The sequence below is a fragment of the Olsenella uli genome, from assembly GCF_901212655.1.
Taxonomy (GTDB): domain Bacteria; phylum Actinomycetota; class Coriobacteriia; order Coriobacteriales; family Atopobiaceae; genus Parolsenella; species Parolsenella uli_A.
In genome coordinates this window covers 41,963-97,450 of sequence record NZ_CAAKON010000020.1, presented here as the reverse complement: position 1 = coordinate 97,450, position 55,488 = coordinate 41,963, and the positions used below count along the sequence as shown (strand labels likewise).

Annotated in this window: 57 protein-coding genes and 3 tRNA genes (1 of these 60 running past the window's edge); 52 read left to right on the top strand and 8 right to left on the bottom strand. The window is 67.0% G+C overall.

Annotated features, from left to right (window positions below):
* Both aroF and EFAMC2_RS03050 read right to left on the bottom strand, forming a co-directional pair.
* On the bottom strand, window positions 1-13 hold the start of the coding sequence (gene aroF, locus EFAMC2_RS03055; RefSeq protein ID WP_154026861.1) for a 3-deoxy-7-phosphoheptulonate synthase. 1,007 nt of this gene lie to the left of the window's left edge; only the first 13 of its 1,020 coding nucleotides appear in the window; its start codon is at window positions 11-13; the stop codon falls past the left edge of the window.
* A gap of 153 nt (window positions 14-166) precedes the next feature.
* Window positions 167-243 (bottom strand) — tRNA-Arg (locus EFAMC2_RS03050).
* Between the two features lie 108 nt (window positions 244-351).
* Here EFAMC2_RS03050 and EFAMC2_RS03045 point away from each other — a divergent pair.
* The 18 genes from EFAMC2_RS03045 to rsfS all read left to right on the top strand — a co-directional run bounded on the left by EFAMC2_RS03045 (window position 352) and on the right by rsfS (window position 19,400).
* Entirely contained in the window at window positions 352-2,751 is a 2,400-nt protein-coding gene (locus EFAMC2_RS03045) for an HAD-IC family P-type ATPase (protein ID WP_154026859.1), read from the top strand.
* A 28-nt stretch (window positions 2,752-2,779) separates the two neighbouring features.
* Entirely contained in the window at window positions 2,780-3,772 is a 993-nt protein-coding gene (locus EFAMC2_RS03040; protein ID WP_187325112.1) for a zinc ribbon domain-containing protein, read from the top strand.
* Between the two features lie 127 nt (window positions 3,773-3,899).
* Complete coding sequence (locus EFAMC2_RS03035) at window positions 3,900-4,448, top strand: peptidylprolyl isomerase (protein ID WP_154026855.1); 549 nt, start codon at window positions 3,900-3,902, stop codon at window positions 4,446-4,448.
* Window positions 4,449-4,474: 26 nt separating this feature from the next.
* Window positions 4,475-5,887 (top strand): tetratricopeptide repeat protein, encoded by a 1,413-nt coding sequence (locus EFAMC2_RS03030; protein WP_154026853.1) that lies wholly within the window; start codon window positions 4,475-4,477, stop codon window positions 5,885-5,887.
* Between the two features lie 80 nt (window positions 5,888-5,967).
* Window positions 5,968-7,011 (top strand): rod shape-determining protein, encoded by a 1,044-nt coding sequence (locus EFAMC2_RS03025; RefSeq protein WP_154026851.1) that lies wholly within the window; start codon window positions 5,968-5,970, stop codon window positions 7,009-7,011.
* Window positions 7,012-7,020: 9 nt separating this feature from the next.
* Complete coding sequence (mreC, locus tag EFAMC2_RS03020) at window positions 7,021-8,040, top strand: rod shape-determining protein MreC (RefSeq protein WP_261980019.1); 1,020 nt, start codon at window positions 7,021-7,023, stop codon at window positions 8,038-8,040.
* Window positions 8,041-8,604 carry a rod shape-determining protein MreD gene (gene mreD, locus EFAMC2_RS03015; RefSeq protein WP_154026849.1) on the top strand — a complete coding sequence of 188 codons (564 nt, stop codon included), beginning with the start codon at window positions 8,041-8,043 and terminating at the stop codon, window positions 8,602-8,604.
* Window positions 8,605-8,608: 4 nt separating this feature from the next.
* Window positions 8,609-10,639: a penicillin-binding protein 2 gene (mrdA, locus tag EFAMC2_RS03010; RefSeq protein WP_154026847.1), complete on the top strand. Its 2,031-nt coding sequence runs from the start codon at window positions 8,609-8,611 to the stop codon at window positions 10,637-10,639.
* Between the two features lie 10 nt (window positions 10,640-10,649).
* Window positions 10,650-11,864, top strand: a complete 1,215-nt coding sequence (locus EFAMC2_RS03005) for an FtsW/RodA/SpoVE family cell cycle protein (protein WP_154026845.1) — start codon at window positions 10,650-10,652, stop codon at window positions 11,862-11,864.
* Between the two features lie 11 nt (window positions 11,865-11,875).
* Window positions 11,876-12,772 (top strand): hypothetical protein, encoded by an 897-nt coding sequence (locus EFAMC2_RS03000; protein WP_154026843.1) that lies wholly within the window; start codon window positions 11,876-11,878, stop codon window positions 12,770-12,772.
* A 49-nt stretch (window positions 12,773-12,821) separates the two neighbouring features.
* Entirely contained in the window at window positions 12,822-13,166 is a 345-nt protein-coding gene (rplU, locus tag EFAMC2_RS02995) for a 50S ribosomal protein L21 (protein WP_154026841.1), read from the top strand.
* A gap of 41 nt (window positions 13,167-13,207) precedes the next feature.
* Window positions 13,208-13,465, top strand: a complete 258-nt coding sequence (gene rpmA, locus EFAMC2_RS02990) for a 50S ribosomal protein L27 (RefSeq protein ID WP_154026839.1) — start codon at window positions 13,208-13,210, stop codon at window positions 13,463-13,465.
* 123 nt (window positions 13,466-13,588) lie between these two features.
* Complete coding sequence (obgE, locus tag EFAMC2_RS02985; RefSeq protein WP_154026837.1) at window positions 13,589-15,109, top strand: GTPase ObgE; 1,521 nt, start codon at window positions 13,589-13,591, stop codon at window positions 15,107-15,109.
* A 1-nt stretch (window position 15,110) separates the two neighbouring features.
* Window positions 15,111-16,217, top strand: coding sequence for a glutamate 5-kinase (gene proB, locus EFAMC2_RS02980; RefSeq protein WP_154026835.1), 1,107 nt, complete (start codon window positions 15,111-15,113; stop codon window positions 16,215-16,217).
* A 39-nt stretch (window positions 16,218-16,256) separates the two neighbouring features.
* On the top strand, window positions 16,257-17,528 hold the full coding sequence (locus EFAMC2_RS02975; protein WP_154026833.1) for a glutamate-5-semialdehyde dehydrogenase: 1,272 nt from the start codon (window positions 16,257-16,259) through the stop codon (window positions 17,526-17,528).
* Window positions 17,525-18,289 (top strand): nicotinate-nucleotide adenylyltransferase, encoded by a 765-nt coding sequence (nadD, locus tag EFAMC2_RS02970; RefSeq protein ID WP_154026831.1) that lies wholly within the window; start codon window positions 17,525-17,527, stop codon window positions 18,287-18,289. The genes EFAMC2_RS02975 and nadD overlap by 4 nt, the downstream gene beginning before the upstream one ends.
* Window positions 18,286-18,981 (top strand): bis(5'-nucleosyl)-tetraphosphatase (symmetrical) YqeK, encoded by a 696-nt coding sequence (gene yqeK / locus EFAMC2_RS02965; protein WP_261980014.1) that lies wholly within the window; start codon window positions 18,286-18,288, stop codon window positions 18,979-18,981. Before nadD ends, yqeK begins: the two co-directional genes overlap by 4 nt.
* Window positions 18,981-19,400 (top strand): ribosome silencing factor, encoded by a 420-nt coding sequence (gene rsfS, locus EFAMC2_RS02960; RefSeq protein ID WP_261980013.1) that lies wholly within the window; start codon window positions 18,981-18,983, stop codon window positions 19,398-19,400. Before yqeK ends, rsfS begins: the two co-directional genes overlap by 1 nt.
* Window positions 19,401-19,473: 73 nt before the next feature.
* Here the strand turns inward: rsfS and dinB are convergent, their stop codons facing one another.
* The 3 genes from dinB to EFAMC2_RS02945 are packed head-to-tail and all read right to left on the bottom strand — an operon-like array spanning window position 19,474 to window position 22,717.
* Entirely contained in the window at window positions 19,474-20,751 is a 1,278-nt protein-coding gene (dinB, locus tag EFAMC2_RS02955) for a DNA polymerase IV (RefSeq protein ID WP_154026830.1), read from the bottom strand.
* 1 nt (window position 20,752) lies between these two features.
* Window positions 20,753-22,039 carry a sensor histidine kinase gene (locus tag EFAMC2_RS02950; RefSeq protein ID WP_154026829.1) on the bottom strand — a complete coding sequence of 429 codons (1,287 nt, stop codon included), beginning with the start codon at window positions 22,037-22,039 and terminating at the stop codon, window positions 20,753-20,755.
* 3 nt (window positions 22,040-22,042) lie between these two features.
* Window positions 22,043-22,717, bottom strand: coding sequence for a response regulator transcription factor (locus EFAMC2_RS02945; protein ID WP_154026828.1), 675 nt, complete (start codon window positions 22,715-22,717; stop codon window positions 22,043-22,045).
* Window positions 22,718-22,952: 235 nt separating this feature from the next.
* Here EFAMC2_RS02945 and rpsP point away from each other — a divergent pair, with 235 nt between their 5' ends.
* The 8 genes from rpsP to EFAMC2_RS02905 all read left to right on the top strand — a co-directional run bounded on the left by rpsP (window position 22,953) and on the right by EFAMC2_RS02905 (window position 29,632).
* On the top strand, window positions 22,953-23,297 hold the full coding sequence (rpsP, locus tag EFAMC2_RS02940; protein WP_154026827.1) for a 30S ribosomal protein S16: 345 nt from the start codon (window positions 22,953-22,955) through the stop codon (window positions 23,295-23,297).
* Window positions 23,298-23,300: 3 nt separating this feature from the next.
* Window positions 23,301-23,597, top strand: a complete 297-nt coding sequence (locus tag EFAMC2_RS02935) for a KH domain-containing protein (protein WP_154026825.1) — start codon at window positions 23,301-23,303, stop codon at window positions 23,595-23,597.
* A 3-nt stretch (window positions 23,598-23,600) separates the two neighbouring features.
* Window positions 23,601-24,137, top strand: a complete 537-nt coding sequence (locus tag EFAMC2_RS02930; RefSeq protein ID WP_154026823.1) for a ribosome maturation factor RimM — start codon at window positions 23,601-23,603, stop codon at window positions 24,135-24,137.
* Window positions 24,138-24,144: 7 nt separating this feature from the next.
* Window positions 24,145-24,891 carry a tRNA (guanosine(37)-N1)-methyltransferase TrmD gene (trmD, locus tag EFAMC2_RS02925; RefSeq protein ID WP_154027185.1) on the top strand — a complete coding sequence of 249 codons (747 nt, stop codon included), beginning with the start codon at window positions 24,145-24,147 and terminating at the stop codon, window positions 24,889-24,891.
* Window positions 24,892-25,452: a signal peptidase I gene (gene lepB / locus EFAMC2_RS02920; RefSeq protein WP_154026821.1), complete on the top strand. Its 561-nt coding sequence runs from the start codon at window positions 24,892-24,894 to the stop codon at window positions 25,450-25,452.
* A 100-nt stretch (window positions 25,453-25,552) separates the two neighbouring features.
* The gene (locus EFAMC2_RS02915) at window positions 25,553-26,479 is read left to right on the top strand and encodes a glycine--tRNA ligase subunit alpha (RefSeq protein WP_154026819.1); all 927 of its coding nucleotides are present in this window, start codon (window positions 25,553-25,555) and stop codon (window positions 26,477-26,479) included.
* Window positions 26,480-28,573, top strand: a complete 2,094-nt coding sequence (gene glyS, locus EFAMC2_RS02910) for a glycine--tRNA ligase subunit beta (protein ID WP_154026817.1) — start codon at window positions 26,480-26,482, stop codon at window positions 28,571-28,573. It abuts the gene before it with no gap.
* A gap of 210 nt (window positions 28,574-28,783) precedes the next feature.
* Window positions 28,784-29,632 carry a kinase/pyrophosphorylase gene (locus tag EFAMC2_RS02905; RefSeq protein WP_187325111.1) on the top strand — a complete coding sequence of 283 codons (849 nt, stop codon included), beginning with the start codon at window positions 28,784-28,786 and terminating at the stop codon, window positions 29,630-29,632.
* Window positions 29,633-29,786: 154 nt separating this feature from the next.
* On the opposite strand, the gene yhbY is transcribed toward EFAMC2_RS02905, so the two are convergent.
* Window positions 29,787-30,086, bottom strand: coding sequence for a ribosome assembly RNA-binding protein YhbY (yhbY, locus tag EFAMC2_RS02900; RefSeq protein WP_154026813.1), 300 nt, complete (start codon window positions 30,084-30,086; stop codon window positions 29,787-29,789).
* Window positions 30,087-30,350: 264 nt separating this feature from the next.
* On the opposite strand from yhbY, the gene rplS reads away from it, so the two are divergent.
* From rplS to EFAMC2_RS02810, 18 genes are all read left to right on the top strand, one after another.
* On the top strand, window positions 30,351-30,695 hold the full coding sequence (gene rplS, locus EFAMC2_RS02895) for a 50S ribosomal protein L19 (protein WP_073294688.1): 345 nt from the start codon (window positions 30,351-30,353) through the stop codon (window positions 30,693-30,695).
* 64 nt (window positions 30,696-30,759) lie between these two features.
* The gene (locus tag EFAMC2_RS02890; RefSeq protein ID WP_154026811.1) at window positions 30,760-31,551 is read left to right on the top strand and encodes a ribonuclease HII; all 792 of its coding nucleotides are present in this window, start codon (window positions 30,760-30,762) and stop codon (window positions 31,549-31,551) included.
* A 93-nt stretch (window positions 31,552-31,644) separates the two neighbouring features.
* Window positions 31,645-32,055 (top strand): YraN family protein, encoded by a 411-nt coding sequence (locus EFAMC2_RS02885; protein ID WP_154026809.1) that lies wholly within the window; start codon window positions 31,645-31,647, stop codon window positions 32,053-32,055.
* On the top strand, window positions 32,055-33,578 hold the full coding sequence (locus EFAMC2_RS02880; RefSeq protein WP_154026807.1) for a YifB family Mg chelatase-like AAA ATPase: 1,524 nt from the start codon (window positions 32,055-32,057) through the stop codon (window positions 33,576-33,578). Before EFAMC2_RS02885 ends, EFAMC2_RS02880 begins: the two co-directional genes overlap by 1 nt.
* On the top strand, window positions 33,568-34,494 hold the full coding sequence (locus tag EFAMC2_RS02875; RefSeq protein WP_154026805.1) for a DNA-processing protein DprA: 927 nt from the start codon (window positions 33,568-33,570) through the stop codon (window positions 34,492-34,494). The genes EFAMC2_RS02880 and EFAMC2_RS02875 overlap by 11 nt, the downstream gene beginning before the upstream one ends.
* A gap of 31 nt (window positions 34,495-34,525) precedes the next feature.
* The gene (gene trmFO, locus EFAMC2_RS02870; RefSeq protein ID WP_154026803.1) at window positions 34,526-35,854 is read left to right on the top strand and encodes a methylenetetrahydrofolate--tRNA-(uracil(54)-C(5))-methyltransferase (FADH(2)-oxidizing) TrmFO; all 1,329 of its coding nucleotides are present in this window, start codon (window positions 34,526-34,528) and stop codon (window positions 35,852-35,854) included.
* The gene (locus tag EFAMC2_RS02865) at window positions 35,835-36,911 is read left to right on the top strand and encodes a tyrosine recombinase XerC (protein WP_261980009.1); all 1,077 of its coding nucleotides are present in this window, start codon (window positions 35,835-35,837) and stop codon (window positions 36,909-36,911) included. Before trmFO ends, EFAMC2_RS02865 begins: the two co-directional genes overlap by 20 nt.
* Before the next feature lie 171 nt (window positions 36,912-37,082).
* A complete protein-coding gene (rpsB, locus tag EFAMC2_RS02860) occupies window positions 37,083-37,838 on the top strand; it encodes a 30S ribosomal protein S2 (protein WP_154026801.1) in 756 nt (251 codons plus the stop codon).
* 115 nt (window positions 37,839-37,953) lie between these two features.
* Window positions 37,954-38,829 carry a translation elongation factor Ts gene (gene tsf / locus EFAMC2_RS02855; RefSeq protein ID WP_154026799.1) on the top strand — a complete coding sequence of 292 codons (876 nt, stop codon included), beginning with the start codon at window positions 37,954-37,956 and terminating at the stop codon, window positions 38,827-38,829.
* Window positions 38,830-38,946: 117 nt separating this feature from the next.
* Window positions 38,947-39,675 carry a UMP kinase gene (gene pyrH / locus EFAMC2_RS02850; protein ID WP_154026797.1) on the top strand — a complete coding sequence of 243 codons (729 nt, stop codon included), beginning with the start codon at window positions 38,947-38,949 and terminating at the stop codon, window positions 39,673-39,675.
* Window positions 39,675-40,220: a ribosome recycling factor gene (frr, locus tag EFAMC2_RS02845; protein WP_154026795.1), complete on the top strand. Its 546-nt coding sequence runs from the start codon at window positions 39,675-39,677 to the stop codon at window positions 40,218-40,220. Before pyrH ends, frr begins: the two co-directional genes overlap by 1 nt.
* Window positions 40,221-40,482: 262 nt before the next feature.
* Window positions 40,483-41,268 (top strand): isoprenyl transferase, encoded by a 786-nt coding sequence (locus EFAMC2_RS02840; RefSeq protein WP_187325110.1) that lies wholly within the window; start codon window positions 40,483-40,485, stop codon window positions 41,266-41,268.
* The gene (locus EFAMC2_RS02835; RefSeq protein WP_154026791.1) at window positions 41,268-42,224 is read left to right on the top strand and encodes a phosphatidate cytidylyltransferase; all 957 of its coding nucleotides are present in this window, start codon (window positions 41,268-41,270) and stop codon (window positions 42,222-42,224) included. Before EFAMC2_RS02840 ends, EFAMC2_RS02835 begins: the two co-directional genes overlap by 1 nt.
* Window positions 42,221-43,420, top strand: coding sequence for a 1-deoxy-D-xylulose-5-phosphate reductoisomerase (gene dxr / locus EFAMC2_RS02830; protein ID WP_154026789.1), 1,200 nt, complete (start codon window positions 42,221-42,223; stop codon window positions 43,418-43,420). The genes EFAMC2_RS02835 and dxr overlap by 4 nt, the downstream gene beginning before the upstream one ends.
* Window positions 43,417-44,808 carry a M50 family metallopeptidase gene (locus EFAMC2_RS02825; RefSeq protein ID WP_154026787.1) on the top strand — a complete coding sequence of 464 codons (1,392 nt, stop codon included), beginning with the start codon at window positions 43,417-43,419 and terminating at the stop codon, window positions 44,806-44,808. The genes dxr and EFAMC2_RS02825 overlap by 4 nt, the downstream gene beginning before the upstream one ends.
* A 6-nt stretch (window positions 44,809-44,814) precedes the next feature.
* Window positions 44,815-45,915: a flavodoxin-dependent (E)-4-hydroxy-3-methylbut-2-enyl-diphosphate synthase gene (gene ispG / locus EFAMC2_RS02820; RefSeq protein WP_154026785.1), complete on the top strand. Its 1,101-nt coding sequence runs from the start codon at window positions 44,815-44,817 to the stop codon at window positions 45,913-45,915.
* Window positions 45,916-45,961: 46 nt separating this feature from the next.
* A complete protein-coding gene (locus EFAMC2_RS02815; protein WP_154027180.1) occupies window positions 45,962-47,668 on the top strand; it encodes a proline--tRNA ligase in 1,707 nt (568 codons plus the stop codon).
* Window positions 47,669-47,773: 105 nt separating this feature from the next.
* Window positions 47,774-48,904: a pyridoxal phosphate-dependent aminotransferase gene (locus EFAMC2_RS02810; RefSeq protein ID WP_154026783.1), complete on the top strand. Its 1,131-nt coding sequence runs from the start codon at window positions 47,774-47,776 to the stop codon at window positions 48,902-48,904.
* A gap of 133 nt (window positions 48,905-49,037) precedes the next feature.
* Here EFAMC2_RS02810 and EFAMC2_RS02805 read toward each other — a convergent pair whose 3' ends face one another.
* Window positions 49,038-50,852 (bottom strand): ABC transporter ATP-binding protein, encoded by a 1,815-nt coding sequence (locus tag EFAMC2_RS02805; protein ID WP_154026781.1) that lies wholly within the window; start codon window positions 50,850-50,852, stop codon window positions 49,038-49,040.
* Between the two features lie 157 nt (window positions 50,853-51,009).
* Here EFAMC2_RS02805 and EFAMC2_RS02800 point away from each other — a divergent pair, with 157 nt between their 5' ends.
* The 8 genes from EFAMC2_RS02800 (at window position 51,010) to EFAMC2_RS02770 (ending at window position 54,814) form a co-directional block, all read left to right on the top strand.
* Window positions 51,010-51,792 (top strand): 2,3-bisphosphoglycerate-dependent phosphoglycerate mutase, encoded by a 783-nt coding sequence (locus tag EFAMC2_RS02800; protein ID WP_154026779.1) that lies wholly within the window; start codon window positions 51,010-51,012, stop codon window positions 51,790-51,792.
* Between the two features lie 142 nt (window positions 51,793-51,934).
* Window positions 51,935-52,010: transfer RNA gene (locus EFAMC2_RS02795), tRNA-Ala, on the top strand.
* Between the two features lie 41 nt (window positions 52,011-52,051).
* A tRNA-Ile gene (locus EFAMC2_RS02790) sits at window positions 52,052-52,127 on the top strand.
* A 142-nt stretch (window positions 52,128-52,269) separates the two neighbouring features.
* Window positions 52,270-52,605: a hypothetical protein gene (locus EFAMC2_RS02785; protein WP_154026777.1), complete on the top strand. Its 336-nt coding sequence runs from the start codon at window positions 52,270-52,272 to the stop codon at window positions 52,603-52,605.
* Window positions 52,606-52,631: 26 nt separating this feature from the next.
* A complete protein-coding gene (locus EFAMC2_RS02780) occupies window positions 52,632-53,357 on the top strand; it encodes a hypothetical protein (RefSeq protein WP_154026775.1) in 726 nt (241 codons plus the stop codon).
* A 631-nt stretch (window positions 53,358-53,988) separates the two neighbouring features.
* Complete coding sequence (locus EFAMC2_RS10250; protein WP_261980006.1) at window positions 53,989-54,117, top strand: hypothetical protein; 129 nt, start codon at window positions 53,989-53,991, stop codon at window positions 54,115-54,117.
* A gap of 68 nt (window positions 54,118-54,185) precedes the next feature.
* Complete coding sequence (locus EFAMC2_RS02775) at window positions 54,186-54,500, top strand: type II toxin-antitoxin system RelB/DinJ family antitoxin (RefSeq protein ID WP_154026773.1); 315 nt, start codon at window positions 54,186-54,188, stop codon at window positions 54,498-54,500.
* Window positions 54,501-54,577: 77 nt separating this feature from the next.
* Window positions 54,578-54,814, top strand: coding sequence for a hypothetical protein (locus tag EFAMC2_RS02770; protein WP_261980005.1), 237 nt, complete (start codon window positions 54,578-54,580; stop codon window positions 54,812-54,814).
* Between the two features lie 131 nt (window positions 54,815-54,945).
* Here the strand turns inward: EFAMC2_RS02770 and EFAMC2_RS02765 are convergent, their stop codons facing one another.
* Entirely contained in the window at window positions 54,946-55,449 is a 504-nt protein-coding gene (locus tag EFAMC2_RS02765; protein WP_154026770.1) for an IS30 family transposase, read from the bottom strand.
* Window positions 55,450-55,488: the final 39 nt, after the last annotated feature.

The following is a 55,488-nucleotide window of genomic DNA, read 5'->3' as shown; positions in this document are numbered from 1 at the left end:
CGACTGCGATCATGCGCTTCCCCCTTACGCCCCGGGCGCCTTAGTGTTGGTCATGCGATGGTACTACACGAGCCGAAAGCGCCTCGGCTCCCCGAGCGTATGAAAAAGGGTCCCTCGCGGGACCCCCATACGAAAACGGCCCCATATTCGGGGCCGGCTCAGGCGTTGGTGCTCTCTGTGGGATTCGAACCCGCGACCTTTCGCTCCGGAGGCGAACGCTCTATCCAGCTGAGCTAAGAGAGCAGCAAAATGAGAGTATAGGGCATGCGGGTAGCCTGCAGGCCGAGAATCTGGGTCACCCGTTGCGTACAATGGCGCGAGCACAGGCACGCTGGAGGGAAGGAAGGCCACATGGACACGGACCAGGTCGTTGCGCCCGAGGTAGTTGGGCTCTCCGCCGACGAGGTGGGCTCGCGTCTGGCGGACGGGCGCGCCAACACCCAGGCGGGACCCAAGACGAAGCCCGTGGGCCGGATCGTCGCCGAGCACACGCTCACGCTGTTCAACGGTGTGAACCTCGTGCTTGCCGGCCTCGTCGCGCTTACGGGCTCGTGGCGAAACCTCGCCTTCATCTGCGTGGTGCTGCTGAACCTTGGCATCGGTATCGTCCAGGAGGTGCGCGCCAAGCGAACGATCGACCGGCTCACGATCCTGGCCGAGCGCCCCGTCACCGTCAGGCGTGGCGGCACCGACATCGAGATTGCGCACGAGGGCGTTGTCGCCGACGACATCCTCGTACTCAGGCGCGGCGACCAGGTGCCGGCCGACGCCCGCGTGGTGTGGGGTGTGGCGGGCGTCAACGAGAGCCTGCTCACGGGGGAGAGCGAGCCCATAACCAAGTCGAAGGGCTCCGAGCTCATGAGCGGGAGCTTCCTCGACTCCGGCTGCGTGCTCGCCCGGGTGACGCGCGTGGGCGCGGACTCCTACGCCGCCCGCATCAACGCCGAGGCGAGGCACGCCAAGCGTGCGGTCTCCGAGATTATGCTCACGCTCTCCATGATCATCCGCTGGGCGACGTGGCTGCTCGCCCCCGTGGGAATCCTGCTATTCCTGAGGACTTTGGGAGACGGCCAGGGCAGCGCCCAGGCCATCCTCACCACGGTGGCGGCCCTCGTGGGCATGATTCCCCAGGGACTCGTGCTGCTCACCTCCACCGTGCTCGTCATATCCACCGCAAGGCTTGCGCGGCACCAGGTTTTGGTCCAGCAGTTCTACTGCATAGAGATGCTGGCCCGCGTGGACGTGCTGTGCCTGGACAAGACGGGCACCATCACCTCGGGCGCCATGGACTTCTCCGGTGCCCGCGCCCTCGCCGGCCATACCGAGGACGAGGTCGCGCTCGCCGCCGTGTCCGTCGCGGCGGCGAGCTCGGAGGACGCCAACGAGACCGCCTCTGCCATCCTCTCGTATGCGAGGGCGCGAGCAATCGTGCCGGCGCCGAGCGCGCGGGCCGTGCCGTTCTCGTCTGCGCGCAAGTATTCCGGATGCGTCACGCGTGACGGTCGCTCGCTCGTGCTGGGTGCCTCGCAGTTCGTACTGGGCGAGGGCGCGGCGGGCCTCGAGGGGATGCGTGCGGGCTTTGGGCCCCGTGCTCGCGTCCTCGTGGTTGCCGAGGCCGACGGCTTCGACGAGCAGGGGGCGATCGTGGGCGGCGTGCGGCCGCTCGGGCTGGTGTCGCTCTCGGACCATATCCGCTCCACGGCGCCGGAGACGATCGGCTTCTTCTGCGAGCAGGGAGTCACGGTCAACGTCATCTCCGGAGACGACGCGCGCACGGTCTCTGCCATAGCGAGGGAGGCGGGGGTGCCCGGGGCCGAGCGCTACGTAGACGCCACGACGCTCACGACGCCCGAGGCGCTGGAGCGCGCCGCGGGGGAGTATCACGTGTTCGGCCGCGTGACGCCCCAGCAGAAGCGCGAGCTCGTGCGCGCGCTCAAGGGCCGCGGCCACACCGTGGCCATGACGGGCGACGGCGTCAATGACGTCCTCGCCCTGCGCGAGGCGGACTGCTCGGTGGCCATGGCCTCTGGGTCGGACGCCGCGCGCAACGTCTCCGAGGTCGTGCTCGTGGACAACGACTTTTCGCGCATGCCCGAGGTGGTGGCCGAGGGCAGGCGCTCGATCAACAACCTGCAGCGCTCCGCCTCGCTCTTCCTCGTGAAGACGGTCTTCTCCGTCGTCCTCGCCATCCTGTGCGCCCTCGTGCCGCCCTATCCCTTCCAGCCCGTCCAGATGTCGCTCGTCTCCACGGCCATCATCGGGGTCCCCTCGTTCGTGCTGGCGCTCGAGCCCAACCGCGAGCGAGTCTCGGGGAGCTTCCTTGCCAACGTGCTCGCGCGCTCCCTGCCGGCCTCCGCCTCCATCGTGGTTGCGGTGGGGCTCGCGAGCCTTCTTCTCGAGCGTGCCGGCCTCGCGCGCATGGAGATATCCACCCTGTGCGTGCTGCTCACGAGTCTCGTGGGCTTCAACCTCATTCTGAGGATATCCACGCCCCTGACGCCGCTCAGGGCCGCCCTTGCCCTCGTGGTACTTGGCATCGTGGCATTTGGGTGCACGATTGCGGGGCCCTTCTTCGAGATCGCGCCCATGACGGGCCCCATGTGGGCATTCCTCGCGCTTTTTGGCGCGGGCGCGCTGCTGGTGTTTAATCTTCTCTACGACAGATTCGTGGGCGCCGCTCAGCACGACGGCCCCTTCCTCCGCCTGCTCGAGCGCGCGGAGGAGCATAACGGGAGGCGATCGGAAGTATGACGACGTTTGCGGGCGATTGGGGCCGGCTGTGAGGTGCCCCGTCTGCGGCACGCTCGTGGCAGACGGCCTCACGGTGTGCCCCGCGTGTCACGCCGACCTTTCGGCCACGCGCGTGATGCCCAGGCTCAAGGGCACGTGGTGCCCCTCGTGCGGAGCGCTCTGCCCGCCGGGCTCCGCGAGCTGCCCCAAATGCGGCATGCCCCTTGCCGCCGAGGCTGCCGAGCCCGAGGAGCGCAAGGCGCCGCTCCATGAGGACGCCGAGGAGCTGAGGCTCGAGCGCGAGCGCACCACGACGCTGCCGCGCATCGAGAGCGCCATTCCGTCCGAGCCGGACCCCTCGGTCGAGGGGCCCTACGGGCGCGAGCGGCTGCCCCATACGCGCGTGTTCGTCGTGGCTGCCGTGGCGTCGCTGCTCATCGTGGGTGGCGCCACCCTCGCCATCACCCACCCGTGGGACCCCTCGCTGCTGGACCCGCGGGCAACCACGCCGGCGGACACCTCGCAGGCGGGTTTTCCCGGCACGGTGTCGAGGCTCCAGGGCCAGGACTCCGGCGACGTGGACGCGAGCTCGGTGGCCTCGGCCGACGAGCTGACCTTCAACGCGATGACGGACGCCTATGACCAGCTCGCCAAGATCTCCGAGCACGCAGATTCCAGCGCCGAGAAGCTCTCGGACGTGGGCACCTCCGGCACGGCCGATGAGCGCAAGAGCGGCTACGAGGACGCCAAGCAGCTCGCGCTCGACGCCAGCAACCTCGTGAGGGCGATCGACGCCATCGACGTCTCGACCACCGGAACCTATACGGACCAGCGAGACCACCTGAACGTTCTGGCGAACTGGCTCAGGAATCGCAGCGACGCCATCAGCAAGGCCTGGAGCCTGTCTGCCGGCAGCTCCGACCCCGAGCGCGACGCGAGCAAGATCGTGGCGCCCCTCAAGGGCCAGAGCGTCAATGACACCGAGTCCTACGCGGCCCTTTTCGCCAAGAACTACGACGCGTGGAGGCCCCAGCAGCGTTGATGGGGCCTCCACGGCGGCCCATACGAATGCCGAATGTGTGAAAGGTTGCCTGTGCTGCTAGAATTGCACGGATAGATTGATTAAGCCCTGCGGCCGCGTGCGGCCCGGGACAGCCGATGGAGGTTACATGCCTGGATTCCTCGATCCCCTCTACACGCCCGAGTACACCCCCGCCGGTGACGAGGTTGCCGTCATCGAGACGCCCAAGGGCGTCATTCGCGTGCGCCTCGACGCCGAGGGCGCTCCCATCCACGTTGCCAACTTCTGCGAGCTGGCTGGCTCGGGCTTCTACGACGGCCTGAAGTTTCATCGCTTCGTCCCCGGCTTCGTGATCCAGGGCGGGTGCCCCAACACGCGCGACATGACGTCTGACGAGGTGGCCGCCGGCCGCCCCGGGCCCGACGGCATGCCTGGTACTGGCGGCCCCGGCTACCGCATCAAGCACGAGTACGACGTGAACCCCAACAACAGCCACGAGGACGGCGCCCTCGCCATGGCGCGCTCGCAGCACCCGGATTCTGCCGGCTCGCAGTTCTACCTCTGCCTTGGATCGCAGCACGGCCTCGACCGCGACTACACGGTCTTCGGGCAGACCATCGAGGGCAAAGACGTCATCGGCAAGCTCCGCGCCGGCGACGAGATCGTCTCCATCCGCATCGAGCACGAGGCCCGCTAGGCACCTCGCGGCAGGGAGGAATCATCGTGAACACTCAAGCGTTCTCCACCGCGCGTGCCGCTTACCAGCGCGGCGACTGGGCTGGTGCCGTCTCGGCCCTCAACCAGGCCAAGGCCCCTGGCGAGCTGTGGGGCGAGGTTGACCACCTGCGCGGCAACGCGCTCATGAAGCTCGGCCTGTATGCCGATGCCGCCGAGGCCTATGGGCTGGCGCTCTCCGACGCCGGCTACGCCCAGACCCACCTGGGCGCACTCAACTGCAACCGCGGCCGCGCCCTCGTGGCGGCCGGCAGCCTCGACGCGGCCGTGGGCTGCTTCGAGGCTGCGGTGGCAGACGCCACCTACCCCACGCCCTACAAGGCCTACCTCGCGCTCGGCAACCTCTACTCCCGCCGCGGCATGGCACGCGAGGCCGGCGTCGCCTGGCGCAACGCCGCGATCGACGAGGCAAACCCGGACCCGTCCTCGGCCCTCGTTAAGTTGGGCGGCTGCTTCATGCAGCTCGGTCGTCCCGTCGACGCCGTAGAGGCCTACCGCACCGCGCTCGACTTCTCGACCGATGGCTCCCAGGACCCTATCTACGGCGAGCTCGGTCAGGCCTACATGGCGTCCAACCGCGTCTCCGAGGCCGTCGACGCCTTCACGAAGGCCACTGCCGATGGCACGTATACGCTGACGCCCGAGCAGTCGGCCTCCCTCGTCGCGGCCCAGAAGGCCATGGCGGCCCTCTCCGCGGGTGGACCCTCCGAGACTGACCAGCTCCTTGCGGGCGCCGGCTACGGCGACGGCGCCGCCCAGCAGCCTCAGGCTCCGGCGGCTCCCGAGTCGTCCTCGGCCCTGGACCCGCTCGACCCGATGGGCAAGACGGGCGACTTCATGCCCTCCCCGGAGGACACGGGCTTCTTCTCCGTCACGGAGGAGGACCTCATGAAGGCCGACAAGCACGACCGCAAGATGCGTCGCAAGCACTCGGGCAAGGGCAAGAAGTTCCTGGTCTTCATTCTCCTCCTGCTCGTGATCGTCGCCGGTGTGGGCGGCTTCGCCTACTACAAGGGGTATGGCTGGCCCACCCAGGAGGCTGTCGTGAGCGACATGTTCTCTGCTGGCGCCGCTGGCAACGACGTGTCCTCGTTCCTTGCGGGCGGTGTGGATGACGACACGAAGTCCCAGATCCAGGCAATCATGCCGAAGGGTGCCTCCGTCACCGTCTCTGGCGTGGACCGCACCACCGCGTCCTCCGAGGCCCTCGTCTCCGCGAGGCTTGCCTCCGGCGGCACGCAGGACTACAAGGTCGCCCTCGTGCGCGACGGTGTGGGCTGGAAGGTCACGAGCGTGGAGCTGAGCTTCGCTTCCCAGGGCGGCTCGGGCTCCAGCACCACGACGACCACCGGCACCGCCTTCACGGGCTCCGCCGCCACCACCGCGGCCGCAACCAAGTAGCCTCGCGGTCTGCACTATCTGATTTAGGTTTGAGCTATCGAGGCGCGGGGTACGATCCCGTGCCATGAGGAACGGATGCCATGTCGATTTTCGACTCCATATTCGGTGAGTACGGCGGCGACCTTGCCATCGACCTCGGCACGGCCAACACGCTCGTGTCCGTGCGCGGCGAGGGCATCGTCATCAACGAGCCCTCCGTCGTCGCCATCGACAAGAACGAGGAGCGCGTGCTGGCCGTTGGCGCCGACGCCAAGCGCATGGTGGGCCGCACTCCCGGCTCCATCACGGCAATTCGCCCTCTGAAGGACGGCGTCATCTCCGACTTCGACGTGACCGAGGTCATGCTTCGCTACTTCATCGAGAAGGCGTCGAAGCGCCGCTATCCCTGGAGCCCACGCCCGCGCGTCGTCGTGTGCGTGCCCTCCGGCGTTACCTCGGTCGAGAAGCGAGCGGTCTTCGAGGCCACGATCTCCGCCGGCGCCCGACAGGCATTCCTCATCGAGGAGCCCATGGCAGCCGCCATCGGCGCCAACCTGCCGATTGAGGACCCTACGGGCTCGATGGTCGTCGACATCGGCGGCGGCACCACCGAGGTGGCCGTCATCGCCATGGGCGGCATCGTCGTGTCGCAGTCCATCCGCACCGCTGGAGACGAGTTCGACCAGGTCATCCTCGAGCACGTCCGCGATGCCTACAACCTGTCCATCGGCGAGCGCACGGCCGAGGACATCAAGATCAAGGTTGGCTCCGCCGCCCCGCTCAAGGAGGAGCTTGACGTCGAGGTCAACGGCCGCGACGTCATCAACGGTCTCCCCAAGACCGTTCGCATCGAGAGCGAGGAGATCAGGCGCGCCCTGAACTCGCCGCTTGACCAGGTTACCAAGGCCGTGAAGGATGCCCTGGACGTCACCCCGCCCGACCTCGCGAGCGACCTCATGTACTACGGCATCATGCTGACGGGAGGCGGCGGCCTGCTTCGCGGCCTCGACCAGCGTCTGCGCGAGGAGACGGGCGTGCCGGTGAACGTGAGCCCGAGCGCCCTCGAGAACGTCGTGTACGGTTGCGCGAAGGTCCTCGAGGCCAACGCCCTTTCCGGCGGCTTCGTCCAGAGCTCTGGCAAGTAGGGGAGCCCGATGGCGAAGCGCTTCGCAACCCCCAAACAATCCATGGGGCGCGGGTCTGCTGCGGCAGTCCCGCGCTCGCTCGTTGTGCTGTGCGTCCTTTCGCTCGTCCTCGTTGTCGTCGGTTATCGCGAGGGCGACTCGGGCGTGCTGCATGGGGCGCGTGGCGTGGTGCAGACGCTGACCTCGCCCGTGCGTGCGGTCGGGTCCTTCGTGTCCGCTCCCGTTCAGGGCCTTGGCAACATATTCGGCAACCTCACGGCCGACTCCGAGACCCTGTCAGACCTCAAGGCGGAGAACGAGAGCCTCAAGGCCCAGGTGGCACAGCTCTCCGAGTCCCAGCACGACCTGGACACGCTCTCGAGCCTGCTCGAGGTGCGCAATCGCTACAGCCTCACGTCCACCGGGGCCACCGTCATCGGCCAGTCGACGACCTCCTGGAGCTCCACCATCACCATCGACAAGGGCGAGGGCTCGGGGCTTGCCATCGGCATGCCGGTCATGACGTCCACGGGTGTCATCGGGCAGATCAGCGATACCTCCGCCGCGCAGTCCACGGTGCGCCTCATCTCGGACGAGAGCTCGGGCGTCTCGGCCATGGTGCAGTCCAGCCGCGCCCAGGGACAGCTCGTGGGCGCGCCCGATGGCACGCTCAGGCTCACCCTCGTGAGGTGCGACCAGCAGGTCTCCATCGGTGACCTCGTGATTACGAGCGGGCTCGGCGGCGTCTATCCGAAGGGGCTTCCCATCGGTACCGTCACAAACGTGTCCAAGACCTCGGGGGCCCTGTACTACGACATCACGGTCGAGCCTCTGGCAGACTCGCAGAACCTTGAGGAGGTTCTCGTCATCACGTCGGTGAGCGATGGCCAGCAGGCAACCACCGAGGACGCCCAGGCCGCCGACAGCCAGGACATGACGACGGCCTCGAAGGCAGATGCCTCGGCCGCGGCGACAACGCGGGACGCGTCTTCGGAAGACGGGTCCTCGGACCAGGCAACTACTAGCACGAGCGACGGGGAAGGAGCATAGATGATCGTCAACGACCAGGCGTCGAGCCGCAGGATCTCGGCCGTCCTTGCCGTCGTGCTCGCGGTGCTGCAGCTCGCGCTCGTTCCCAACGTGGGCATCCTGGGCGGCAGGGCCAACCTCGCGCTCGTGCTTGCGGCCTGCGCCTGCCTTGGCGGGGAGGTGCGCAGCGCGCCCGTCATCGGATTTCTCTCGGGCCTCTTCTATGACATGACCGGCACGGGCCCCATCGGGCTCATGGCGCTTCTGCTCACGCTGCTTGCCTGGGCCTATGCTGCTACGGGCCGCACGCGCGTGGCCGACGACGTGCCGGCGGCGCTTGCCATCTTCGCCCCCTCCGCAGTGGGCGTGGGCGTGGTGTACGCGCTCATCCTGCTGGCGACGGGTCAGGCGTCCTCCTTCGTGGATGTGGTGTTCCTGCGCGCCGTACCCGGGGCCGCGCTCGACTGTCTGGCGTTCTGGATCGTGGGCACTCTGCTCTCCCGGATGCCGGGTGCCTCGTCCTCGGGCCTCTCGCTTGGCGGGGGCAAGAAGCGCTCCGGCCACTACGACATGAAGGGCCTGTAGGCTCATGTCGCTCGGCACCATCATCCTCATAGTGTTCGTCGTCCTGCTCGCGGCCGTGGCCGCGGCCGTGGTGCTTGCCGTACGTGGCGGCACCTCGAGCCTGCGCTTCGACATCGGCGGTCAGGCGCCACGTGCTGCCGGCGGCAATGACACCTCCTCGGAGACCACCTTCAAGAGCCGGTTCGTTGGGCTTGGCGTGTTCTCCGGCACCGTCATCGGCGCCCTTTTCGTGAAGCTCCTGAGCATGCAGGTTGTCTCGAGCGAGGACTATGCCAGGCAGGCCGAGTCCAATCGCACGAGGACCGTCTCGACCGTGGCGCCGCGCGGGCGCATCCTCGATCGCAACGGCGTGGAGCTCGTGGCGAACCGCCCGAGCCTCACCGTCACCGCCAAGTCCGACGTGGTGAACGACGACGTCGAGGTTACGCTGCTTGCGGCCCTGCTCGGCATGCCCAAGATAGCCTGTCGCCGCAAGATCCAGGACTCCACCGAGGGCGCCCAGAGCGCCCGCACGGTGGCTGTGGACGCGCACCGTACCACGGTGGCCTTCATCCAGGAGCACGCCGACTTCTTCCCCGGCGTCACCGTCGAGCAGCGCACGCAGCGGTCCTACCCGCAGGGGGAGGTCGCCTGCCACCTGCTTGGCTACACCGGCACCGTCACGCAGGACCAGATCGACGCCTCCGCGCAGAACGCAAACGGCCTCTCCTACGAGAGCGGCGACACGACGGGCCAGGCGGGCGTCGAGTACCAGTACGAGGGCGTGCTGCAGGGCGTGCGCGGCGAGCAGACGGTCTACGTCGACGCAAACGGCGACGTCCTCAGCTACTCGACCTCGGTTCCGGCCGAGAGCGGATCCGACATCCTGCTCACGATCGACGTCAACACCCAGAAGGCGGCCGAGCAGGCCCTCGCCGACGGCATCAAGCGCGCCGTGAAGGCCGGAAGCAAGGACTGCAACTCCGGCGCGGCCATCGTCGTGGACGCCACGAACGGCGAGGTCCTCGCGATGGCGAGCGCGCCGTCGTTTCGGCCCGAGCTCTTCGTGGGCGGCATCTCCCAGGACGACTGGGACACGCTCTCGAGCGACGCTGCCGGAAACCCCCTCATGAACCGCGCCGTCTCGGGCCAGTTCGTGGCTGCCTCCACCATCAAGCCGCTCACCACCTTCGCGGCCATGGACCATGGCATCGCCAACGCCTCGAGCGGCTTCGACTGCCAGGGCTGGTGGACGGGCTTTGGCTCCTCGTACGGCAAGTGGTGCTGGAAGCACTCGGGCCATGGCCCCATCGACCTCAGGAATGGCATCGTCTACTCGTGCGACGTCGTGTTCTACGAGATAGCGAAGGGGTTCTACAACTCTGACACCAAAGACGGGATGCAGGAGACCTTCCACAAGTGGGGCCTGGGCTCGCAGACGGGCATCGACCTGCCCGGCGAGGCCGCCGGGCGCGTGCCCGACGCCGAGTGGAAATGGAACTACTTCAGCAGCTACTCGGACGCGGACCGTCAGTGGCAGGGCGGCGACTACACCAACATCGCCATCGGCCAAGGCGACATTCTCGTGACGCCCCTGCAGATGTGCTGCGCTTACATGGGCATCGGCAACCGCGGCACCATGTGGCGCCCGCACGTGCTCAAGAGCGTCAAGGGCCGCGGTGGTGACGGCTCGGTCATCGACTTCAAGCCCGAGCAGTACCTCGCGCCCGATGAGGCGAGCGAGAACTACGACCTCGTGCACTCCGGCCTGGAGGGCGTGATCTACGAGGAGAGCGCCTCCATGACGGCCCACTTCACCAACCTGTCCATGCGGGTTGCGGGAAAGACCGGTACCGGCGAGCACGGCAATGACGAGCCGACTGCGTGGTTCTGCGCCTATGTGCCGGCCGACAACCCCAAGTACGCGATCTGCGCCGTCATCGACAAGGGCGGCTATGGCTCCACCTCGGCCATGTACGTGGTCCGAGACATCATCGGGGCGCTCTACAACGAGCCGGACACCGCCACGACGTCGGTCTCCGACGGCACGAGATAGGAGGGGAGCCATGGCTCAGAACACGGCGGGCGGCGTCGGCTTCGGCGCCGTCGTGTCATCGCTCTTCGGTGGCGATGCGGGCAAGCGGCCGGGGTCTGCCCACGCGCGCGTGCCCGGGCGCGGGGGCTTTCTGCGCGAGCTCTACTGGCCGGCCCTGCTGCCCGCCATCCTGCTCGTGGCCTATGGCCTGCTCGTGGTCTGGAGCGCGTCGCTCACCAACGCGAACGCCTCGCTGCCCAAGCAGTCCATCGGCGCGGTCCTCGGACTCGTGGGCGCCGTCCTCATCTGGCGCTACGACTACCGCAACCTGCAGAACCTCTCCACGTGGCTGCTTGTCCTGGACGTCGTGCTCATGCTTTCGCCGCACATCCCGGGGCTTGCCTACAACGCCAACGGCATGACGGGTTGGGTCAAGCTCGGCCCCCTGCAGTTCCAGCCCTCGGAGGTCGGCAAGCTCGTGACCATCTTCCTGATGGCCTCGCTCACGGCGCAGTTCAACGGCCGCGTGAAGGAGTTCCGAGACTACGCGAAGCTCTGCGCCACCCTGCTGGTGCCGTTCGTGGCGATCATGACCCAGCCAGACCTCGGCACGGGCCTCATCCTGCTCGTCATTGGCGCCTCGATCATCATCTGCGGTGGCGCGCGGAGGGATTGGGTGCTCATCACGGTGGCGCTCATCATCCTCGGGGCGGCGCTCATCGTGTTCTGCTCGACGAACTTCGGCTTCCCGCTCAAGCAGTATCAGATGAACCGTCTGCTCGTGTTCGTGGATGCCACGGCAGACCCCGACGTGGGCTACCAGCTCCAGCAGTCGAAGATCGCGGTTGGCTCTGGCGGCCTGCTCGGCAAGGGCATCGGTGCCGCCACCCAGGCAACGGGCGGCTTTCTGCCGGAGAGCCACACGGACTTCGTCTTCGCCACCCTGGCCGAGGAGTTCGGCTTCGCCGGGGCGGTCCTGCTCCTGGCCCTCTATGCCTGGTTGATCTTCTCAACGCTTTCGCTCGCGATGCGCCTCGAGGCGCCCTTTGCCAAGCTCGTGCTTGCGGGCGTCGTGGCCATGTGGAGCTATCAGCTGCTCCAAAACGTGGGCATGTGCATCGGCATCATGCCCATCACGGGCATCCCCTTGCCCTTCGTCAGCTACGGCGCCACGTCGATGGTCATCCAGGTGGCTTCGGTGGGAATAGTACAGTCCGTGTATCACCACAGGCCTCGGTCTGCGTAGGAAGGGAGCGCATGGCTGGCATCAACAACATCCCCTTCGCCAAGGTGGGCGAGTTCATCGGCGGGGCTCGTGAGGGCCAGCGCCGGCGCCGCGAGTGCGTGCGGGTGGCGGTAGAGCTCGAGGACGGCGCCCCTCGCGAGCTCGCCCTCGCGCTCAAGGGCGCCCTCATGCCCGAGACGGCCTCGGGACTCGTTCACGTCGGGGCGATACGGGCTGGCGTGGCCGTCCGCGTGAACCCCGACGCCGACGTTGCCGTGATCGTCGCCGCCGGCCCCTCGGGCCCCGGCGCCTCCGTGGCGCGTGCCTTCCGTCGTGCCGGCGTGCCCTGCGTCATCGTCGTGGAGTCGAGCCTGGACGCCCCAGGGGGCGAGGGGCTCGAGGGCACGGCCCTCGTCTCGGCCGCGAGCACGGACGCCCTGCTCGCCAAGCTCGCCTCCTGGATGGCCGACGCCTGCGGCAGGGACATCGCGCTCGCCGCGAACTTCCCGTTCTGCCGCCGCGCCGTGGCCGAGCGGTGCGTTCGCGAGCGGAGCGCCCAGAACGCCGTCGTGGGTCTCGTGCCCCTCGGCTCGGGGGCCGACCTTCCGATCATGGCGGCCAACCAGGCCCTCATGGCGCTCGATGTCTCTGGGGCCTATGGGCGCGGCGCCGATGCGGAGCGTCTGGGCGAGGCGGCCGTGGTACTCGCACTCGCGCTGTCCTCGCGCTCGCTCGCGCGAAGGCTCTGCGCCGTGCTTCCCGGCCTTTGCCTCCTGATCAAGGCGGGCATCGCCTACGGCGGCACCTACTGTCTCGGCGAGGCGCTCGTCTTGAGGCTCGAGCTTGCCGAGCGCCTTGGCCATGGGGCGGCATCCGTGGAAAACCCATCAAGGAGCAGCAGTTTGCCGTTGACGAACGCTAAAGCGTGACGTACCATTTCCAGCTGTTGCACTAACCACAGCACTGAAGGGCTCTCACATGTACGCAATCATCACGACTGGCGGCAAGCAGTACAAGGTTGCCAAGGGCGACGTCCTCGACGTCGAGAAGCTCGATGCGCAGCCTGGCGACGAGGTCAAGCTCGACGTTCTTCTGCTCAACGACGGCAAGCAGGTCGTTGTCGATGCCGCGTCCCTGGCCGACAAGAAGGTCACCGCCAAGGTCATCGACCAGCACAAGGGCGAGAAGCAGCTCGTCTTCAAGTTCCAGAAGCGTAAGCGCTATCGCCGTACTAAGGGTCACCGTCAGAACCTGACGCGCCTTGAGGTTGCGGACGTGCCGGCCCTCTCCGGTTCTGCCGCCACCACGGCTTCTGCCGAGTAACTCGTCACACACAGCGTAACTTTAGATAGGCAGGTACCATCATGGCACACAAGAAGGGCCAGGCTAGCTCTCGTAACGGTCGTGACTCCGCGGCACAGCGCCTTGGCACGAAGATCTTCGGCGGCCAGTCCGTCAAGACTGGTCAGATTATCGTTCGCCAGCGCGGCACGCACATCACGCCGGGCGAGAACGTCGGTCGTGGCAAGGACGACACCCTGTTCGCCCTCGCTGACGGTACGGTCGAGTTCGTGAAGGGTGCCAAGCACCGCGTTCACGTTCGTCCGGCGCAGGAGGCCTAGGGCTTCCCGCACCCATCAGGGATTTTGCAGGACCCTCGGCTCTCAGCTAGCCGAGGGTCTTTTCTTATAGGTCGGGAGCAGGCTTGCCCGCTGCCGCAAAACCTCATGGATAAGGAGCACCACATGTCTCAGTTCACCGACGTGTCGCGCATCAACGTCAAGGGTGGCGACGGCGGGGCGGGCTGCATGTCGTTCAGGCGCGAGGCCTTCGTGCCCAAGGGTGGGCCCGACGGCGGTGACGGCGGCCGCGGTGGCAACGTCATCCTCGAGTGCGACCCGCAGCTCTCCTCGCTCATCGACTATCGCTTCAAGCATCATTTCCGCGCCGAGCGTGGCACGCATGGTCAGGGCGCGCGCAGGCATGGCCGCGACGGCCAGGACCTCGTTCTCAAGGTTCCCTGCGGCACCGTGGTGAGCGAACTCGACCCCGACACCATGAAGCCCCTCTACCAGGTCGCCGACCTCACGAGACCGGGGGAGCGCGTCATCGTGGGCCCCGGCGGCACGGGCGGCAGAGGCAACATCCACTTTGTGACCTCCGTGCGCAGGGCGCCCGCCTTTGCCGAGAAGGGCGAGCCCGCCTTCGAGCACTGGATCGAGCTCGAGATGAAGCTCATGGCCGACGCCGCCCTCGTGGGCATGCCGAGCGTGGGCAAGAGCTCTCTCATCGCGCGCATGAGCGCCGCGCGCCCCAAGATTGCCGACTACCCGTTCACGACCCTCGTCCCCAACCTCGGCGTGGTGCGCGCCGGCAACGTCGGCTCGTTCGTCGCGGCAGATGTCCCGGGCCTCATCGAAGGCGCGAGCGAGGGCAAGGGCCTTGGCCACGAGTTCCTCCGTCACATCGAGCGCACGGCTCTCATCATGCACGTCGTCGACCTCACGGGCGGCTATGAGGGCCGCGACCCCATCGAGGACTACGTGACCATCAATCGCGAGCTTGCGGCCTACGCGCCCGAGCTTGCGGTGCGTCCCCAGGTGGTCGTTGCCAACAAGTGCGACATGCCCGGGACGTCCGAGGCCCTGGCCAGACTCAGGGAGCGCGCTGCCGCCGACGGGCACCAGTTCTTCGCGGTGTCTGCCGTCACGGGCGTCGGCATCGACTCGCTCGAGGTGGCCTGCGCCCGCCTCGTGGCGCAGCTGCGCAGCGAGCGCGAACTCGACGAGGGCCCGGTGCGAGACGAGCTGTGGGAGCAGCGCCGCCAGCGCAGGGAGAACGCCATCAGGGTGGAGAACCTTGGCGGCGGCGTGTGGCGCGCGCACGGCACGGTCATCGAACGCATGGTCATCAAAACGGACTGGGAGAACGAGGAGGCCGTGGCCTACCTCCAGCACCGCTTCGACCGCATGGGTCTCGACTCGGCGCTTGCCAAGGCCGGCTGCAAGACGGGCGACGAGGTGCGCATCCTCGGCTATGCCCTTGAGTACCAGGGCGAGGACGCCCGGGACGAGTTCTCCGAGCTTCCCGACGAGGACGAGCCCGTCTTCGAGGACGACGCCGACGACGAGGTGCTTACGGTGGCAGACATCGCCCAGGACGCCGGCATCGACCTCGCGCCCGAAGAGTCCGAGGCGGCCTCCGGCGATGCGGGGGCAGAGGGACCCGATGCCGAGGGTTTGTCTGACGAGGGCGGCGAGGCGTAGGATGGGTCGTCTCATCGTTGCCAAGGTTGGCTCGTCGACGCTCATGGATGAGGCCGGCGAGCTCGACGTGGCCTTCGTCCGTTCGCTTTGCGCGCAGATTTGCGAGCTCAGACGACGTGGGGACAGGGTCGTCCTCGTCTCGAGCGGCGCCGCCGCGGTGGGCAGGTCGCTGCTCGGGCTCACCGAGCGCCCGAGTGACATCCCCACGCTTCAGGCCTGCGCCGCCGCTGGCCAGACCACCCTTATCGAGCGCTATGCCGAGGTGCTGGCCGAGGACGGCGCCGCCTGCGGGCAGGTCTTGCTCACGAGGGGCGACGTCGTTGACCGCACGGGCTACCTCAACGCGCGCAACACCTTCGAGCGCCTTCTCGACCTTGGCGTGGTACCCATCGTGAACGAGAACGACACGGTGAGCGTGCGCGAGTTCTCCTTTGGCGACAATGACATGCTGGGCGCCATCGTGGCCTCGCTCATCGATGCCGACCTCTATGTCATCCTCTCTGACATCGATGGCCTGTACACGGCAAACCCCGACAGCGACCCCTCGGCCCATCTCATCGAGCGCGTCGAGCGTGTGGACACCGACATCGTTGCCATGGCGGGTGGCGCCGGCAGTTCCTTTGGCACCGGCGGCATGGCCACGAAGGTGCGCGCCGCCCGTGCCATGATCGCGGCCGGCATCCCCATGGTCATCTGTCGCGGCAGGGGCGACCACGCCCTCGTGAACGCGGCTGACGGCAAGGGCCGCCACACGCTCTTCGAGGGTCCCGAGGGTTCTGGCCACGAGCAGGCGCGCAAGCTCTGGATCGGACTCGCGGGCCTTTCGCGCGGCTCTGTGACGGTTGACGCGGGCGCCGCTCGCGCCCTGCTCAAGGGAGGTGCCTCCCTGCTGCCGGTGGGTGTCACGCACGTCGAGGGAGACTTCGACGAGGGGGACACCGTGAGCGTTCTCGACCGGGACGGCAGGCTCCTCGCTCGCGGCATCTCGCGCTACTCGAGCGACGAGCTGTGGAAGGTCCACGGACTCAGACTCGACGTCATAGCGCGCTTCATGCCAGACCGCGCCGACTGCCCGGCCATTCATCGCGACGAGCTGCTCGTCTTCTAGCTACACTGTCCCCAAAGGGGGCCCACGGAAGGGGAAGACATGTCGGAGGCACTGGTCAAGGCGCGGGCCGCGAAGGCGGCCTCCGTCGTGCTCGCGCAGGCGAGCGCGCATGACAGGAGCGAGGCCATCCTGGCCGCCGCGGACGCGGCCGACGCCAGGAGGGCGCACATCATCGCGGCCAACGCCTGCGACATGGAGCGCGCGAGGGCCAACGGCATGCCTGTGCCCTTGCTCGACAGGTTGATGCTCGATGACGCACGCATCGACGGCATCATCTCCGGCATGCGCGAGGTTGCCGCGCAGAACGACCCGATCGGCGAGGTGGTGGGAGGGCGCACGCTCGAGTCCGGCGTGCGCCTCACGACCATCCGCGTGCCCCTCGGTGTTGTGGCCATGGTCTACGAGGCGCGCCCCAACGTGACCGCCGACGCCATCTGCCTGGCACTCCGCTCGGGCAACGCGGTTGTGTTGCGGGGCGGCTCGGCGGCGCATGACTCTTGCGTGGCCCTGGCCGAGGCGTGCCGGCAGGGGATTGCCCAGGCGGGCCTTCCCGCGGATTGCGCGACGCTCATCGAGAGCCAGGACAGGGCGGAGACGTCAGAGCTCATGCGCGCCAACGGCCTTGTGGACGTCCTCATCCCCAGGGGCGGCCACTCCCTGATCCGCGCCTGCGTCGAGCAGGCCACGGTTCCGGTCATCCAGACCGGCGAGGGCAACTGCCACGTGTACGTGCACGCGAGCGCCGACCAGGCCATGGCCGTTCGCATCATCGAGAACGCGAAGACGCAGCGCCCCGGCGTGTGCAACGCCATCGAGACGGTGCTCGTGGACTCCCAGATCGCCGACGAGTTCCTCCCCGTGCTCGTGAGCGCCTGCGCCTCCTGGGGCGTTACGGTCCACGGGGACGAGGCTGCCGTCAGGGCCGCCGAGGCCAAGGGCCTTGCGAGCGGCGAGGACTACGTGGCCGCCACCGAGCAGGATTGGGCGTGCGAGTACGGCTCGCTTGACCTGGCCGTGAAGGTGGTCGACGGCGTCGACGAGGCCATTGACCACGTGAACCGCTACACCACGCACCACTCGGAGTGCATCGTCGCCTCAGACGTATTCGCCGCCGACGAGTTCCTGGCGCGCGTGGACGCCGCGGCGGTCTATGTGAACGCCAGCACGCGCTTCACCGACGGCGGGATGTTCGGCCTCGGCGCCGAGATAGGCATCTCCACGCAGAAGCTGCATGCCAGGGGCCCCATGGGCGCCTCGGCGCTCACCACCACCAAGTGCCTGCTGCGCGGCACCGGCCAGGTTCGCGCATGAGCGTAAGCGAGGCCGTCGCCAACACGGGGCGGGCCCGGGGTCGCGAGCTCGTCCGCGACCTTCCGCCGCTTGGGGCAGATCCAAACAGAACCTATCGCCTGGGCATCATGGGCGGTACCTTCGACCCCATCCACAACGGGCACCTCGTGGCGGCCGAGCAGGCGGCGGTCGACCTCGGGCTCGACGTCGTCGTGTTCGTTCCCGCCGGAAGCCCGGCCTTCAAGCAGGACCGGCGCATCACCTCGCCTGAGGACCGCTATGACATGGCCCTGCTCGCCACGGCCGACAACCCGCGTTTCCTCGTGAGCCGCATCGAGGTCGACCGCGTGGGCATCACCTACACCGTCGACACGCTCGAGCTACTGCGCAGGCACTATCCCGCAAACGTCGAGCTCTACTTCATCACGGGCGCGGACGCCATCATCGACATCCTCACCTGGCGCGACGCCGGCAGGATCGCCAAGCTGGCTCGGCTCGTGGGGGCCACGCGACCGGGGTACGACCTCGAGCGCGCCCGGTCTCGCATCGTCGCGAGCGGCATCGATTTCCAGGTCACCTACCTCGAGGTTCCGGCCCTGGCAATCTCTTCGAGCGACCTCAGGGGGCGCGTGGCCGCGGGGCAGTCGCTGCGCTACCTCACGCCAGACGCGGTGGTGGGCTTCGTCGAGAAGCGCGGACTCTATGAGGGCGCGCGGGCTTCCTACGTGGCGCCTGACGCCCTGGGCCTCCTGGGAGGCATGGGAAGGGAAGCGTTGCTATGAGCCAGTTCTGCTCGAACATACCCCAGGTGTGGGACGAGGGGGTTCCGGCGTGGATGCCGGACTCCCCGGCGCCCTACACCGAGGCGGAGGCGGCGCGCATCGCCGGCTACGAGCTCGACCTCTCGGTGCAGCTTCAGGGCAAGCCCAAGCGCCTGCTGCACTCGCTCTCCGTGGGCCTCACGGCAGAGCGCCTGGCGGCGCTCTACGGCGTTGACCCCTACCTCGCGCGCATCGCAGGCATCCTGCACGACTGGTCCAAGGCGCTACCCCGCGAGCAGACGATTGGGCGCGCGAGAGAGCTTGGCATCGAGCTCGGGGCGGACCTCGAGCTCGTCGAGCCGCTTCTGCACGGCATGATAGCGGCGCGCGAGCTCCCGAGTCGCTATCCGGAGGTCGACCCCGCCGTGTGGCAGGCCATCGACCGGCACACGCTCGGCAATGCCCATATGAGCCCGCTTGACATGGTGGTCTTCGTTGCCGACGGCATCGAGCCGAGGCGCAAGCCCGCCCCCGCCATCGTGCGGCAGCGCAACCTCGTGGGCACATCCGCGCTTGGGGAGCTGTTCCTCACGAGCTTCTCCGACGGCATCACCTATGTGATAGACACGAGGCGCTACCTCTATCCGGGGACGCTCGCCATCTACAACGAAATCGTGCTCGCTCGCAAGGGGCGTGCGGGCAAGGAGGCCTGATGACAGACAACGCCGCGACGGCTCGGAACGACGGCATGGCAAAGACCGGGCAAGAGCAAGAGTCGCGCGGGCGCTCGCTTGCCCTCGCCTGCGCCCATGCGGCCGATGCGAAGAAGGCCACGGACGTGCTCGTTTTTGACCTTGCGGGACTCTCTGACGTGTGCGACGCCATCGTCGTCTGCACGGGTGCCAACCCGCGCCTGATCGACTCCGTCGTCGACGAGGTCGAGGAGCGAGTCCGGGGCCAGTTTGGCTTGAGCCCACTGTCCGTCGAGGGTCGCGACGACTGCCGCTGGGTGCTCGTGGACTACGGAGCGGTTGTCCTGCACGCCTTCTCTCCCGAGGGGCGCGAGTTCTATCGGCTCGAGCGCCTGTGGGGCGATGCCCCCCGCGTCGATGCTGGGCTCGAGCTTTCCTAGCTGTCCCTCGTCTGCCGCCCTTTTTTTTGAGCTGCCCGCCCGTCTGCGCTTCGCGACGGGGGGCAGCTTCGTGCTACGCGTCCTCCTTGTGCTGGGGTGCCGTGTTGGTGGTCGATCCCCTGAGCTTGATGTCCCTGCCATAGGAGACGGCCCCGTCCCCAAATCGGTCGAGGACCTCGTCCGTGGCCCGATGGAGCCGGCGCAGCGCCTCGATGCGTCGCTCGTCCGCGGGGTCGGCAAAGAGGTCGAGCTGTCGCGGGAGTGCCGGCTCGAAGTCGGACACCCCCACGCCGATGAGCCTCACGGGCGTTCCCGGGTGCCAGATCTTGCCGAGCAGACTCTGGGCCATGGGTCCGAACACGGCCTCGTCGTCGGTTGGCTCCTCGAGCCTCCCCTGCGCGCTCCTCGAGGTCTGGAAGTCCGTCTTGACGCGCACGGTGACCGTGACCCCGCTGAGCCCCTTTCTCCTGAGCCTCCTGCCCACCATGGTGCCCACGGCGTCGAGGGCGGCGCGCACCTCGGCCTCCTGGCTGAGGTCCTTGGCAAACGTTCGCTCGTTGGAGACCGACTTCGGGGCGCCCTGGGCGGCGCGGACGCCTATGGGGGCGCGCTCGACGCCGGCGGCTCGGGCCTTGAGGGCGGGTCCCACCTGCCCGAGTGCGCCCGCGAGCTTGGCCTCGTCGGCGCGGCCAAGCTGACCCAGGGTCTTGATGCCCAACCGCAGGAGCCTCGCCTCGGTTGCGGCGCCCACGCCGCTCATGGCCCGAACGGGCAAGGGGGCCAGAAAGCTCGTCTCGGTCCCCGGCATCACCACGGTGATGCCTCGCGGCTTCTCGGCCTCGGAGGCAATCTTTGCCACGGTCTTGCATACCCCGAGGCCGATCGAGCAGGTGATGCCGAGCCTCGCGACGCGGCCCTGGACGCGCCGGCAGATGTCGATGGGGCTCTCGCGCGAGAAGCGGCCGGGCGTGACGTCAAAGAACGCCTCGTCGATGGAGACCTGCTCCACGCGAGGCGTCTCGTCTGTGAGTATGTCCATGACCTGCGAGCTCAGCTGCCGGTAGCGGTCGAAGTGTCCATGGGTCCAGATGGCGTTAGGGCACAGGCGCTTAGCCTGGGCGGCGGGCATGGCGGATCGGACCCCATAGCGCCGCGCCTCGTAGGACGCCGTAGAGACGACGCCCCTGCGGTCGGCGTCGCCGCCCACGATTACGGGCTTGCCGCGCCACTCGGGGTTGTCGAGCTGCTCGACGCTCGCGAAGAACGCGTCAAGGTCGAGCAGGCCGATCGCTGGGCCCTCCCACGGGGTCTGGCCCCCGGGCCCCGTGGTCCCTCCAAGCCCGCCGGTCATCTCAGGACCTGCCCATGAGCGGGAGCCGCACGACGAAGCGCGTGCCCGCCTCGAGGCTGCTCGTGACCGAGATCTTTCCGCCGTGGCTCTCGACGATGCCCTTGGCGATGGCGAGCCCGAGCCCAAAGCCGCCGGTCTCCCTTGCGCGCGCCTTGTCAGAGCGGTAGAAGCGGTCGAAGAGGTGGGGAAGGTCCTCGGGATCGATCGGGGCGCCGTGGTTGGTGACGGAGAGCTCGGCCGCCTGCCCCTGACGCTCGAGGGAGACGAGGACCTCCGTGCCGCTCTCCGCGTACTTGCAGGCGTTGTCCAGCAGGGTCTTCACGAGGCGCTCGAGCTGGTCTGGGTCGCCCTTCACGTGCAGGTCTTCGGCCACGCTTGCCTCGATCGAGCAGCCCTGCTCAAAGGCCACGGCGTCGAACTGCAGCGCCTCGCCCTCGGTGATGCCGGAGAGGTCCACGTCCTCGTCGCGCCGGGCGTTGCCCGCGCCCTCCTCGGTCCGCGCGAGCTCGAGCAGGCCCTCGACGAGCCCCTTCATGCGCTCGGCCTCGTCCGCGGTGCTCTTGACCCACCTCCGGCTCTCCTCGGGAAGCTCCTCTGAGGACTCCTTGAGGATCTGCGTGTTCGCGAGGATGACGGCGAGCGGGGTCTTGAGCTCGTGGGAGGCGTCTGCCACGAACTGGTGCTGCTGCTCCCATGCGCGCTCGACCGGCCCCAGCAGCCACCGGGCAAGGAGGTTTGCGATGAGGAAGAGGGCCACGAGGCCGGCGATTGCCAGCTCGAGGTCGCCGACGATTTGGGCGTTGCGCGCGGCGTCGATGCTCGACGTGTCCGCGATGGCGATGCGCCAGCCGTAGGCGTAGGAGATGGTCTTCCAGGTGAGATGGTCGTCCGTGAGCCGGCCCTCGCTGGCGCTGGACGAGATGGCGTCGTTCACGCACGCGCGTAGGGCGTCTGCGTCAACGGAGAACTGCGACTGGTTCGTGCCGAGCCAGACCCCATCCGAGCTGACGTCGACCCACAGCACCGGCAGGTGCTGCATGCCGAGCGTCTCGTCGCCCGAGTCTCCCGGCCTCGAGTCGCCCGGCTCGCTGAGCACGCGCTCGAGGGACCTGTTGACGAGCTCCATGAAGGATTCCTGGGCATTTGCCGAGCTAAATGCTATGAGCGCGATCATGATGCCGCCCACGAGCAGCATGATGATGGCCACGAGTCGCCTTCTGAGCTTCTTGAGCACGCCGCCCTCCCGGCCCTTGGGCCCGCTGGCGGCGAAGATGTTCGCTACGCGCATGGGCTAGTCCATTTCCTCCAGACGATAGCCCAGCATGCGCAGCGTCGTGATCTCCACCTTGGACTTGACGTGCGTAAGCTTCTTGCGCAGGAAGCTTACGTAGGCCTCGGCCGAGTTCTCGCTGGTCTCCCCGTCGGTTCCCCAGACGCGCGTGAGCAGGTCGCGCTTGGAGACGATGCGCCCCGGCGTCGTCATGAGCATGCGCATGACCTCGAACTCCTTCTGGGAGAGGTGCACGTGGCGCTCCGCACACGAGAGGTCGTGCGTGTTCAGGTCGAGCATCAGGTCGCCGAAGGCGAGCTCGTCGATGACCACCTCGCCGGTGCGGCGCGTGAGGGCGCGCACGCGGGCGAGCAGCTCGTCGGTCTCGAAGGGCTTGGTCATGTAGTCGTCGGCGCCGCAGTCGAGGCCGGAGACCTTGTCGGCGGTTGAGGCGCGGGCGGTGAGCATCATGACGGGCAGGCCGTTGCCGGCCTTGCGCAGGGTGCGGACGATCTCGAAGCCGTCCATGCCGGGAAGCATGACGTCGAGCACGGCGGCATCGTACAGGCCGCTCTCCGCGTAGGCGAGGCCGGTCTTGCCGTCGTAGGCGGCCTCGGTCTGGTAGCCGTTCTCGCCAAGGATGTGGCAGATGGCGTCGGCGAGGTTGCGCTCGTCCTCAACTACCAATATGTTCATGGAAGCCTCTTTCTCACGGAGTTGCCCCTCATTCTACGAACGGCGCTGAAGTGGCTCTGAAGGTTCCTGAAAATGCGGCTCCGCCACGCAATTTCCACGTTGCGGCGCAAATCTCGCCGCCTTTGAAATCTTCCCTTCAATCTTTTTGGGCGTTGTCGTAATATAGACAGCCGCTTTATGGCTTTGCGGCGCCACGCCAACTCATGCTCGCGCCGCTCGTATGGAGGAGTTTTCATTGGCAGTCAAGATCCGTCTGGCCCGTCACGGCGCCAAGAAGCGCCCGTACTATCGCGTCGTCGTCGCTGATAGCCGCATGCCCCGCGATGGTCGTTACATCGAGGAGGTCGGCCGCTACAACCCGCTGACCACCCCGAAGACGATCACGCTCGACCTCGAGAAGATTGACGAGTGGATTTCCAAGGGCGCCCAGCCCTCCGGTACGGTGGGTCACCTCATCGACATCGCGCGCGAGGGTGACAAGCCGGCTCCTGAGAAGAAGCAGAAGCTCTCCAAGAAGGCCGCTGCCAAGGCTGCCGCCGCTGCCGAGGCCGCTGCCGCCGAGGCCGAGAGCGCCGAGTAGCGCATGTGCGCTGAGGAGCAGAAGGCTCCCGAGTCCGAGCAGAGCGCAGAGGAGCTGCCGAGCGACCGCATCGCGGACCTGGTGGAGCTCATCGTCTGCGGTCTTGTGGATGACGAGAATGCCGTCTCTCTTGACGTGACCGACCGTGAGGACGGCACGCTCATCGAGATCGAGTGCGCAGCAGACGATGCCGGCAAGGTGATTGGGCGTCACGGTCGTCAGATCAAGGCGATTCGCACCATTGCCAGGGCCCTGGGTCAGCGCGTCGGCACTTCTGTCGACGTCGAGGTCTTGGGGTAGCCCGTGGCTGCCGACTATAGGCGCATTGCCCGTGTTGCCAAGGCGCATGGGACAAAGGGGGAGGTCGTGGCGGTTCCCGTCGACGGCCTTCCCCCTCTTTTGTCCGATGGCCTGAGCGTCGCGGTGGTGCCTCCCGCATTGAAGGGCTCGCGCTGGCACGTCGTCTCCGACGTCAGGGACTCCGAGACGGGCCAGCTCGTGCGCCTCTCGAACGTCAATGACCTCGGGGAGGCGCGCGAGCTTGCCGGCAAGTACCTGCTTGCTGCCGAGGGCGACCTTCCGGAGAGCTTCGCCTGGATGGACCTTGTGGGCATCGTGGGCCGCGAGGTCGTCGATGACAGGCTTGGGCCCCTCGGTGTGGTCGAGGAGGTCATGGTGGGGCCTGCCAACGACGTGTGGGTCATCCGTGGCGAGCGCGGGGAGTCGCTTGTCCCGGCCGTCCCGGAGATGGTCCTCGACCTTCCGGAGGATGGGCCGATTCGTACGTCTGTGCCTGTGGGGCTGGTGCCCGGAGACGCGGCATCCGAGAAGGGGGAGTAGCGTGAGCCTGACCGTCGAGTCCCTCTCGGTGTTTCCCGGCGTGTTCGACCCCTACCTCTCGGCCTCCATCATGGGGCGTGCCCAGGCGAAGGGCATCTTCTCTTTTCGCGCCCATGACCTGAGGGACTGGACGCACGACCGGCACCGCACCGTGGACGACGCCCCCTTTGGGGGTGGCCAGGGGATGCTTATGAAGCCCGCCCCGATCTTCGAGGCCGTGCGGGACATCGCCTCGGAGGGCCCCCGTCCGCATGTGGTCTTCTTCACGCCCTGTGGTGAGCCGTTCACGCAGCGCGTCGCCGAGCGCCTCTCGGCCGAGGAGCGTATCCTGTTCGTTTGCGGTCGCTACGAGGGCATGGACGAGCGCGCGTACTCGCTTGCCGACGAGTGCCTCTCGCTGGGGGACTACGTCCTCACGGGTGGCGAGCTCGCCGCGCTCGTGGTCACCGATGCCGTGGTAAGGCTTTTGCCCGGGGCGCTGGGAGATGAGATGAGCCCGGTCGACGAGTCCTTCTCGACGGCGGGCCTGCTCGAGTACGCACAGTACACGAGGCCCGCCACCTACGAGGGCCTGTCCGTGCCGGACGTGCTGCTCTCCGGGGACCACGCGGCCGTGGACGCCTGGAGGCGCAAGAGCGCCGTGGAGCGCACTGCACGGTGGAGGCCAGACCTGCTGGCCGCAGCCGAGCTCTCTGATGAGGAACGAGACCTGGCCCGAAGACTCATGGGGCAGGACGCGAGGGGGGATTGCTAGATGGGCCGATCTGCGCGCGGGGGATTTGCCGACGTGCTTCAGCTCGTGACCATTGTCGCGGGCGCCCTTGTGGTCGCCCTTCTGCTGAGGGCCTTCGTCTGCGAGCCCTTCGTCATCCCGTCCAAGTCCATGACCGACACCCTGATGGTTGGCGACCGCGTCATCGGCGAGAAGCTCTCCTATCGCACGAGGACGCCCGAGGCGGGCGAGATCGTCACCTTCGTTGACCCGAAGGACTCCTCCCAGATTCTCATCAAGCGTGTCATCGCCACGGCTGGCCAGACGGTCGAGCTCCGCGATGGCCACGTGGTGGTGGATGGCAGCGTGCTCGATGAGCCCTACACGGAGGGCAAGCCCTCCGAGCCCCTCTCTGGGCATGCGGCGTCGCTCGACGAGGACGTCTCCTTTCCCTATACCGTGCCTGAGGGCTGCGTGTGGGTGATGGGGGACAATCGAACGAACTCTCTCGACTCCCGGTACTTCGGAGCGGTGCCCATCGCAAGCATCACGTCACATGCCGTCTTCAAGTTCTGGCCGCTCTCTGACATTGGCACCCTGTAGGCACGTTTCATAAGCAGCATCCCTCGGCCGCGCCCATCGCGGCCGTCTCCGTATACGCACAGTGCCCACGTGTGGGCCGTGAGGAGGAAGGCAAGGAAGGATGAGCGAAAAGGCTCTTACGTTCCAGGACATGATCTTGGCCCTCGAGCACTACTGGGCTGGGCACGGTTGCACCGTGATGCAGCCGTATGACTCCGAGGTTGGCGCGGGCACGTTCCATACGGCCACCCTGCTGCGCTCTCTTGGCAAGGCGCCCTGGCGCACCTGCTACCCGCAGCCGTGCCGCCGCCCCGCCGACGGTCGCTATGGCGAGAACCCCAACCGTCTCCAGCACTACTACCAGTTCCAGGTGCTCATCAAGCCGAGCCCTGCCGACTCGCAGGACCTCTACCTTGGGTCCCTGGCGGCCATCGGCCTCGACCCCGCCAAGCATGACGTCCGCTTCGTCGAGGACGACTGGGAGAGCCCCACGCTCGGCGCCTGGGGCCTTGGCTGGGAGGTCTGGCTTGATGGCATGGAGGTCACCCAGTTCACGTACTTCCAGCAGGTTGGCGGCATCGAGTGCGATCCGGTTCCCGTCGAGATCACCTACGGCCTCGAGCGCATCGCCATGTACGCCCAGGGCGTGACGAGCGTCTACGACCTCGTCTGGAGCTACCTGCCCGACGGCACCCCCATGACCTACGGTGACGTGTTCCTCGAGAACGAGCGCGAGTTCTCCGCCTACAACTTCGAGGTTGCCAACGTCGAGATGATGCGCCAGAAGTTCGACGATTACGAGCGCGAGTGCCATGCCTGCCTCGACGCCAACCTGCCGCTGCCCGGCTACGACTGCGTGCTCAAGTGCAGCCACGCCTTCAACCTGCTCGACTCCCGAGGCGCCCTCTCCGCCACGGAGCGCGCCCACTACATCCTTCGCGTCCGCACGCTGGCCAAGGCCGCCTGCGAGTGCTACCTGGCCAGCGTCGCCTCGAGCGAGGCCGATGGCAAGACCGACGAGACCGCCAAGAAGGGGGAGGTGGCCTAGATGGCAGAGACCCGTGACTTCCTGCTCGAGATCGGCTGCGAGGAGATGCCCTCCGCGCCGCTCAACAATGCCGTGAAGCAGCTCGGCAAGCTCGTGGAGGGCGGCCTTAGGGATGCCGGCCTCTCGCACGGCGCCGTGCGCGTCGTCTCGAGCCCGAGGCGCCTTGCCGCCCTCGTCTCCGACGTTGCCGTCGCCACCGACGAGGTGCATGAGGTGAGACGCGGCCCCGCGGCCAAGATTGCCTTTGACGCCGACGGCAACCCCACGAAGGCCGCCGAGGGCTTTGCCCGCAAGTGCGGGGTGGCCGCCGCAGACCTCGTTCGCCGCGAGGACACGGACGGGCGCGAGTACGTATTCGCCGAGCGCAGCGTAGCCTCCAAGCCTGCCATGCCGATCCTCTTCGAGCTCTCCGAGCGCGTGATCGGCTCGCTCGAGTGGCCCAACTACAGAAGCCAGCGCTGGGGCTCCACGCACGCTACCTTCGTGCGTCCGGTGCGCTGGATCTGTGCCCTGCTCGGCGCCGAAGTCGTGCCTGTCTCCTATGCGGACGTCACGAGCTCCAACATCACGCGCGGTCACCGCGTGCTCGGCGCCGGCGACCACGTGGTCGCCGAGCCTGCCGCGTACGAGTCCGTGCTCGAGTCTGCCTTTGTGCTCGGCGCCGAGCGCCGCGAGCAGGTCATCCGCGAGGGCATCGCCAAGGTCGAGGCCGAGCTCGGCGTTACCGTCGACACGCCCAAGAAGGTCTTTGACGAGGTCGTGAACCTCTGCGAGTGGCCGACCGTGCTCGTGGGCCACTTCGACGAGGAGTTCCTCGCCGTGCCCAACGAGATCATCTGCGAGTCGATGCTCTCCAACCAGCGCTACTTCCCGACGTACGACAAGGACGGCAAGCTCACGCGCGCCTTCGTTGTGGTCTCCAACGCCGACCCCGCCGTGTCCGAGACGGTGGTTGACGGCAACGAGCGCGTGGTCCGTGCCCGTCTGGACGACGCCAAGTTCTTCTACGAGGAGGACCTGAAGGAGCCGCTCGAGGCCTATCTGCCCAAGCTGGATAAGGTCACCTTCCAGGAAAAGCTCGGCACCGTTCGCCAGAAGGCCTCCCGCATGGAGGGGCTCGCGCCCGCCGTGGCTACGCTGGCCCTGGGCCTGGACGAGGCCCACGCACAGATGGCTGGGCGCGCCGCGCTGCTTGCCAAGGCAGACCTCGTGACGCAGGCCGTCGTGGAGTTCACGAGCCAGCAGGGCGTCATGGGCGGCTACTACGCCGCGGCCGCCGGCGAGCCCGCCGAGGTCTCGGAGGCCATCCGCGACCAGTACCGTCCACGCTTCGCCGGTGACGAGCTGCCGGCTGGCCCCGTGGGCATCGCGGTCGCCGTGTCCGACAAGCTCGACACGATCTGCGGCATGTTCGCCATCAACCAGCCGCCCACCGGCTCCTCCGACCCGTTCGCCGTTCGTCGTAGCGCCATCGGTGTCATCGCGATGCTGCGCGAGGCCCCCGGGCGCGCCCTCGAGGAGCTCATCGGCCGCTCGCTCGCGTCCTACGCCGAGCAGGGGCTCTCGTTCGACGCCGACGAGGTAGCAGCCAACGTCCGTGCCTTCTTTGCCGGCCGTCTGGCCACCATCGCGCGCGACGAGGGCATCGCGCCCGACACCATCGAGGCCGTCTCCGCGGCGGGCATCGTTGATCCCGCGGAGTTCCTGCACCGCGCGCATGCCCTCGAGGACGCGCGAGCCGGTCAGCCCGAGCTTTTCGACGACCTCGCTACCGCCTACGCGCGCGCCGCGCACCTCGGCGACGTCAAGCTGGGTCTCGAGGTCGACGAGGCGCTTCTTGGCGATGCCGAGCAGGCGCTCCTGCGTGCCGTTGACGAGGCCTCTGCGACGGTCTCTGAGCGTCTGGGGTCTGGCGACTACGAGGGCTCCCTTGCCGCGCTCGCCTCGCTTCGCGAGCCGATCGACCGCTTCTTCACCGACGTCCTCGTCATGGATGAGGATGAGCGCGTCCGCGACAACCGACTGCGACTCCTGAATCGCTTCTCTCACGTGTTTGACGGCGTTGCCAACATCGGTGCGCTCGCGAGGAAGTAGCGCCTGACAATTAGCTTTTGAAGTTTGGGCGGGCGCCCGGACGCGCCGTCTCTCATGCCTTGGCCTTGGCGGCTGGGCGCGAGGGGCGGGGCGGCCTCGGGCGCCCGCCCCATCTTTTTGTCCGCTCGTCGGCTTCCGTGGGCTCTGGTGCGTCCCGAAGAAGTACTATGAGCCTTAGCTTTGCTATCATCGCCGCTAGGGAGGGGCTCCGTGAAGGTTACGTACGACCAGCTTGGTGACAAGCTCCAGGACGACGCCACCGTCGTCTACGTCATTTCCGACTCGCTCGGTGACTCCGCGCTCAATGTCGTCTTGGCCGCGGCCGCGCAGTTCCAGGAGGGCTCGGTCCGCATCGTCCGCCTCGCGCAGATCGTGGCGCTCGAGTGCGTGAGCGACTACTTCGACGAGCACGAGGAAGACTTCGTCAACACCGCCGTTTTCCACTCCATCGTTGACCCGCAGCTCAGGAATGCCGTGAAGGCGGACCTCAACAGCCGAGGCATCGTGTCCATCGACATCCTTGGTCCCGTGGTCCAGCTTCTTGCGAGCCTTACCGGCCAGCGTCCGAAGAACCAGGCCACGGCGCACCACTCCGTTGACTCCCGCTACCTCAAGCGCGTTAACGCCATGGAGTTCTTCATCAACCACGACAACGGCAAGAACCCGCAGGACCTCCCGAAGGCAGATGTCGTGCTCGTGGGCCTGACGGGCTCTGCGAAGACGCCGCTTGCCATGCACCTCTCCTTCCTCGGCTACAACGTCGCGAGCATCTCGCTCGACGCCGTTGACGCTCTTCCTGCGGAGCTCGACCAGGTGGACAAGAACCGCGTCTTTGGTCTCGTGACCACCTCCGACGTGCTTGCCCAGAGCCGTAAGCGTCAGCTGGCCAACGGGGCCCCTGCCACCGAGGCGCCAACGGTCGACCTCGCTCGCATCGAGGACGAGCAGGCTGCCGCGGCCAAGGCCATGGCAGCGCTTGGGTGCGTCCAGCTTGACGTCGTCGGCAAGACTGTGGAGGAGCTCGCCGCAGATATCCTTTCGAGGATCGAGGCCGCGTAGCTCTTCGCGAGGGTCTTTCCTGGCAGTTGAGGCTGCCAAGGTCTGCCTGTGGTTTATTGACGAGATAAGCCCCGGATGGCACGAGGTGTCTGCCATCCGGGGCTTATCGTGTGGACCCATGGGACCAGGCGCCCAGGCATCGCCTGCGATGCGGCTACGGGAGCTCGATGTGCTCGATGCCCGGCTTCTCGCTCCTGCGGTAGAGGGAGAACTTGTGGCCGATGACCTGGACCACCTCCGCGTTCGTCTTGGATGCGAGGTCCGTCGCGGCGTCGCGCGCGGACAGGAGGTAGCCGTCCTGGACGCTGCACTTGATGAGCTCGCGTGCCTCGAGCGCCTCGTTGGCCTGCGTCACGACGGCCTCGTTGACGTCTGCCTTGCCGATGAAGACGACGGGCTCGAGGTGATGGGCAAGGCTGCGCAGGTGGCGGACCTGCTTGCCGATAAGTGCCATGGTTGTCTCGCTTTCGTGTGGGGCCGCCCGCGCGGGCGGCCGGGTGTTGCGCGGCTGTGCCGCATCCGAATACGAGATACTACCTTAGGTTGCCTGCCGCGCGTCTCTCGGCGACGCATTGCCTCAGGCTGTGCATTTCGGATGATGCCAATCTTGCCCTTGTGAGGGAGAATCCGAGACGGTATACTGCTCGCTTGTGTGCAAGCTCCACGTACCGTTCGCTGCGGCGTCGGGACCTCTGGACAGAGAGACAAGGAAAGCAGCATGGATTACATTCGCGCCATCGAGCGTCAGCAGATTCGTGAGGACATCCCCACGGTCATCCCTGGCGACCACGTGAAGGTGCACTACCGCATCAAGGAGGGCGACCGCGAGCGCATCCAGGTGTTCGAGGGCGACGTCATCCGCATGAGCGGTGGCTCCTCCCGTGAGACGTTCACCGTCCGCAAGATTTCCTTCGGCGTGGGCGTCGAGCGTACCTTCCCGCTTCACTCGCCGAAGATCGGCAAGCTCGAGGTCGTTCGTCACGGTGACGTTCGTCGTGCCAAGCTCTTCTACCTGCGCGACCGCGTGGGCAAGGCTGCTCGCATCCGCGAGAAGCGCGACTAGCGCACAGAGCATGCTCGGACAGGGCCGTCTCCTCACGGGGGCGGCCCTTTCGTTTGGAGAGGCTATGCCATCAAAGACCCCACATCCCGGAACCGCCCGCGAGATCGCGGCCACGCTTGCCGACGCCTCGGCCGAGGCGCTGCCCTCGCTCATCGAGCGCTGGCGCGACGATCCCCGCGCCCAGGTGCGCCGAGCCATCGAGGTTGCCGGCAGGAGGCTCGAGCGCGAGCGCGCCGAGCGCGAGCGCGTCCTGGGCATGTACGCCCTGATGCGCGAGATGGGCGGGGAGGGCATCGTGCTGGGCGTTGACGAGGTGGGAAGGGGCTCGGTGGCGGGCCCGCTCACGGTCTGCGCGGTGGCCCTGCCGGATGACCCCGTCGTCTGGGGCATCAATGACTCCAAGCAGCTCACGCCCAGGCGGCGCGAGGAGCTCTCCGCCCGCATCCACCAGGTTGCGGAGGCCATCGGCATCTGCCACATCCCGCCGGCCGAGATCGACGAGCTTGGCATGTCGGCCTGCCTCAGGCGGGCCATGGCTGCCGCCATCGAGCATGCGGGGGTAGACCCCGACGCGGTGCTTATCGATGGCAACCCCGTTCACGCGCATCCCAGGGAGCGAACCCTCGTGAAGGGGGACGCCCGCATAGCGTGCATTGCGGCGGCGAGCATCGTCGCGAAGGTCACTCGTGACGAAATCATGGTGGAGCTTGGCGAGCAATACCCCGGCTATCACCTCGCTGAGTCTAAGGGCTATGCATCGCCCGAGCATATCGCGGCAATTCGCGCGCACGGCCTGACCCCGGTGCATCGAGCGAGCTTCTGTCAAAACTTTTTGGAGACCGCTCGCCTCTTCTGAGCTGCGGTGTCGGGTTTCTGTTTGCGCTGGCACCCAAACACGTTTGACGCCTTTGCCATGCTTGCCCCCAAACCGTAGTCGAAAGGGGTGCGTATGGAGGTCATGGCTGGGTCGCTGGGCGCGCTTTCTGCCAGGGAGGTTGGGCGCATCGGCGAGGACGCGTGTGCCCGCATGCTCGAGGCGGCGGGGACGAGCGTCATCGAGAGGAACTGGCGTTGCCGTATCGGCGAGGTCGACCTCATCGTCTTGGACGAGGGCGAGGTGGCGCTCGTCGAGGTCAAGACCCGGGTCTCGCTCGGAGGGCCCCTTCCCGTGCCCGAGCTTGCCGTCGACTCCGACAAGCTTGGGAGATATCAGCAGCTCGCAGCCGCCTACCTCGTGGTGCACCCCGAGGTCCCAGGCCTTCGCTTTGACGTCGCCGGCGTCTGCCTCATCGAGGCCGAGGGCGCCCGCGTGGCCAAGGTCCATTACACAAAGAACGTGTGGCTGGCGGGTGAGCGGTGATGGGCTCCGTCTTTTCCGTCCATGCTGCCACGCTGCGGGGCATGGAGGCGCTCCCGGTTACCGTCGAGGTAGACCTGTCTGGTGGCATTCCGGGAATGACGGTCGTCGGCATGCCCGACTCCGCAGTGCTCGAGGCCCGGTCCAGAATTCGCTGTGCTCTCAGGACCTGCGGTTTCGAGATTCCCCGTCTGCACGTCACCGTCAACCTCGCCCCGAGTGACGTGAAGAAGACCGGCACTGGCATGGACCTGCCCATAGCCATCGGCATCCTTGGGGCCACCGGCCAGATTCCCGTCTCCGGGCTCGACGGGTGCATGTTTGTGGGGGAGCTCGGACTCAACGGCTCCGTCTGTGAGGTTCGCGGCGCCATGGCCTATGCGCTTCTGGCCCGTGACCAGGCGCTTGCCCTTGTGGGGGCGCCTGAGCTCGCATCTTCGGCCACGGGCGTCTCTGGCGTCAGGGCCCCGCTTGTGCTCGACGACCTGTCTCAGCTGAGGCTCGGCGTCTCCGAGCTCGACGGCGCCCAGGGCAACGTTTTCCATGAGCCGCCGGGCCCGTGCGCCGAGCCGGGGCTCGACTACGAGGACGTCGTTGACCAGGAGGCGGCCAAGCGCGCCTTCGTGGTGGCCGCCGCAGGCGGGCATGGCCTGCTCATGATGGGGCCGCCGGGTGCCGGCAAGACCATGCTGGCGAGGCGGATGCCGTCCATATTGCCCGAGCTGGATGACGAGGCTCGGCTCGAGTCCATGCTCATACACTCCATCTGCTCGCTGCCGCTCGACTCCCTCGCGCGCGGCATCAGGCCCTTTCGTGCCCCGCACCACTCCGTCACCCGTGCGGGGCTCGTCGGCGGGGGAAGCCCGGTTACGCCCGGCGAGGCCTCTCTTGCGCACCGGGGCGTCCTATTTCTTGACGAGCTCCCTGAGTTTGCCCCCATGGTGCTCCAGGCCCTCAGGCAGCCTATGGAGGATGGGGAGGTGAGCATCGTGCGCGCCGACTCCAAGTATACCTTTCCGAGTCGCTTTCAGTTGATTGCCGCCGCAAACCCCTGCCCGTGCGGTCACAGCGGCGACCGTGGGCACCCGTGCCGGTGCACCCCTGCGGAGGTCATGCGCTACCAGGGGCGCATTGGAGGTGCCCTCCTGGACCGCATCGACGTGTTCGTCAACGTGGCGCGCCCGGCTGCGGGCCGCGTGATTGAGGGGGCCTCCGGCACGCCGTCTTCCAAGATGCGCGAGGCCGTCTTGTCCGCGCGCACCTTCGCCTCCTGGCGGCAGGCCAGAGACGGCGAGGACTCTGCCGCTGGCGGCGTGAGGGCCTGCCGCCTGACGCCCGAGGCGGCCTCGATGCTCGAGCGCCTGGCCGAGCGGCTCTGCCTCGGCGGCAGGGCGATCTCGCGGACTGCCCGCGTCGCCAGAACCATCGCGGACCTCTCGGAGCGCGAGTTGGTGGAGCCTGCGGACGTGGCCGAGGCCTGTGCCTACAGAATCCGAATCGGGGGAGATGGGGACCATGCGGCCTAAGGAGCGCTACGGCGTGCTTGTTGCAAGGTCTGAGCGGTGGGAGCTTGCCCCCTCGGACGAGGGCTATCCCAAGTCCCTGCTTGACCTTGAGAGCCATGCGCCGGTGCTTCGCGGCGTCGGTGACCCGAAGGTGCTGCTCGGCGACTGCGTGTCAATCGTTGGCGCCAGGAAGGCGACGCCCTATGGGCTCGCCTGCGCGAGGATGGCGGGGCGCGTCTCGGCCGAGTGCGGGGTCACGGTGGTCTCGGGCGGCGCCGTCGGCTGCGACCAGGAGGCGGGCACGGCGGCCCTCGACGCCGGGGGCGTCACCGTCGTGATTCCCGGCTGCGGTGCGGACCAGCTGTATCCCAGGTCGAGCGACGACCTCTTCTGCCGCGCGGTCGAGGCCGGTGGGTGCGTCGTCTCCATAGAGCGTTGGGGCACGCCCCCTACGCGCTGGACGTTCGTCAACAGGAACCGGGCCATAGCGGCGCTTTCCCAGTCACTGGTGGTCTGCGAGGCCGGAAGGCCCTCGGGAACGTTTGGCACGGCCACGACCGCGGCCGAGCTCGGCAGGAGGGTCTATGCGGTGCCCGGGTCGATCATGTCGCCGATGTCGCGCGGCACGAACTGGCTCATCGAGTCCGGGGCTGCCATCGTCGTGGACGAGCAGGCCCTCGAGGGCCTCATCGCGCTCGACTATGGCAGGCTCAGGCTCGTTTCTCAGGAGCGGGCAGAGGGCCATGGCAAGCTGCTGGACGCGCTCGTGGCAAGCCCCCTGGGGCTAGAGGAGATCGCCGGGCTCATGTCGCTCGACATACCCGCGACCCTTGCACTCGTGTCCGAGCACGAGGCCATGGGAAGCGTGGAGCAGCTGCCCGACGGGAGATTCGTGGCGTCGAAGGGGCTGCTGCTGGGGCAGAATAGGGAACGTTGATTCGAGCGGGCGTGTGCCCAAGGGAGGCTTCATGGATTCGTGCGAGAAGGTTACGGTTGTTGGCGGCGGGCTTGCGGGGTCTGAGTGCGCGCTGCAGCTGGCGGCGCGCGGCGTGCCCGTGCGCCTCTTTGAGCAGCGGCCGGCTCATTGCTCGCCCGCGCACCACACCGACGGCCTCGCCGAGCTCGTGTGCTCGAACTCACTCAAGTCCATGCGGCGCGACTCCGCGGCTGGCCTGCTCAAGGAGGAGCTTTCCCGCATGGGGTCCAAGCTGCTCGCGTGTGCCCGCGAGGCCGCGGTGCCCGCGGGCGGCGCCCTTGCCGTCGACCGCGAGGACTTCTCGCGTCGCGTGGGCGAGCTCGTGGCGGCCTCTCCCTTGATCGAGGTCGTGCGCGAGGAGGTCACCGGGGTGCCGGCAGGCCGCTGCGTCATCGCCGCCGGCCCCCTGTGCTCCGACGCCCTTGCCGGTGCGCTGCGCGAGCTCGTGGGCTCCTCCTCGCTCTCGTTCTTCGACGCGGCCGCCCCTATCGTCGACGCCGAGAGCATCGACCGCTCTGTTGTCTTCTCGCAGTCACGCTACGAGGAGCAGGGGGCCGGAGACTACCTCAACTGCCCTATGGACAAGGCGGAGTACGAGGCGTTCATCGGCGAGCTTCTGGGTGCCGAACGCGTCGTCGCGAAGGACTTCGAGCAGAGCGACCTCTTCTGCGCCTGCCAGCCCGTCGAGGAGGTGGCGCGCACCGGCTTGGATGCCGCCCGCTACGGGGCCATGAAGCCGGTGGGCCTCACTGACCCGCGGAGCGGGCGCAGGCCCTGGGCCGTCGTGCAGCTGAGGCCCGAGAACTCGGAGGGCACCGCCTACAATCTCGTGGGCTTCCAGACGAACCTCACGTGGCCGGAGCAGCGCCGTGTCTTCCGCATGATCCCCGGCCTCGAGAACGCCGAGTTCTTCCGGTACGGCGTCATGCACCGCAACTCCTTCGTCGACTCGCCGCGCTGCCTCGACCGCACCTTCGCGGTGCCTGGCACCACGGTGAGGCTCGCTGGCCAGATCACGGGCACCGAGGGCTACACGGAGGCCATCGCGTCCGGCCTGCTCGCCGCCCTGAACACCTTCGCAGACCTCAGGGGCCTGGCGCCGGTGGAGCTGCCGCGCACGGGCGCTTTTGGGTCGCTGGTGTCCTATGCCACCAGCCCCGAGACGAGCCCCTACCAGCCCATGCACGTCAACTTTGGCATCGTGCCGCCCCTCGGCGGTCCCCGTCTCAAGAAGCGCGAGCGCTATGCCGCCTATGCGGACCGGGCGCTGGCCGACCTTGCGGCCTATCTCGAGCAGCGTCGTGACCTCTTTGGGGAGTGAGCGCCTGGGGAGCGAGCGCCTGGGGAGCGAGGCTACGGCGGCAGAGCGCCCCGGGGCCAGACGTGAGGTTCGGGCCGTCTCGGTGGGCGAGGCTCCGGAGGGCGAATCTCTTGGGAGCGTATTATCGGCAAGCGAGCTGCGGGGCGCTGCCCAGGATGAGTTCGACCTGCGCGTCTCCGAGTTCCTCTCCTATGAGGGGGAGGTGAGAAACCTCTCCCCGAACACGGTGAGGGCCTATGCGACCGACCTCTCCGAGTTCTCGGACTGGGCGAGGCGGGCGGGCGTGAACCCGCTGGTGGTCGAGCATCGCGAGCTGAGGGGCTGGCTCGGGGGGCTCTCACGCGCCGGCTATGCGACGACAACCATCAACCGCCACCTCTCGGCGGTGCGCGCGCTTTACAAATGGCTGCTCAGAAGGGGGTATGCCAACGAGGACGCCGCCGCGGTCGTCTCGAGCCCCCACCTTCCCAAGCGGCTGCCAAAGACCATGACGGACGCCGACGTGCGGCTGCTCATCTCGTGCTGCGGCTTGGACGAGGTGGGCGTGAGGGACGCCTGCATGGTGGAGCTGCTCTACGCCACCGGCGCGCGTGTCTCAGAGGCGTCGGGCCTCGACGTTGCCGACGTCGACTTTGCCCAGGGCCAGGTGCGACTCTTCGGAAAGGGGTCCAAGGAGCGCATCGTTCCGGTGTACGAACGCGCCCTCGCGGCTACCCGAGCCTACCTGGAGGAGGGGAGGCCCTCGCTTGCCCGCGCGGGCGCGTCCTGCCCGTCTGCGGCGCTCTTCCTATCCCGGCGCGGCCGCCGCATGTCCGCCGACTCCCTGAGGGCCCGGTTCTCGCGGCTCGTTGCCGCAGCGGGGCTCGACCCATCCCTTACGCCGCACGCCGTGAGGCACACGTACGCCACGGAGCTCCTGGCCGGCGGCGCGGACCTCAGGAGCGTCCAGGAGCTGCTTGGTCACGAGAGCCTCTCCACCACGCAGATCTACACGCACCTCACGAGCGACCGGCTCCGGGAGGCAGCGGTCATGGCCCACCCCCGCGGCATGGCTTAGGTGCATAAAGATTCCCTTGCGCGGTGTGCGGCTGGATGGTAATCTGTATCACCGCTGTGCAATCGCCAGCACTACATCACACGCGCTGCGACCCGTAAGCCACGGTGCCCGGACATCCGGGTGGCCCTACGGGGATGACCAGTGCGGAGGCCAACCGAGAGAGGTAGCACCATGGCAGTAAAGATTAATCTCAACGTCCTTCTTGAGGCCGGTTGCCACTATGGCCACCAGACCCGTCGTTGGAACCCGAAGATGAAGCCGTACATCTTCGGCGAGCGCAACGGCATCTACATCCTCGACCTCAAGCAGACGATCATGGACGCCGACCGCGCCTACACCTTCCTGAAGGAGACCGCTGCCAAGGGCGGCAAGGTCCTCTTCGTCGGCACCAAGAAGCAGGCCCAGGAGCCCGTCGCCACCCAGGCCGAGCGCTGCGGCATGCCCTACATCAACCAGCGCTGGCTCGGTGGCGTGCTCACGAACTTCGTGACCATGCGCTCCCGCATCAGCCGCATGGAGGAGCTCGAGGCCATGGTCGAGGACGGCCGCATGAGCGCCCTCCCCAAGAAGGAGCAGGCCGTGCTCGGCAAGGAGCTCGAGAAGCTGCAGCGCAACCTCGGTGGCGTCCGCGACCTCAAGCAGCTCCCGCAGGCCCTCTTCGTCATCGACTCCAAGCGTGAGGAGCTCGCCATCCGCGAGGCCAACCGCCTGCACATCCCGGTTGTCGCCCTGCTCGACACCAACTCCGACCCCGACGTCGTTGACTTTGGCATTCCCGCCAACGACGACGCCATCCGCTCCGTCTCCCTCATGACCGAGCTCGTGGCCGACGCCATTCTCGCCGGCACCGGCAAGGAGCAGATCACGGCCGAGGAGATGGCCAAGGGCAGCACCACCCCCGCCGTCGAGGCTCCCGCCGCCGAGTAGCCGTAAGGCCTTCGACAGCCCATAAGGTGAAATGTGGGGCGTCGTCCGCTTCGGGCGGCGCCCCGTTACAATGAACTCGTTTGATTTGAAGTTCCAAGTCGAGAGAGAGGCACACATGGCTCAGATTACCGCCGCACTCGTCAAGCAGCTCCGCGAGATGACCGACTCCCCGATGATGGAGTGCAAGAAGGCTCTCGTCGAGGCCGATGGCGACATCGAGAAGGCCGTCGACGTCCTTCGCAAGATGGGCATGGCCAAGGCTGTCAAGAAGGCTGGCCGCGAGACCAACGAGGGCACCATCGCCGCCTATGTCTCCGAGGACGGCAAGACCGCCGCTCTCGCCGAGGTCACCTGCGAGACCGACTTCGTGGGCACCAACCCCAAGTTCACCGCCTTTGCCAAGAACGTCGCCGCCGTTGTCGCCAAGGCCAACCCCGCTGACGTCGAGGCCCTCAAGGCTGCCGAGTTCTCCCAGGACGAGACCGTCGAGGCCGCCCTCACCGAGATGATTCACGTCATGGGCGAGAACATGAAGGTTGCTCGCTTCGAGCGCCTCGCCGTCGAGAACGGCGCCTTTGGCACCTACGTCCACGCCAATGGCAAGGTGGGCACCGTCGTCGAGTTCTCCTTCTCTAAGCCCGAGACCGCCCAAGCCGAGTCCTTCAAGACCTTTGCCCACGACTGCGCCATGCAGGCTGCCGCCATCCCCGGCACCATCTCCGCGCGTCGTGAGGATGTCCCGGCCGACGTCGTCGAGCACGAGATGAGCATCTACAAGGCCCAGGCCGCCGAGTCCGGCAAGCCCGAGCCCATCCAGCAGAAGATCGCCGAGGGTCGCCTCAACAAGTTCTTTGCCGAGTCCGTCCTCTCCGAGCAGGCCTTCATCAAGGATGGCGACATCACCATCCGCCAGTATGCCGAGAAGGTTGGCAAGGAGCTCGGTGACACCATTGAGGTTGTTGCCTTCAGGCGCCTTACCTTCGGCGAGTAGGTTCTCCTCGCAAGGTAGCGTCGCATAGTTGCATTGTGAGAGGGGCCCGGCGCATTGTGCGTCGGGCCCCTCTGCTAGAATCAATAAGAATCTATGGCCCGATGGAAGGGGAGTCCCTTGACGGACTACAAGTACAAGCGCGTCCTGCTGAAGCTTTCCGGCGAGGCGCTCATGGGCTCTGTTGGCTACGGCGTCGACCCGAAGGTCGTCGACCACCTCGCCCAGGAGATCAAGGTCATCCACGACGACGGCATCGAGATTGGCGTCGTCGTTGGTGGCGGCAACATCTTCCGCGGCGTCGCCGGCGCCGCTGGCGGTATGGATCGCGCCCAGGCAGACTACATGGGCATGCTCGCTACGGTCATGAACGCCCTCGCGCTCCAGGACAGCTTCGAGCGCCACGGCATGACCACGCGCGTCATGAGCGCCATCAAGATGGACGAGGTCTGCGAGCCCTACATCCGCCGTCGTGCCATCAAGCACCTGGAGAAGGGCTACATCGCCATCTTCGCTGCGGGTTCCGGCAACCCCTATTTCACCACGGACACGGCAGCTGCGCTGCGTGCCTGCGAGATAGACGCCGACTGCCTCATGAAGGCCACCAAGGTCGACGGCATCTACGATGCAGACCCCAAGACGAATCCCGAGGCCAAGCGCTTCGATACCATCTCCTACCATGAGGTCCTCATGCGCGACCTCAAGGTGATGGACGCCACGGCTACCGCCCTGTGCAGTGACAACAACATGTCCATGATCGTCTTTAACATCGACCAGCCGGGCGTCTTCGCCGACGCCCTCAAGGGGATGCCCGTTGGCACCACCGTCGTTGGGGAGGAGACCAACTAATGAGTGAGATTCTGGACACGGCGCGCGGTCGCATGGAGAAGAGCCTCGAGGCCCTTCGAGCCAACTTCGCCAACATCAGGACGGGCCGTCCGAACCCGCATATCCTCGACTCCATCGAGGTCGATGCCTACGGCTCCACGATGAACATCACGGCGCTTGCCGGCGTGCGCGTCTCTGAGGGCACGATGCTGCTCGTCGAGCCCTATGACAAGAGCATCCTGAACGCCATCGAGAAGGCCATCTCCCAGTCTGACCTTGGCATTACTCCCTCCAACGATGGCGTCGTCATTCGTCTGCCGTTCCCGAAGCCCACGGGCGAGCGCCGCAAGCAGCTTGCCAAGGACTGCAAGGCCTGCGGCGAGGAGGCAAAGGTTGCCGTCCGCAACGTCCGTCGCGAGGCCAACGCCAAGCTCGAGCGCGATGGGGAGCTCTCCGAGGACGACGTTCGTCGCGAGCAGGCTAAGGTACAGAAGCTCACCGACGAGTTCGTCAAGAAGATTGACGAGGCCACGAAGGCCAAGGAAGCCGAGATTATGGAGATCTAGGCATCGGGCGGCTCTTCTTGCTTGGAGAGTGTCCGTCTCCACTTCCGGTTTCTCTGCGAGGCTCCCGTTTTGCGGGGGCCTCGCTCTGTGTTTCCGGCCCTTTGCCGTCTAGGGGTTTCGTTCGCATTGGGCGCGCCTCGGGCTTCCGTGCGATAATGGCTCGATGCAACGGCGGGCCGTTGCATATGCGCATGCAATCGCTGCGTACTTGTTCGGCTTGCTACCTGCTCTTATCTGTTGGTCCGAGGATTTGGAGACCCACGTGCAGCGTGACGATGAAAAGCTCGTCGAATACTTCGCGAATCCGCCCGAGGACATCTCTCTGGGCGACGTCGACCTGGACCGCTTGCCCTCCCACATCTCGGTGATCATGGACGGCAACGGCCGCTGGGCAACCCGCCAGGGCAAGGAGCGCGGCGAGGGGCACGTCGCGGGCATCAAGAGCCTGCGCGAGACCATCACCGCGTCCGTCCGCCTCGGCATCGACGTCCTGTCCGCTTACGCCTTCTCCACGGAGAATTGGAAGCGCCCCCAGCATGAGGTCGACCTGCTCATGCACCTGTTTGCGACCACGCTCGTGAAGGAGCTGCCGCTCTTTCATCAGGAGAACGTGCGCCTCGTCTTCCTCGGGGACATCGAGGCCCTTCCCGCCCAGACTCGCGAGGTCTTCGAGCAGGGCCTCTTCGAGACCGCGAACCACACGGGCATGACGCTCACCCTGGCCGTGAACTACGGCGCCCGTGCCGAGCTCTCCCGTGCCGCGCGTCTGCTCTCCGAGCGCGTGCTCGCCGGAGAAATCTCGCCCGAGCAAATCGATCAGGACGCTGTCTCGTCCTCGCTTTACACGGCCGGCCTGCCCGATCCGGCCCTGCTCATCCGCACCTCCGGCGAGCTGAGGCTCTCGAACTTCCTGCTGTGGCAGCTTGCCTATAGCGAGTTCTACGTCACGGACACCCTCTGGCCCGACTTCTCCCGCTGGGAGCTCCTTCGCGCCATCCGCTCCTTCCAGGGGCGAGACCGTCGGTTCGGCGGCGTGATCGCCAAGTGATGGCGGGGAAGAAGGCCCGGGAGACGCTGGCGACTTCCACGCGCGCGCCTCGCAGCATCGATTCCGCGTCCGACAACCTCGAGCGCCGGCGCGAGGCACGCGAGGGCGAGCGCGTCATCGGCGGGCTCAGGTCCCAGCGCGCCCGCTCGTGGACGGAGAAGTTCCTCACCCGAACCACGAGCGGCACCATCTATGTCCTCTGCGTGCTTGCCTGCCTGTTCTGGGGCAGGTTCCCAACCATGGTGCTCATCACGGCCATGGCATGGCTGTGCTGCTCCGAGTTCTACCGTATCGCGCGTCTCGGCGGGCGCATGCCCAACGAGTTCATAGGCCTTGCTGCTGCCGTGCTCTATCCGGTGGTGGCGCTCTTCAGGCCTGAGGCGGAGACCGCCGTGACCCTGCTCAGCATGCTTGCGGTGGGCACCTGGTACGTGCTCACGCCAAGGGCAACCATCGCCGACGCGGCCGTCACGGTCTTTGGCGCCATCTACACGGGCCTGCTGTTCTCGGCCGTCGTCACCATCAGGGCCTCCGAGCCCGGGGTCGAGGGCGCCCTACTCACGCTGGGCGTCATGGGCTCGGTCTGGGTGAACGACGCCGCCGCCTATCTCGTGGGGTCTCGCGTCGGCCGGCACAAGCTGGCCCCGCGCATCTCGCCCAACAAGAGCTGGGAGGGCCTCGTCGGGGGCCTTGCCGGCTCCGTGCTCATCTGGCTCATCCTCGCGTGGCTCAGGGTGCAGGACATCAACCCCATGCTTGCCGTGACGGGAGGCGTGCTTTGCGGCGCCGCGGGGGTCGTCGGCGACCTGTTCGAGAGCCGCCTCAAGCGCTCCGTCGGCGTCAAGGACGCGGGCAACTTCATGCCCGGCCACGGCGGCCTGCTCGACCGCTCTGACTCGATGCTCTTTGCGTCGATGACGGCCTACTTCGTCCTTCGCTTTGGGGGAATCATATGACGATTTTCGAGGACACCTGGGCTCGCGCCGAGCGGCATCGGCCGCTCAGGGTAGCCATCCTGGGCTCATCTGGCTCGATTGGCACGCAGGCGCTCGACGTCTGCCGCAAGCATGCGGACAAGCTCAAGGTAACGGCGTTGGCCGTCAATTCCTCGTGCGAGAGGCTCGTTGCGGCCGCGCGCGAATTTGGCGTGCCTCACGTGGCCGTGGCCGACGAGGCCAGGAGGGGAGACCCGGCGCTCTCCGAGCTTCCCGAGGGTTGCGAGGTCGACTTTGGGCGGGATGCCGTGACGAGGCTCGCGAGCCTGCCCGACGTTGACTGCGTGCTTGTGGCCGTGGTGGGCGAGGCCGGCATCTGGGCCAGCTACGAGGCGCTTCTGGCAGGTAAGGTCTGGGCTCCGGCCAACAAGGAGGCCCTGGTGGCGGGTGGCGACCTGCTCATGCCGATGGCCAGGCCTGGCCGCGTGCTTCCCGTGGACTCTGAGCACAACGCCATCTTCCAGTGCCTCGTGGGCGAGCGCAGGAGCGACGTGCACTGCATCTGGCTCACGTGCTCGGGCGGCCCCTTCTTCGGCCGCAGCCGCGATGAGCTCGAGCGCGTGACGGCCGCGGAGGCCCTCGCGCACCCCACGTGGACCATGGGGCCCAAGATCACCATCGACTCCGCGTCGCTCATGAACAAGGGCCTCGAGGTCATCGAGGCGCACCACCTCTTTGACGTCCCGGTGGACGACATCAACGTCCTGGTTCACCGCCAGAGCCGGATTCACTCCGCGGTCGAGTTCGCCGACGGCTCCGTGAAGGCGCAGCTCGGTCCCTCGGACATGCGCATTCCCATCCAGTACGCGCTCAGCTATCCCGAGCGCTGGGAGTCCCCGTGCGAGCGCGTGGACTACAGAGGCCTTGCCCCCATGACCTTCGAGGCGCCGGACACCGAGGCCTTCAGGTGCCTTGCCCTCGCGCTCGAGGCGGGCCGTGTGGGTGGCACGCTTCCGTGCGCGATGAACGCCGCCAACGAGGTTGCCAACGCGGCCTTCCGCGCGGGTGCCTGCGGCTTCTGCGACATCGATCGCGTCGTCGAGTCCGTCATGGACGGCACGCGCGTGGAGCCGGTGTGCTCGCTCGAGCAGATCTCCGAGGTTGACGGGGACGCGCGCCGTCGCGCCCAGGCGGCCCTGGAGGGGATGCGCCGATGAGCGTCCTTGCGAGTGTCGCCTCGGCCGTGTTCTGGGGCGTGGTGCTGCTGAGCGTCCTCGTCTTCGTGCACGAGGCCGGCCACTTCCTCTCCGCGCGCGCCTTTGGCATGCGCGTGACGGAGTTCTTCCTTGGCATGCCCTGCCGGCTTCGCCTCTCCTGGCGCAGCCGCTCGCGGGGCACCGAGGTTGGCGTGACGCCCATCCTGCTTGGTGGCTACACGCGCATCTGCGGCATGGATGGCGAGGCAGGCGCATATGCGGCGGCGGTGTTGGGGAGCCTTGCGCGCAGGGGTAGGGCGACGCTTGCGCAGATAGCCGGGGACGCGGGCTGCTCCGAGGACGAGGCCCTCTCCGCCCTTGCCGTGCTCGTCGACTGGGCCAGCGTTGAGCCCCACTATGACCCGGAGCTTGGCGAGACGCCCGGCCAGAAGGAGTGGCCCGAGAGCTTTCAGACGGTCCGTCGCGACGCGAGGCTGCTCACGGCATTCGACCGTGGCCATGACTTCTCCCAGACGGGCTCCACGGAGGCTGGGGAGCCGCATACCCTCCCCGAGGGTGGGGCCGAGGCCCTGCTTGCCTCCGAGCGCGCTCGCACGTACCAGGGCAAGGGGGTCGCGGCGCGCCTCGTGACCCTGCTTGCGGGCCCTGCCGTCAACATCGTCCTGGGCCTCGCGCTTGTCGCCGGCACCCTGAGCGTGGGCGGGGTCACGGTCGCCCGCGACGTGAGCGTCGTGGGCGCGGTTCAGGCGTCCTCCATGGCAGAGGCGTCCGGCATCGAGGCGGGAGACAGGGTGACCTCGGTCGCCGGCAAAGAGGTCGCCACGTGGACCGAGATGGGCTCCGCCCTCAAGGCTGCCATAGCCGCGGGCTCGCCCTTCGAGCTGCGCTACGAGCGCTCCGGCGAGGAGCTCGCCACCACGATTGATCCTTCTGCCTTCCCGGGGCAGTCCATGTTTGGCGTCACGGCCTCGACCGAGCTCTACCATCCCGCAATCCTCGACTCGCTGCGCGTGGCGTGGAACTACGTTGGCATGACCGCCAGCTACGTGCTGCAGCTCTTCCAGCCCCAGCATGCCGCGGAGGTGGTGTCTCAGTCGAGCTCTGTGGTGGGCATCTCGGTCATGGCGTCCGAGGCTGCCTCCTCCGGCGTCACGGACTTCCTCTTCCTCATGGCGGCCATCTCGCTCTCGCTCGGCTTCATGAACCTCATCCCCATCCCGCCTCTGGACGGCGGCAAGGTGCTCATCGAGCTCGTCCAGCTCGTGAGCCGGCGTCAGGTGCCCTATCGGGCGCAGACCTACCTCTCCTACGTCGGCCTCGCCCTGGCCATGCTGCTGTTTGTGTTCGTCCTCAGGCAGGACATCGTACGCTTCGTCCTTGGAGGCTAGCCTCAGATGATTGACCTTCGCATCGGCTCAGACGGCTCCATGCCACTGCCGCGCGATCTTACCCATCAGGTGCGCGTGGGCGCCGTTGCCGTTGGCGGCGGCGCCCCCGTCTCGGTGCAGTCCATGTGCACGACGAAGACGACGGACCCCACCTCCACGCTCGCCCAGATTCGCGTCCTCGAGGCCCTCGGCTGCGAGATCGTCCGCGTGGCGATTCCCCACGCGGATGCCCTCGACGGGTTCCGCGAGATCTGCGCGGAGTCCCCGATTCCCGTCGTCGCCGACATCCACTTCGACCATCGCCTTGCCATCGAGGCGGCCCGTCGCGGCGCCTCCGCCCTGCGCATCAATCCCGGCAACATCGGCTCCTTCGAGCGGGTCGACGCGGTGATCGACGCGGCAGGCGAGGCCGGCATCCCCATCCGCATCGGCGTGAACGCCGGCTCGCTCGACCGGGCCATCGACGCGCGCGAGGACCTGACGCAGCCCGAGAAGCTCGTGCAAAGCGCCGTCAGCTTCGTGCGTCACTTCGAGGATCGCGGATTTGAGGACATCGTGCTGTCCGCCAAGGTCCACGACGTCCCCGCGACCATCCTCACCAACCGCGAGCTCTCGCGCCTTTTGCCGCACGTGCCGCTCCACCTGGGCGTCACCGAGGCGGGCACTGTTCGCCAGGGCACGGTCAAGAACGTGAGCGCGCTTGCCGTCCTGCTCTCCGAGGGCATTGGCGACACGATGCGCCTGTCGCTCACGGCGCCTCCCACCGAGGAGGTGCCGGTGGCCTGGGAGCTGCTCCAGTCGCTTGGCATGCGTCGCCGCACGCCCGAGCTCGTGAGTTGCCCCACCTGCGGGCGCTGCCAGGTCAACCTCATCGACATCGCCGGCGAGGTGGAGCGCAGGCTGCAGGCCGTGAGGGCCCCCATCTCCGTGGCCGTCATGGGCTGCGTCGTGAACGGGCCCGGCGAGGCGCGCGGGGCAGACATCGGCGTTGCCTGCGGCAAGGGAACGGGCCTGCTCATCGCGGGCGGCGAGACCCTTCGCAAGGTCCCGGAGGACCGGATCGTCGACGAGCTCTTCAGCGAGATATCCGAGCGCTTCGAGCGGTAGAATCTCGAACGTTGCAACTTCGTAGTTAGGATTGCCCATGAGGCCCATGTACATGTCCAGGCTCTACGCGCCCACGCTCAAGGAGGACCCGGCCGAGGCGGAGCTCGCGAGCCATCGTTTGCTGCTGCGTGCCGGCATGATCCGCAAGGAGGCGGCCGGCCTCTACACGTACCTGCCGCTGGCCATCCGCTCCCTGAACAAGATCGAGGCCATCGTGCGCGACGAGATGGACGCGTTCGGGGCCCAGGAACTCCTGACCCCCATCATGGTGGACGCCGCGCTCTGGGAGCAGAGCGGCCGCATCGGCGCCTACGGCCCCGAGCTCATGCGCTTCAAGGACCGTCACGAGCGCGACTTCGTGCTTGGCCCCACCCACGAGGAGACGCTGACCGACCTCGTGCGCAACGAGCTGAGGAGCTACAAGCAGCTTCCCGTGAACCTGTACCAGATCCAGGACAAGTTCCGCGACGAGATCCGCCCGCGCTTTGGCCTCATGCGCGGCCGCGAATTCATCATGAAGGACGGCTACTCCTTCAACGCCACGCAGGAGAGCCTGCAGGAGACCTATGACGACATGAAGCGGGCCTACGCCAACATCTGCGCCCGCTGCGGGCTCAAGGCCCTGCCCGTGGTGGCCGACTCCGGCCAGATCGGCGGCGACACCTCCGTCGAGTACATGGCCCTCGCTGACGCCGGCGAGGCGAGCCTGGTCTACTGCGACGCCTGCGGCTTCGCGGCCGACGACGAGGCGGCCTCCACGCAGGTCGCGGTCACGGAGGGCCCGGGCGACGGCACCCTGCAGAAGGTGAGCACCCCTGGTATGGGCACCATCGAGGCGGTGTCCAAGTTCTTCGGCTTCCCCGAGAACGGCACCCGCAAGTCTTTGGCCCTCATCGCCGAAGACGGCACGCCCGTGGTCTGCATCGTTCCGGGCGACCACGAGCTCAACGACTGCAAGGCCGAGCACCTCTTTGGCGAGTACCACCTCATGACGGAGGAGGAGCTCGAGGAGAATCACCTGCACAAGGGCTTCATCGGCCCGGTGAACCTTCCCGAGGGCATCCGCCTTGTCTGTGACGAGAGCCTCAAGTCCTCCACGAAGTGGGCCTGCGGCGCCAACGAGGTGGACTACCACTACACCGGCGCGTGCCCGGGCCGCGACTTCGAGGTCGACGAGTGGGCCGACCTCGTGACGGTCGTCGCCGGCGACCCCTGCCCGCACTGCGGCAAGCCGCTTGCGGGCGCGCGCGGCATCGAGGTGTCCCAGGTCTTCCAGCTTGGCACCAAGTACTCCGCGGCCATGGGCGCCACCTTCATGGACGAGGACGGCAAGGAGAAGCCGCTGCTCATGGGCTGCTATGGCGTGGGCGTCTCCCGCACGCTCGCGGCCGTGGTGGAGCAGCACAACGACGAGCACGGCATCATCTGGCCCGTCTCCGTGGCTCCGTACGAGGTTGCCGTTGTTCCCCTGGACGTCAACGACGACCTCGTCTGGCCTGCCGCGAAGGCCGTCGTCGACGGGCTTGCCGCCGAGGGCATCGAGGTCGTCGTGGACGACCGCAAGGAGCGTGCTGGCGTCAAGTTTGCCGACAACGACCTGATGGGCTTCCCATACCAGCTCGTGTTTGGCAAGCGTGCCGTCAAGGGCGGTGCCTGCGAGCTCAAGGTGCGCGCCACGGGCGAGCGCAGCGAGGTCTCGCTCGACGAGGTGGTCGCCAAGGTGGCCGAGCTCGTTCGCTCGCAGCGGGCCTAGGTCACAGTCACCATTCTTGGCCCACGCGGCTTCGCCTCTCGTTGGGTATGAGGGGCGCCGCGTGGGCCTTTCCGTATCTCTCGTCACCATGTTGGAGGCCACGCGATGCGTTCCACAAACTCCGACCTTGCCCGCCTCGCCACGAGCGGCATCAGGCGCTTCACGGCCCTCGCCAACGAGGTTCCCGGGTGCGTCAAGCTCACGCTCGGCGAGCCCGAGTTCGAGACGCCAGAGCCGATTCGGGCGGCCGTCTCCGAGTCCCTCGCGCGCGGCCTCACGCACTACCCACCCAACAACGGGCGTCCCGAGCTGCTCGGGGCGCTCTCGTGCCACATGGCGGGCCAGGGCCTCTCGTACGGTCCGGACGAGATCATCGTCACCTGCGGCGCCACGGAGGCCCTTGCGGCCACGCTTGCGTCTTTAATGGACCCGGGTGACGAGGTCGTCATTCCCGTGCCGACGTTTGGCCTCTACGAGACGCTCGTGCGCTCGTTCCATGGTCAGGTGCGTTTCCTCGACACGTCTGAGAATGGCTTTCAGGTCGACCCCGACGCGCTCAAGGTACTCGTGACGCCGCATACGAAGGCACTCGTCCTCACGTCGCCCAACAATCCCACGGGCTGCGTCTACTCCACCGAGACGCTCGACGCGGTGGCCTCGGTGGCTGCGCGCGAGGGGCTCGTCGTCATCTGCGACGACGTCTACAACCAGCTTGCCTACGACCCCTTCGAGCGCCTTGCCGTGCGGCATCCGGAGCTGCGCGAGCAGCTGGTGGTGGTCGACTCGTTCTCGAAGCCCTGGGCTATGACGGGATGGCGCCTCGGCTGGCTTGCCTGCGCGCCTGCGCTCAAGGCCGAGATTCAGAAGATGCACCAGTATCTCGTGTCGAGCGTGCCGAGCTTCCTGCAGGACGCCGCGGTGGTTGCGCTCGCAACCGACCCGGCGCCCATGCGCGAAACCTACCGGCGCCGCCGTGAGATCGTGTGCGAGCGGCTTGGGGACATGGGCCTCGAGCTCGAGCGTCCCGCCGGTGCCTTTTATGCGTTCCCGAGCGTCTCTGGCACGGGGCTTGGCTCGGAGGAGCTTTGCGAGCGTGCCATCCGGGAGGCGGGCGTGGCGCTGGTGCCTGGTACCTGCTTTGGCACGGAGGGCTTCGTGCGCCTGTCGTACTGCGTGTCGGACGACGACCTGGCTCGTGGCCTCGATCGGCTCGGGGGATTCCTGGCCTCGCTGTAGGCTGCTCGCAGGTCCTGCGGTCCTCGGGGGCGTGCAATTCGAATCTTGGGATCTGTCATCGCTGGCCCCGCAGTCTTGCGCTTGCGGACTAAGGGGCCCGCTTGCTTTTCCCGCTCGCGTTTACCTGCGCTCGCTATTCGCTTCCAAGGAAGGACCCAGACTGGCGGCTCCAGAGGCGCGCGTACTCGCCCCCGGCCTCCACGAGTCCCTCGTGCGTGCCGTCCTCGACGATGGTGCCGTGGCTCAGCACCACGATGCGGTCGAGGGACGCCACGGTGGAGAGGCGATGAGCCACCACGATGGACGTGCGGCCGCGCATGAGCCGCTCGAGGGCGTCCTGGATGAGTCGTTCGCTCTCGGAGTCGAGCGCGCTCGTGGCCTCGTCCAGCACGAGGATCGGCGCGTCGGTGAGGATGGCGCGCGCGATGGCGATGCGCTGCCTCTGGCCTCCCGAGAGCTTCACGCCGCGTTCGCCCACCTGCGTGTCGAGCCCGGCGGGCAGCCGGTCGATGAACTCGGTGGCGTTGGCTTCCTCGGCCGCGCGACGTATCTCCTCCTCCGTGGCCTCCGGTTTGCCATAGGCGATGTTCTCTCGGATGCTCCTGTGGAAGAGCAGGGGCTCCTGGGGAACGTAGGCGATGTGGCGCCTGAGGCTCACCTGGCTCACGTGTGCGATGTCCTGGCCGTCGATGAGGATGCGGCCACGCTGCAGGTCCTCCAGGCGCAGGAGCAGGGTCGTGAGGGTGGTCTTGCCAGACCCCGAACGTCCCACGAGGCCCACGCGCTGGCCTGCGGGGATGTCGAGCGTGAAGTCGTCGAACACGCGGTCTGTCTCCTCGGCGTCCGCGTGGCGGAATCCCACGCCCTCGAAGCTGATGTGGCCCTCGGGCACGCTGAGCTTAGGGGCGTTGGGGTCGTCTGCCACGAGCCTCGGTTCGTCGAGGACGAGCGTGAGGTCGTGGGCGTCGCCAAAGGCGCGGTTTATCTGCTGGAACATCTGGGAGAGCATGTTGAAGCGGCCCGTGAGCGTGTTCGTGTAGGTGAACATCATCACGAGCGTGCCGGCCGAGATGCCAAACCAGGCATTGCCTCCGGCGATGAAGACGGCCGTGAGACCCATCATCAGCACGATGAGCGAGCTCGTGACCGCGCCCGTCTTTACCGTGCGGCGCATGCGCGCGGAGTCCGCCCGGCGCACCTCCTCGTTTGCCTCGCGGAATATGTCCTGCTCGTAGGCCTCGCGACCGGCGGTCTTCACGGCCATGATGTTGGTGATGCTGTCCGAGAGCTCTCCGGAGAGCCGGTTCTGGGCGCCCGACGCCGCGGCGTTGATGGGCAAGATCTTGCGATAGAGCTTGAACACCACGAGCACATAGGCAGCAAGCACCACTGAGAGTGCGGCCACATAGGCGGGCACGAGCGGGGCGAGCATGGCCACCGTGAACGCGACCGTGGCGGCGCTGGGGAGGGCTGAGTAGGTAAAGGTGTCCATGAGGGTCGAGTAGGCCGAGATGAACTTCTGCGTGGAGCTCACGAGCGAGCCCGAGTAACGGTTTGCGTGAAAGGTCATGCTCTGGTTGGAGAGCGTGTCGAAGGCGAGCCTGCCAAGCTCGTAGCCGGCGGATATCTCGAGCTTCGCGCAGGTGTAGTCCTGGAGCTTCGAGCAGGCCTGACCGGCAACGTTCACCGCCACGAGCGCCAGCATGTGGAGGCCGAGCCGGGGGAGCACCTCATCGGCTCCTATGCCGCCCGCTCCCACGAGGTCGACGATTCTGGCGATGATGAGCGGGTTGGCGAAGGTGAGGAAGAAGACGTAGCCGAGGGTGACCGCGACGTCTGCCGCAAAGAGCCACCCCTGCTTGCGGGTGACCTGCCAGTAACGGGTGAGCGTTCGCGCTGTGGCCGAGCCCCTTGGCTTGGTGCTCCGGCCTGTGGTGATTGTGGGCATGGGGAGTCCCTTTCCGTGCTGGTGTGTGCCTTGCTAGGGTACCCAATTAGTGACGCTGTGTCACTTGTGAAATGAGGTCTCGAGCGCGAGCCTTTCCGGTGGTATAAGGTGGGCGCAGGCATTCGGGCGAAGGTCCGATAGGGCGATGGGAGGCCGCATGGCTACGCTCGTCATCATGCGTCATGGAGAGAGCGTCTGGACGGACAAGGCCGTCAACAGGTTTGCCGGTTGGGTGGACATTCCGCTCACGGACCGAGGGCGTGTCCAGGCTCATCACGCGGGGCTTCTTTTGCGGGAGGCGGGAATCGAGCCCGTCGAGTGCATGACGTCTGTGCTTGGCAGGTCTATCGAGACGGCGAGGATTGTGCTTGACGACATCGACCGCGCCTGGCTTCCCGTCGGTCGAACGTGGCGCCTGAACGAGCGCCACTACGGGGCGTTTCAGGGCCAGACGAGGCCTGCCATGCGCGAGCGTTATGGCGAGGAGGCCTTCAATCTGTATCGCCGTAGCTATGACGTGCGCCCTCCCGAGATTGACCGCACGTCTGAGTTCTATCAGGCGGATGACCCTCGCTACGGCATCGACTTTGCCGACGGGTTGGATGAGCTGGATCCCGCGACGATCAGGAGCGAGTCGCTGGCCGACCTCCGCAAGCGGCTGCATCCCTGGTGGGAGGCCCATGTGCTTCCCGTCCTCGCGAAGGACCGCTGCGTGCTGATCGTGACGCATGGCTCCGTCGTGCGCTCCATCCGCATGGCTCTCGAGGACATATCCCCCGAAGCTATTCGCTCGGTGAACGTGCCCACCGGCGTGCCCCTTGCGTATCACTTTGCGGTGGGAAAGGACGGTATTCCGCGCGTGAGCGGGGAAGGCCACTACCTCGATGAGGCTGCGGCTCGCATAGGCATCAAAGCCACGAGCGAGTTGGGCACGGCATGAGTGCTCGGGGCTGGGGTTTGCGCGGCCTACGAGCGTTCATGCCACATGCGAGCTCGGCTTTGTGCGATTCGGGGCGGTTGGTTCTTAATTCGCGCTTGACCAGGGCCTAGCTTTTGGTATTATTTCTTTCGCACCAACTCACGGGGATATAGCTCAGTTGGGAGAGCGCATGACTGGCAGTCATGAGGTCAGGGGTTCGAACCCCCTTATCTCCACCAATTAGTACAGGCGGCGGCTTCGGTCGTCGCCTTTTTTCTAAGGGCCTATGGCGCAACGGTTAGCGCAGGGGACTCATAATCCCTGGGTTGCAGGTTCGAATCCTGCTGGGCCCACCAGAGACACCGCAGGTCTGGGGCGCGTTTTGCCCCGGCCTGCTTTTTTACTATGTCATGTCACGAAAATCGTGACAGGTTAGATGATACCAAATCGGTCAAACGGGCAGATGAACCCAGGTGGGAATCGAGCGGAGGGATGCGCGTGTCCAAGGATCTCGAGTTCATCTATACAGACGACTCGGAGTGGGGCTTAGACGACGCCTACGGTGTCTTCCGGATGCTCTCCCACGTCATGGAGAAGGCCCCGCGCAAGGCCTACTACGCCGACGTGCTGTCCTCCATAGACTTCTCCAGGGTCGGGCCCGTCACGCTCGCGATCGCCCGCGCCGTGCTCGGCGACGTGCCAGACGCGGCGATCGCACTGAGCGACAAGCAGCTCGACGACATCCTCTCCGCCCGTCCGCTCGACCCGCCGCTCAGGCTCTCCCGCACGGCTGGGCCGGAATCGCGCTACGCGAGCCTCGGCATCTACATCTAGCCATCCCGGCGGCCAGGAGGGAAAGCATGAGGACAGACCTCGGACTGGAAGACTTCACCGAATCCCTCCGCGCGCTCGACGCGGAGCTCGACGCGGAGCTCGACGCCAGGGGATACCAGGGTGAGCTCGAGATCCGCGCCCTGGGAGGCTTCGCCCTGCTTGCCCATGGCCTCAGGGAATCCGGCTACACGGCAGATATTGACACCGCGACGCCTGACCTCACCCCGGTCGAGCGTGCTGCCGTGCTGGCTGTCGCCAAGGCCCTCGACCTGCCCCCAGACTGGCTCAACAACGACGTCGTCATGGGCTACGACGGGGAGACGACGTGGGATGACGTCGACGCCCTCGACGTGATGCTCGAGGCAGACTGCGAGCTCCTCGACTTGCCAGGGGGCCTTACCCACGTCTCCGTGAGCGTCGCCACGCTCGAGACGCTTGCCAAGGCGAAGGCCTATGCCTGCGAGGACATCGGCTTCGGCCGCACCCCGAAGGATGCGGACGACCTCATGGAGGTTTGCGCAAGGCTCGGCGCGCATGAGCTCTCCGAGGCCAGGGCGATCCTGCCATGGCTCTCCGACCCCGAGTTCTCAGCCGCCCGTGACGTCATCCGAGCGCGCTCCGAGGGGTCGGGCAAAGACCCGCGCCCCTCCTCCTCAGCCGTCATCGCCGACCTTGGCCTCGCCGTGGGCGAGGGCGTCCACGCCGACCATCCAATGGGCGACGACGTCCCAGGCCGTCATGGCGCCCGCTAGCGATTGCGCCGGGATTCTATTCCCGGGGTGCTAACAACAAGACCCTTCCGTGAGGTACGTTCTTAAGGTCCGCAAATCCCCTAGCCGGGCCTCATTCTCCACAGGCCCTACGCCGCGCGCCATTGACGCACGGCGCGTCACCCGGCACGGCCGGGCTCCCAACCCCGCTCGCTCCTTCGCAACGCCCGGGACTCCTTCAGGGGCGAGAGGACCAGGAGGTGGGTCGTTCGCCAGTGCGACGTCATCGTCGAGAGGATGCTCTCGAAGAGGAGGGCCACGTGGTGGATATCAAGGCGCCGCGCCTCCTCGCTCGCGTGGACTACGGCGCCAGGCGCCTTCGCACGCCACGCTCGGGCGGCGCGGCTCCCTCCGGGGCGGCTCCCTCGCGTCTGCTCCCTCGCACCGCGCGGCAAGGGACGCCGCGCGACCCCAATCCCACGTCCACGTGCTGCCCACACCTCCCGCCGGGTCAAGGCGCCGGCGACTTTCCCGGCACACCTCGCCGTAAAACTCCCCGGCTTCCTCCTTGACCCGGCTCTCCCGTCCCGCAGCAACAGGGGGCCCAACCTTTGGGGAAGGCAGACGCGCAGGGCATCCGGCCCCAAGCAACTCACGAGATGGGAGTCTCAGAATGGCCGAGCACGGGATCAGCATCCAGAAGTTCGTGTGCAAGTTCGAGGCCGAGCGCGAGCGGGAGGCCACCGTGCAGTTCCTTCGGGCCATGCTCGGCTTGTCCTTCGTCTCCGTGTGGCACAGTTGAAAGAGGAGGTCGCCTGTTGAAATATGGGATATTATTGGATTCCCATAGGCTAGAATACGGAGGTTGTTATGGCGCTGATTCAGACGACTGTGGATGACGCGGTGAAGTCGAGGGCTGACGAGGTGTTCGCCAGGAGCGGCCTGACTACACCAATGGCAGTCCGTGTGATGGTCACGCAGGTTGCCAACGAAGGAAGAAGCCCCTTTGACGGCCTCTTCTCTCGGGGTACCGCCCTCGACCTTGCCGATGACATTCGCCGGGACATGGTCTATGCCGAGGCACAGGAATATGGCTTGATTCACGACGACGCGGCCGCATCGGCAAGCGTTCCGGATGACATATTGGCCGAGCTTGGTCTCGCTCCATCTGAGGTCGGGCAATGAGCCGCTGGACGGTCAAGGTTCCCCATCGGTTTTGGGAGACCCTGGCTCGCCTCAAGCCCAAGTACTCACGGCAGCAGATGATCGAGATCATCCAGACGATCAGGGACTGCATAGAAGAGCTTGCCCAATGTGGAGAGATCTCCGAAACCGGACGGGCTGAGCATAATATTATTAAGCCGCCATATTCCGATGGGATGCACTACGAGTTCCATATCTTTGACGATGATGTACTCGACGTCTACTTTAAGCGTGAAAGTCGTATGGTCATCCGTATGGTCGGCGTTTACGACCACAAAGGCATCCCATCTGCCTGAGGCGCCTTGACCCTTCCCGCCCCGCAGCCGACCGACTCCCACGGCTGTGGGGCCTTTCCTTTATGGCTTGTTCGTCCCTCTTCTCGCCGCCAACCCCGGCGGACTCTAGCGGTGGACGCAACACCCGCCAACTAGGCCGCATCCTCCGACTCGTCTATCAGCTTCGCGAAGAGCTCGCTCGGCTTCATGAGCCCGGGCGTCTTCCTCGGCCTGTCGTCGGGCCCCTCGGCGACGGCGTCGAGGTGGCCCTCCGGGCACGCGCCCGAGTCGGTCCCCCTCGGGAAGTGCTGGCGAGGGAGGCCGTTCGCGTTCTCGTTCGTGCCGCGCCGCCAAGGCGAGCGCGGGTTGCGGAAGCAGGCCCGCATGCCGAGCGCCGCGCCGGCCTTCCTGTGCCGCGCGAGCGCGCCTCCCTGGTCCCACGTCAGCGAGCTCAGCATGAGCTCGGGCAGGCGGGCCATCCCCCCCCCGCGATGCCAGTCCACGAGGGCGCGCCCGTCGCGGCCGGTCGACCTTGCGCGCCCGTTCCCCCAAACCTTGCCGGTGCACTTGGAGACGCCGACCGACTTGGCCGCCTGCGTGAAGCTCGTGCCGCCGGAGACGAGCCCGAGGTACTTTCTCCTGCGCGCCTCCCGCATCTCCCTCGGCTTTCCGTAGACGGCTCCGTCGAATTCGCA

Coding starts and splice junctions, on each gene's coding strand:
- EFAMC2_RS03045 (WP_154026859.1), top strand. CDS start 352: ATGGACACGGACCAGGTCGTTGCGCCCGAGGTAGTTGGGCTCTCCGCC.
- EFAMC2_RS03035 (WP_154026855.1), top strand. CDS start 3,900: ATGCCTGGATTCCTCGATCCCCTCTACACGCCCGAGTACACCCCCGCC.
- EFAMC2_RS03025 (WP_154026851.1), top strand. CDS start 5,968: ATGTCGATTTTCGACTCCATATTCGGTGAGTACGGCGGCGACCTTGCC.
- mreC (WP_261980019.1), top strand. CDS start 7,021: ATGGCGAAGCGCTTCGCAACCCCCAAACAATCCATGGGGCGCGGGTCT.
- mreD (WP_154026849.1), top strand. CDS start 8,041: ATGATCGTCAACGACCAGGCGTCGAGCCGCAGGATCTCGGCCGTCCTT.
- mrdA (WP_154026847.1), top strand. CDS start 8,609: ATGTCGCTCGGCACCATCATCCTCATAGTGTTCGTCGTCCTGCTCGCG.
- EFAMC2_RS03005 (WP_154026845.1), top strand. CDS start 10,650: ATGGCTCAGAACACGGCGGGCGGCGTCGGCTTCGGCGCCGTCGTGTCA.
- EFAMC2_RS03000 (WP_154026843.1), top strand. CDS start 11,876: ATGGCTGGCATCAACAACATCCCCTTCGCCAAGGTGGGCGAGTTCATC.
- rplU (WP_154026841.1), top strand. CDS start 12,822: ATGTACGCAATCATCACGACTGGCGGCAAGCAGTACAAGGTTGCCAAG.
- rpmA (WP_154026839.1), top strand. CDS start 13,208: ATGGCACACAAGAAGGGCCAGGCTAGCTCTCGTAACGGTCGTGACTCC.
- obgE (WP_154026837.1), top strand. CDS start 13,589: ATGTCTCAGTTCACCGACGTGTCGCGCATCAACGTCAAGGGTGGCGAC.
- proB (WP_154026835.1), top strand. CDS start 15,111: ATGGGTCGTCTCATCGTTGCCAAGGTTGGCTCGTCGACGCTCATGGAT.
- EFAMC2_RS02975 (WP_154026833.1), top strand. CDS start 16,257: ATGTCGGAGGCACTGGTCAAGGCGCGGGCCGCGAAGGCGGCCTCCGTC.
- nadD (WP_154026831.1), top strand. CDS start 17,525: ATGAGCGTAAGCGAGGCCGTCGCCAACACGGGGCGGGCCCGGGGTCGC.
- yqeK (WP_261980014.1), top strand. CDS start 18,286: ATGAGCCAGTTCTGCTCGAACATACCCCAGGTGTGGGACGAGGGGGTT.
- rsfS (WP_261980013.1), top strand. CDS start 18,981: ATGACAGACAACGCCGCGACGGCTCGGAACGACGGCATGGCAAAGACC.
- dinB (WP_154026830.1), bottom strand. CDS start 20,751: ATGACCGGCGGGCTTGGAGGGACCACGGGGCCCGGGGGCCAGACCCCG.
- EFAMC2_RS02950 (WP_154026829.1), bottom strand. CDS start 22,039: ATGCGCGTAGCGAACATCTTCGCCGCCAGCGGGCCCAAGGGCCGGGAG.
- EFAMC2_RS02945 (WP_154026828.1), bottom strand. CDS start 22,717: ATGAACATATTGGTAGTTGAGGACGAGCGCAACCTCGCCGACGCCATC.
- EFAMC2_RS02935 (WP_154026825.1), top strand. CDS start 23,301: ATGTGCGCTGAGGAGCAGAAGGCTCCCGAGTCCGAGCAGAGCGCAGAG.
- lepB (WP_154026821.1), top strand. CDS start 24,892: ATGGGCCGATCTGCGCGCGGGGGATTTGCCGACGTGCTTCAGCTCGTG.
- EFAMC2_RS02915 (WP_154026819.1), top strand. CDS start 25,553: ATGAGCGAAAAGGCTCTTACGTTCCAGGACATGATCTTGGCCCTCGAG.
- glyS (WP_154026817.1), top strand. CDS start 26,480: ATGGCAGAGACCCGTGACTTCCTGCTCGAGATCGGCTGCGAGGAGATG.
- yhbY (WP_154026813.1), bottom strand. CDS start 30,086: ATGGCACTTATCGGCAAGCAGGTCCGCCACCTGCGCAGCCTTGCCCAT.
- rplS (WP_073294688.1), top strand. CDS start 30,351: ATGGATTACATTCGCGCCATCGAGCGTCAGCAGATTCGTGAGGACATC.
- EFAMC2_RS02890 (WP_154026811.1), top strand. CDS start 30,760: ATGCCATCAAAGACCCCACATCCCGGAACCGCCCGCGAGATCGCGGCC.
- EFAMC2_RS02885 (WP_154026809.1), top strand. CDS start 31,645: ATGGAGGTCATGGCTGGGTCGCTGGGCGCGCTTTCTGCCAGGGAGGTT.
- EFAMC2_RS02880 (WP_154026807.1), top strand. CDS start 32,055: ATGGGCTCCGTCTTTTCCGTCCATGCTGCCACGCTGCGGGGCATGGAG.
- EFAMC2_RS02875 (WP_154026805.1), top strand. CDS start 33,568: ATGCGGCCTAAGGAGCGCTACGGCGTGCTTGTTGCAAGGTCTGAGCGG.
- trmFO (WP_154026803.1), top strand. CDS start 34,526: ATGGATTCGTGCGAGAAGGTTACGGTTGTTGGCGGCGGGCTTGCGGGG.
- rpsB (WP_154026801.1), top strand. CDS start 37,083: ATGGCAGTAAAGATTAATCTCAACGTCCTTCTTGAGGCCGGTTGCCAC.
- tsf (WP_154026799.1), top strand. CDS start 37,954: ATGGCTCAGATTACCGCCGCACTCGTCAAGCAGCTCCGCGAGATGACC.
- frr (WP_154026795.1), top strand. CDS start 39,675: ATGAGTGAGATTCTGGACACGGCGCGCGGTCGCATGGAGAAGAGCCTC.
- EFAMC2_RS02835 (WP_154026791.1), top strand. CDS start 41,268: ATGGCGGGGAAGAAGGCCCGGGAGACGCTGGCGACTTCCACGCGCGCG.
- dxr (WP_154026789.1), top strand. CDS start 42,221: ATGACGATTTTCGAGGACACCTGGGCTCGCGCCGAGCGGCATCGGCCG.
- EFAMC2_RS02825 (WP_154026787.1), top strand. CDS start 43,417: ATGAGCGTCCTTGCGAGTGTCGCCTCGGCCGTGTTCTGGGGCGTGGTG.
- ispG (WP_154026785.1), top strand. CDS start 44,815: ATGATTGACCTTCGCATCGGCTCAGACGGCTCCATGCCACTGCCGCGC.
- EFAMC2_RS02815 (WP_154027180.1), top strand. CDS start 45,962: ATGTACATGTCCAGGCTCTACGCGCCCACGCTCAAGGAGGACCCGGCC.
- EFAMC2_RS02810 (WP_154026783.1), top strand. CDS start 47,774: ATGCGTTCCACAAACTCCGACCTTGCCCGCCTCGCCACGAGCGGCATC.
- EFAMC2_RS02805 (WP_154026781.1), bottom strand. CDS start 50,852: ATGCCCACAATCACCACAGGCCGGAGCACCAAGCCAAGGGGCTCGGCC.
- EFAMC2_RS02800 (WP_154026779.1), top strand. CDS start 51,010: ATGGCTACGCTCGTCATCATGCGTCATGGAGAGAGCGTCTGGACGGAC.
- EFAMC2_RS02780 (WP_154026775.1), top strand. CDS start 52,632: ATGAGGACAGACCTCGGACTGGAAGACTTCACCGAATCCCTCCGCGCG.
- EFAMC2_RS10250 (WP_261980006.1), top strand. CDS start 53,989: ATGGCCGAGCACGGGATCAGCATCCAGAAGTTCGTGTGCAAGTTCGAG.
- EFAMC2_RS02775 (WP_154026773.1), top strand. CDS start 54,186: ATGGCGCTGATTCAGACGACTGTGGATGACGCGGTGAAGTCGAGGGCT.
- EFAMC2_RS02770 (WP_261980005.1), top strand. CDS start 54,578: ATGATCGAGATCATCCAGACGATCAGGGACTGCATAGAAGAGCTTGCC.
- EFAMC2_RS02765 (WP_154026770.1), bottom strand. CDS start 55,449: ATGCGGGAGGCGCGCAGGAGAAAGTACCTCGGGCTCGTCTCCGGCGGC.